This window comes from Pseudomonas sp. DCA-1, from assembly GCF_046523955.1.
In the GTDB taxonomy this organism is placed as follows: Bacteria; Pseudomonadota; Gammaproteobacteria; order Pseudomonadales; family Pseudomonadaceae; genus Aquipseudomonas; species Aquipseudomonas putida_Y.
This window is the reverse complement of record NZ_CP169881.1, coordinates 4,421,301-4,475,804: the sequence shown is the minus strand read 5'-3', so window position 1 is coordinate 4,475,804 and position 54,504 is coordinate 4,421,301. Positions and strand designations below refer to the sequence as shown.

The following is a 54,504-nucleotide window of genomic DNA, read 5'->3' as shown; positions in this document are numbered from 1 at the left end:
TTGTACAGTACGCTGCGCTGGTTCAGCTTGGAATAGGTGCTGCGACGCGCTGCAATCTGCCAGATCACCCCCCGATTTTCATGCTCTTCGCGCCTTTCGACACCGGTGTAACCGGCATCTGCATACACGGCGTTTTCTTCGCCATGCAGCAGTTCAGCCACCTGCGTGACATCGGCCACATTGGCAGCGGTGCCATGGACGTGATGCACCAGGCCGGACTCGACATCGGCACCGATGTGCGCCTTCATCCCGAAGAAATACTGACCGCCTTTCTTGGTCTGGTGCATCTCGGGATCACGCTTGCCTTCTTTATTTTTGGTCGAGCTGGGGGCATGAATAATGGTGGCATCGACGATGGTGCCTTGGCGCAGCGACAGGCCTTTTTCCTGCAGATAACCATTGATGACCGCAAGGATTGCCGGTGCGAGCTGATGCTTCTCCAGCAAGTGCCGGAAGTTCATGATCGTGGTGTCTTCGGGGATTGGCGCGCTCAGCGTCAGGCGTGCGAACTGGCGCATGGGCGTGATTTCGTAGAGCGCTTCCTCCATGGCCGGGTCGCTCAGGGAGAACCAGTTCTGCAACAGATGGATGCGCAGCATGGTTTCCAGAGGATAGGGTTTTCTACCGCCGCCGGCCTTGGGGTAGAACGGTTCGATCAGCTCCAGCAGGCCTGCCCAGGGCACCACCTGATCCATTTCGGCGAGGAAGCGCTCTCGGCGGGTTTGCTTGCGCTTGCCGGCGTACTCAAAGTCGGAAAAGCTCATCTGGCTCATGGGCGGCTCGGATCAGGTGTTGCGGGGATTCTCGCATAACTGAAGGCTTGTTCGGAGATTCCTTAACGGCGGCTATAAAGTCTTGCTCTTGCTGCTGCACCCAGGCCGGGCGCTTATCAGGGAACAGCCGAAGCGATAGCTTTCTGACCCAGGACATCTGTACCTCCTTATGAGAAGTTCTCCCTGGCAGCCTTTATAGATCGCCAGGGAGGGTCGCCATCCTAGCATCTCAAGGAAACTTGGCATTCATCAAAGCCTCTATCGCCGCGAGCTTCTCGTCGGAAGATCTACCGTCCTTTGCATCGACAATGCTCTGGATCGACTGGAGGGTCGTGGACGCATTAGGTTCTGCTTTAAGGATTTCTTGAATTTCCGGATCTTGTGTCAGGTGAATGTAGGTGGAGAGTGTGTTCTTAGATGCATGATATGAGTCGTCGCGAGCAATGGACATCGCTACATCAAGTATATTGGCCTTCGACATTTTCGAAAGCTTACTGATGTTGTTAGCGACTAATATTGTGAAGTATCGGTGACGAAAATTATGATAAGAGATGCCTTTGAGGAGCTCTGCGTGTCTCGAAGCTTTGATGACTACACTGTAGTAGGAGTTAAAGGTGCTTCGAGCCAGGGGCTGCCCAGTATCTTCGCTCACAAAGATTTTGTCATGAAGCTCGCTGTGAGGATGGTTGGATCGAGTGAGTATTATGAATTTGTATATTTCTTGCAGCTCGACCCTCGGTATTAATACCTGGCGCAAGCATCCCTTATATTTACCTTTTAAGACGGGAATGTTTCTTACAAGGTTGTTATTTTTGTAGGCGTTAATAATGGAGCTTGCTGGGATGTTAATGGCTTCTTCTATGCGACTGCCAGCGTACTCAAGTAAAGTTGCAAGGGTGTACCATCTATCGATTATATATTGGTTGGAGGTGTAGTCGTGGATTGCCTCATGCCATGCATTCAGCTCATTATTTCGAATGAAGCTTACCGGCTCGGTCGGAGTGTCCCTTAGCTCATCAATACATGGGTGGGTTAGAAATCGCAGTGGCGTTCGCCTGTTAAGTTTGTAGTAGTCCTCTGTTGCGTTGATTTGAAAGTTGCGTGCGCTAGGGTCGATCGTAAGTAAGTTGTAGAGCTTGTTTTCTTTTTGTGTGTGCTCTAGTAGTGAAAGTATGCGTCTGATGGTTCTCTTGATGGTGGTCGAATTCGCTGTTCTAGAGACCTGGCTGTGCTTAACGAAATCGTACAGGGTTTCGTCAGTAACATCAAAGATAGTTAATTTTTTGCGTTCTATATATTCTTGGAAGACGTTTAGAGTATCAGCGTAGCTGAATACTGTTTTGACTGCTGGTCGGGCCCCGTAGCTGTTCGCGCCGCCGCCGAAAGCCGTAAGATAGCTATTGAGTTCCCAACAAAAATTTCCACAGGAGTCAAAAAGCATCGGAAGAGGCGGTGGTGTGACATGGCCGTGATTAAAAAGGAAGTCAAGGCGAGGAGCTTTGGCTACATGAATCATGGCTTCACCAGGGTAAGATGGGCCCTATCAAGTGCCTGGGTGTGGCTTTTTAAAACTTGCTGATATCTGAGGTCTTGGCGAGTCTGTTCGTCCACTCTCGCAGTGAGTTGCATGTAGGCCCTGTACATCTCACCTAATGTATTCGTTAAGTAGTCAATTTGATTTTTTAGAGTGGAGATTTCTTCTTGCTGTGATCGCTGGGTTGTTCGCTTCTGCGGTGGGGAGGGCTCAGTGGCGGGAGTTAGATTGTTGTATTCCTCCAAAGCGGCTGCGAGCTGGTCTGAGTATTCGATGTTGTAAGGCTCTCGCGATGTATTGTAAGAGCAGGAAGTAACTTCGAGGTCAGTGTCTGCCCAGGCGAGAGCTGCCTTGAAAGGTATGCCCCTTTTACTTTTAAGTGCGTCTAGTGAAGGAAGTCGCTGGCCTTCTTCGATTGCTTTTCTTATCAGCAGGATTTTGGCGAGCAAGCTTTGTGTTTTGGCCTGTTTCTCTTGGAGCTTGGCTGCTGAGGTCTCCCCCTTTGAATATCTGCTCATTTTATTTGCTCGCGTATATAAAGACTTTCTGATTGTTGATGATTTGAATTTTGATTTCCCGAAGGCTTGCCAGCTCTTGAAGGTGATCAGATAGCAAAGAGTGGTCGCCAAGTTTGACTTCAAGTTCGCGCTCGGCAAAATCTTTCTGCAGATCTTCGTCGACTAATACGTCTTTGCCGACATGACCCTCAAGGAAGTCTGTTAGGAATTCTAGTGTGTCTCGCTCCCAGTCAGGCTGATTTGCGATATTGGCGTAGTAAAGCGTCACGCTAGGTTCGATATGCCCCATCATCCACCGCAACGATTCAATTTCAGTGCTTCCGCTTAGGTAGAAGAAAAAGGCAGCGAAGAAACGCCTGAATTGATGGGGCCGCGCATACCACCTGGTTTCGCCCATCTTGGGTACTTGAATCCAATCAGAATACTGATCCAGTTTTTTACGAAGTGTCATCTCATTTCGGTCTTTCCCTTTATTAGCGCTGGAGGGCCAGATGGAGGTCATGTTTGGGTGGCGACCCTCCATAAATTCGATGTACTCGTAAATAAAATCCCAAATGACTTTAGGAATTGGGCGCTTGATGATTTCAAGCTCATGGCTGTTACTTGCTTTCGGGATCTTAAGCTTCAAATCCCATAAGCCGTCCAGTTTTGAAACTGTAAGGCAATTCGCATCAAGTAATGCAGCACTCAATACTCGGCAAGCAGAAAAAGTGTGAATAAGGATGCGTGTTGTGATGGCGTAGAAGTCTATTAGTTCGTCAGTGGAGATGTGGTCGCGCATGACCGAGTTGCATTCTATTCCACCCCTGGTGCTGCCGCATTTACCATACGTTTTAATATTGAGGTGTCGCAGTGCTTTGGGGACTGCTACGGCCTCAAGGGTTTGCTTCTTGAAGATGTGTACATTTGACCTTATGGTGCTTGCAGCATATTTTGCGACAATTTCCTTGTTGTAGTAGTCGTCGAGCTCTTGGATGTACTTTCGAATGTGTGGGGCGTAGTCTCGATGGAATACAATCGCGTTGCTGATGTAGTGAAATGCTATATTTGCAGGCATTAAGGGGGTTTGGTTTTTTTCGACAAAATTGTCGGAGACGCTACTAAGTGCATCCGAAATTAAATGTGCCCCCACCTCGAAGCGGTGAGTTTGATGCTCTTTTGTGGCGTGTAAATAGGTTAAGTTCGTGCACTTGTTTTGAATTGTGGAGATGCTGAGGTTATCTGTTTCATCTTCTTCATCGGCAGTATATGTGCAGGTGAATTCTCGGCAGTTGTCTGTATTGTTTTTAAGCTTTTGAATTAGAATCTTTTTTGTAATGGGTGGGATCTGCATTTCTGAGATTAGAGGAACAATATTCCTCAATCCTCTAGATGCTGGGCCTAGTTTTGAGTCAAGTTCCGCGATATTTATGCCCATGAGTGTTAAGTCGTGAGCTTCCAGGAAGGTTTTGATATCGTCCAGCGTGATGTCAGCCAAGGTGACGATCTTAGGGGCCTGATTTGAGCGATGCCTTGCCTCATATACATGGTCGGCAATTTCAAAGGCCGCTCTAACGAAGTGGACGAGAGCATGGGGTCGTCTTGATTTTGAGCTTTCAATCAGGGCGATAGCTGATGACTGTAAGTCCCGGATAAACAGATTCCACACAAGATCTGCTGTGGAGGACTCGTCGAATAACTCATAGTCGAAGCTGATTTTTGCATACTTTGTAGAACGTGGATCATCAGAGGCAGATACTTTTGTTCCGGTTTTTGGGACGTACCATTCCATTTTTGTTGAGGCAGGGTGAACCCAACTAGGAAGTGTATTTTGTGAGACTGCTGCCGATGGCGTGATTTTCTTGATTTTATTGTTAATCATTCGCGCTCACCTCAAGCAGGTCAAAATTGATTAGTTTTGGGGTGGTGTCCGCAAGTAGCTTGATCATCTTTCGACTACCTTCATCTTCGATCTTTGAGATGATCTTCTTGCAGGTGGAAATGAGCTCTTGTTTTGTTCCGTACTTTGCGTAAGAGACAATCAGCTCAATGCCTTCTGGTGAGCAAAGGAAGAGAAGTTTTTGATCTGAGTTGTTAGTTTCTGGTTTATGGTTGATGTTTCTTAGATGTTTTACAGCCTCAATTAACTGGCTCTTGGCGCACTCGTAATTCTGGCCTTTGTCATTGCTGGCAGGCGCTGTTAGCTCTTCTGTGATGAGTAGCTGGATGTTTTGATGGTCGCGGAGTCTCTTTCGGTAAACGAATTCTTGAATCGATGGTGGAATGTAGTTCCTTAATGCTGTTAGCAGAGAGTTACCTAGATAAATCGTGGATTCGAGTGTGTCGCCACCACTCTCAATCCATTTCAGCAGTCCGCGTGAGACTCTGATTTTTGGCATTGATGGCTCAGCCTTGGCCACCCACTCAGGCAGGGAATCAATGATGGCTTTGAAGGCAAGCTTTCTTCTGGTGTCCAAGATTCTATATATCTCTTCCTCTCCAGTTCGAGTTTTACTCGATCCGTCAAGTACAAATAAGTAGTTTGACTTCAGTGCCTGGGCGTGTCGCTCGCGCATTTGTAATAGCATGCATAGAACGGTGTTGGCATCCAGAGTATTCTCGCTATCTGGCTCTGCTTTAGGAGCGTGCCGCTCTATCAATTTATTAGCTCTGGGCTTGAGCGTCGTAATTGTAACGCCACCATCTTCCCTGATGGTTACGAACTGTCCTTCTTTTGTTTTTTTGACTTTGGCATTGGCGAGGTCAGAGACGTTAATGCCAAGTTCGTCAATGATGATGCACATTGCAGCGACCGCAAATTCGTCGGTTATTCCCAAGTGTGGCCTGATTTCATAAGCAGACCAGGAATTTACATGGTGAGCCCCAGGGAAAGAACGACGTGTATACAGCCCGTTCTGCTCTTCAGCCAGGTACGCAACCGTATTGATAAATCCTCTTGGGTGACTTTTCGAAAAGAAACTAATGCGCTGGCCACTTCTGAATGCTCTCTGTGTGGGGTCGAGATTGTCATCTGTCAATCGCATGGCGTTCAGGTCGCTACTTAGGATCATGTCCTGAGTCTGCTTAAACTTGGCATATCCTTCAATGACTATGCTTTGGCAGCGCGTCAAAATCACCGATCTGTGCTTTTCGATTTGGTCAGCGATGTCGTTCAAGGCAGCATCCATTGATGCGGCTTCAATGGCATGTTTTAGTGTCAAGTATCCGAGGATGTTGCATTCTTTTTCTGAGAATACATCTGTCGAATCTGGTATGGGCGGCAGGAGGGTGTTGCTCGGCAACCTTTTTGCTTTTTGAAGCTTGGCTAAGTACAGGTGTACCGCACTGTAATCAGAGATAACAGTTACTTCTTTTACAGGTTTCCCGGTCTTTTCAGAAGTGGCATTACGTCGGTTTGACAGGAATTGACGACAAGCATTTGTAATGACAACTGGCTTCCGGTGCCATTCTGGATCGAGTCCATGTGCAAGCATGAAGAAGTCGCGGATGTGCGGCGCCCGCCGACGCGGAGGATGCTTCTCTACGTAGGCGAGGATGTCCTTGGGGCAGCAGCTTCTGATACCATCAACGAAATTTTCTGATGTCCTGCTCATCTCGCGCCTATCTGAAATCGGTTCAGGTAGGGATCTTAGAGAGAAATCGGGCTTCCGCAAGGGTGAAAGGTATGAACGGCATGGCTTTGCAGCGCTTTGGTTTCGTAGGCACCAGCCTATATGAACCCCTGCCCGTACTGCTTCCCCTGCAGGCCCGCCTGATGTCCCAGGCGCTGCGCAAGATTACCGGTAACATCAAGAACGCCAACTGCCTGGTCATCTTCATCAACCAGATCCGTATGAAGATCGGTGTGATGTTCGGCAGCCCGGAAACCACTACCGGTGGTAATGCCCTGAAGTTCTACGCTTCGGTCCGTCTGGACATCCGCCGTACCGGCGCGGTCAAGGAAGGCGACGAGGTGGTCGGCAGCGAAACCCGCGTCAAGATCGTCAAGAACAAGGTCTCGCCTCCGTTCCGTCAGGCTGAGTTCCAGATTCTTTACGGGAAAGGTATCTACCGTAACGGCGAGATCATTGATCTGGGGGTATCTCAGGGCTTGGTCGAGAAGTCTGGTGCCTGGTATGCCTACCAGGGCAACAAGATCGGCCAAGGCAAAGCCAACGCAGCCAAGTACCTGGCTGAGAACCCGGCTATTGGTGCCGAGATCGAGAAGCAAATTCGTGAGAAGTTGCTGAAAGCGGGTGCTGCTGCTGAAGCCGGCAAAGCTGCTGCCGAAGCTGATGCCGATGACATGGCCGACGCTGACGCCGGTTATTGATTGCGCAGTAAATAGCCGAATATGTCTGCCGTACTCGACACCCCCGTCGCCATCCGGCGGACAGCCATGGACCTGCTCGCACGACGTGAGCACGGTCGAGTCGAACTGACGCGCAAGCTGCGTCAGCGCGGCGCTTCGGACGAGTTGATCGAGCCTGAACTCGATCGGCTCGCCGAAGAAGGGCTGCTTAGTGAAGCCCGCTACCTTGAGAGTTTCATCCGTTATCGTTCCGGTTCTGGCTATGGCCCTGCGCGTATTCGCGAAGAGCTATGCCAGCGTGGTTTGGCGCGTGCAGACATCGACCAGGCCCTGCGTGAAAGCGAGGTGAATTGGATCGAGCGTATGCGAGACGTGTGGCAGCGCAAGTTTGCCGGGCAGCGCCCGCAAGATCCGCGCAGCCGTGCCCAGCAGACCCGGTTCCTGGCTTACCGTGGGTTCTCCATGGACATGATCGGCCGTCTGCTCAGCGGGCGTGATCTCGACGATTATTGACGCTTGAAACTACAGTGAGACGTGCACGTCGCGAATAATCGGTTTGGGCGGTCTGCGCCCGGCCACCGATCAGGTGTAGGCGCAGCACAAGGTTGCCCCAGCAGGTAACACGCGAACTGTTACAAAAAAGCATCAACTCACTTTCAGCGCCTGCCTGGCCCTCTGCGTGGTATGCATGGGCTCTGGCTTTGCCCAGTTCTCCGGCAGATTGATGAAATCCACCAGCTCACGCAAGCGCCCCTGGTCCCGGCCAGTGAAGGCGAATGACAGGCGTGTCAGGTGGCTGTAATCGCCTACTTCGTGTTCGGCGCTGCTATCCGCTTGCTGGTGATATTTGCCACTCAGGCGCAAGTCGGCAAAACCTTCCTGAATGTCATACAGCGCCGCTTCGCTGAGCGGGTGATGCATGCGGATCACGAACTGGCTCTTCAACCAGCGGCTGGAGTGGTAGTTGCTGTAGAACTGGTTGATTTCCTCCACGGCCTCGTCGGCACTGTGTACCAGCCGCACCAGCTTCAGGTCGCTGGGCAGGATGTAGCGGTTCTCTTCGAGTTGGCGGCTGATGAAGTCCAGGTAGTCGTGCCAGAAGCTGTCGCCCGGCGAATCCAGTAGCACCACTGGCACAAGTGGGCTTTTGCCGGTCTGTATCAGGGTCAGTACCTCCAGCGCTTCATCCAGCGTGCCAAAGCCGCCAGGGCACAACACCAGGCCATCGGCCTCCTTGACGAAGAACAGCTTGCGGATGAAGAAAAAGTGGAACGGCAGAAGTTTGTCGGTCCCGTTCACCGTCTGGTTGGCATGTTGCTCGAAGGGTAAAGTGATGTTGAAGCCCAGGCTGTGCTCGCTGCCGGCCCCTTCGTGGGCGGCAGCCATGATGCCGCCGCCGGCGCCGGTGATGACCATCAGGTCGGAGCGCGCCAGAGTGGCGCCCAGTTCGCGGGCCAGGGCGTACATCGGATGCTCCGGTGGGGTGCGTGCCGAGCCGAACACGGTCACCTTGCGTCGGCCTTTGTAGCGCTGCAGGGTGCGAAACGACTGGTCCAGTTCGCGCAAGGCCTGCAGGGTGATCTTGGCGCTCCAGCGGTCGCTGTCGTCATGGGCCATGCGCAGGATGGTCAGCATCATGTCGCGGTAGAGCGGCAGGTTAGGGCTGTTGGGGGCAACCAGTTGCAGTTGTGCTTCGATATTGCTCAGGTCGATATTGTTGTCGCGGAAGTGGCTGAACAGCAGTTCATTCGAATGGTAAGGCATGCGACGTCTCCTTCTGCACCAATACCTCTGACCTCAATCTAGACCCTTGCGCCCGATCGTGCCGACGTGATCGGCGCAGCCGCCTGTCGGCCTGCGGCCATCGGCAGCACGGGTTTGGTTAACTGGTAGAGCGAAATGTGTCGATGCAGGAGGTGGCGGTATGCATCGCTTGGTCATCGAAGTGGACCGGCAGCTCTACCAGCAGCTGGAGAACGCCGCCCAGGTGCATCACCTGAGCCTTGAGGCCGAGTGCCGTCGCAGGCTGTCGGGGCTGGAGTGCCGGTCGCGATACTTGCAGGCGCTGTTGGCGGAGATGCGCGCCGATGCCGCTGAAGGTGGCTGGCGCGCTCATGAGGACGAGAAGGTGTAGCGTTAACGCTGTGCTTACTTCTTCTTGTTGCCGGCCAGGCAGCTGGCGTTGTCGAAGGCTTGGTCCATGACTCGCTGGTTGGTTTTGTAGACTGTGAAGCGGTAGACCATGACCGCGCCCTTGGACATCAGGTTGCGGAAGCCGTTGTTGCGGCACACGCTGTCGCCGAGCTGGCTACGCACCTGCTCAGGGTTGGCCTGCATGCGCTCTGCGTGGCTCTGGCGTACGCTCAGATGGTTGACCAGCGCCTTGCCTTCAACGGTGTAACCCTGATCGAGGATGTCCTCGTTGATCGCACGCGGGGTGCCGACGCTGCTCTCTTTGGCGACCTTTTGCAGCAGGGTGTTCAGGTCGTAATCCTGCTTGGATGCCGCCTGGGCTGCCAGAGGCAGTGCGAGCAGCAGGCTCAGGGCGGGGGCGATAAGGCGCAGCATGAGTCTCTCCTGGTTCGATGACTGGCGCTTTGACATGCGCGGGTCAACGGCGTTCCGTGGAATTGCGTGCGGCGAGGTCCGGCACGGCAAAAAACCGATTATAAGGAGCGCTGTGCCGGCTGCACAGCAATTGCCACCCGTTCTGGTAAACTGGCTGCCTTGTTTTCTCCGAGTCATCCTTGTGCCCATTTCCAATCTGTCCAGAGGCCTGCCGGCATGAGCCATGCGGTAGCGCGTCTGCGTGCCGAACGCCTGGCCCGCAGCAACAAGCCTTTCATCGCCCGTGGCTCGCGTGCCGAGCGTTGCCCGGAGTGCCGGGTCATCGCTACCCATTGCCTGTGTGCCTGGAAGCCTCGGGTGCAGGCTGACGCAGGTGTGTGCCTGCTGATGCACGACACCGAGCCGCTGAAACCCACCAACACTGGCTGGTTGATTGCCGACCTGATCGAAGACACCTGGGCCTTCGGCTGGTTGCGCACTGCGGTTGACGAGCGTCTGCTGGCCTTGCTCGATGACCCGCGCTGGCAGCCCTATATCGTATTTCCGGGCGAGTTCGTTGCCCAGGAACGGGTGGTCAGCGAGGTGGTGCGCGAGCCGGGCAAGCGTCCACTGTTCATCCTGCTGGATGCCACATGGACCGAAGCGCGCAAGATGTTCCGCAAAAGCCCGTACCTGGACCGCTTCCCGGTGTTGAGCCTGCAAGCCGAGCAGATGTCGCGCTACCGCCTGCGGCGCTCCAAGCGCGATGATCATTTCTGCACGGCGGAAGTTGCGGCCATGTGCCTGGACCTTGCTGGCGACAGCCAGGCTTCGCAGGCGCTGGATGCCTACCTGGATGTGTTCAGCCTGCATTACCTGAGCGGCAAGCGGCGGTTGCCGCTTGACGAGCAGGACGACATCCACCAGCGTTTGCATACCTTCCTATAGTCCAAGGGGCATAACCCCTGCTTTGGTTCATAATGACGGAGCTGGCAGCCGGGGTGGGCGAGGCGGCAGGGCGATTGGCTTGATCACCCTGCACCGTGCTCGTCATCCTTGGTGCCGATTCCCGCCGGGCGCTTCCCTTCCTCTCGAGTGCCTGGCACAGAACAGGATCCTTAGATCGATGGCCACATACGAAATCCTGATTGCCGATGACCACCCACTGTTCCGTGGCGCCCTGCGCCAGGCCGTTACCCTCGGGCTTGGCTCCGATGTGCGTCTGGTCGAAGTCGCAAGCATTGCCGAACTGGAAACCCGCCTGAGCGAAAAAGCCGACTGGGACCTGGTGCTGCTGGACCTGAACATGCCGGGTGCCTACGGTTTTTCCGGTCTGGTACTGCTCCGCGGGCAGTACCCGCAGATCCCCGTGGTGATGGTTTCGGCACAGGAAGAGGCCGCCGTGGTGGTCAAGTCCCGCGAGTTCGGCGCCAGTGGTTTCATTCCCAAGTCCAGCACCCTGGAAGTGATCCAGGATGCGGTGCGCAAGGTGCTTGACGGCGAGGTCTGGTGGCCGCCGCAGGCGTTCGAAAAGGTAGATGTTTCGGCCGAGGCAAAGGCCGCCAGCGAAGGCTTGGCCAGCCTCACGCCCCAGCAGTTCCGCGTACTGACCATGGTCTGCGAAGGCTTGTTGAACAAGCAGATCGCCTATGAGCTGAGCGTATCGGAAGCGACTATCAAGGCTCACGTTACCGCGATCTTCCGCAAACTGGGCGTGCGCACCCGGACCCAGGCTGCGTTGCTGCTGCAACAACTTGAATCGGTTGCCAGCAACTGACTGCGCGTGGCTTCACGCTTTTTTGACCCGAGCCGGTCTAGTCTGCTGGCCTTTCTGCTGTGAAGTGACTCACATGACATCGCCATTCAAGGGCCAGACCGGCCTCAAACGCATCTTCAACGCCGCTGGCTACTCGCTGGACGGCCTGCGTGCAGCCTTCAAGGGCGAGGCCGCATTCCGCCAGCTGGTGCTGCTCAACGTGCTGCTGATCCCGATCGCCTTCTGGCTGCCGGTCAGCCGCGCCGAGCGGGCAATCATGATCGCCGTTTGCCTGCTGGGGCTGATCGTCGAGCTGTTCAACTCGGCGGTGGAGGCGGCCATCGATCGCATTTCGCTGGAGCGCCACCCCCTGTCGAAAAATGCCAAGGACATGGGCAGCGCCGCACAGCTGGTGGCCCTGACCATGGTGGCGCTGGTGTGGGGTGTGATCCTGCTTTAAGCGATCGGTGGCAGCACGATTTCGTCGCTGCGGGTAAAGCCCGCAGTGAAGTTGCGGCATAGCTCGAGAAACTCACGCATGGCCGAGGTCTGGTACTTCTGTTTGTGCCAGATGAAGTAGAACTGGCGCAGCAGGTCCAGTTCCGGGGTTTCCACAGGAACCAGACTGCCACGGCGGAAGGCGTCACGCAGGGCCAGGCGTGAAATGCAACCGATGCCCAGGCCCGACTCCACCGCGCGCTTGATCGCTTCGGTGTGTTCCAGCTCCAGGCGAATATTAAGGTTGGCGCGGTGATGGCGCATGGCCTGGTCGAAGGTCAGGCGCGTGCCTGAGCCTTGTTCGCGCAGGATCCACGCCTCTTGCGAAAGGCTTTCGATATCGGCGCGGCCCAGTTTCGCCAGTGGGTGCTGTGGCGCACAGAACACCACCAGTTCGTCCTCGACCCACGGCTGAACCTCCAGGTCGGGGTGATTGCAGTCGCCTTCGATTAGACCCAGATCAATTTCGTAGTGCGCGACCTGTTGCACGATATGCGCAGTATTTTGAACATGCAGTTTTACCTGGCTTTCCGGGTGCGTCTGCATGTAGTTGCCGATCAGCAGGGTGGCCAGGTAGTTGCCGATGGTCAGCGTGGCGCCGACCGCCAGCGAGCCGAAACCGGATTTGCCGTTGAGCAAGTCTTCGATTTCCTTGGCCTGGTCAAGCAGGGCTACTGCTTGTGGCAGCAGCTGATGGCCAAGGGCATTGAGGGCCAGGCGTTTGCCGGCACGGTCGAACAGCTGGCAGCTCGATTGGCGCTCAAGTTCGGTGATAGAGGTGCTGGCAGCCGACTGCGACAGCGCCAGCAGGCTGGCGGCCCGAGAGACGCTTTGGTGCTGGGCGACGGCGACGAAGACTTGCATTTGACGGAGTGTGAATCGCATATCGATATAACCGATAACACATATCTTGATAATCCAGTTAACAGATATTGTCGCTGCCCCTAAACTATTGCGCAACTGTGCGCTTTGCGCGCGCGTTTTTCTTCAGGAGCCCCATCGATGAGCAACATGAACCACGAACGTGTCCTCAGTGTGCACCACTGGAACGACACCCTGTTCAGCTTCAAGTGCACCCGCGACCCGGGCCTGCGCTTCGAGAACGGTCAGTTCGTGATGATCGGCCTGCAGCAGGACAACGGCCGTCCGCTCATGCGTGCCTACTCCATCGCTTCGCCGAACTGGGAAGAGCACCTTGAATTCTTCAGCATCAAGGTGCCGGACGGCCCGCTGACCTCGCAGTTGCAACACCTGAAGGAAGGCGATGAGATCATCATCAGCAAGAAGCCTACCGGCACCCTGGTGCTCGACGACCTGAATCCTGGCAAGCACCTGTACCTGCTGAGCACCGGCACTGGCCTGGCGCCGTTCATGAGCGTCATCCAGGACCCGGAAACCTACGAGCGCTTTGAAAAAGTGATCCTGGTGCACGGCGTGCGCTACGTGAACGAAGTGGCCTACCGCGAGTTCATCACCGAGCACCTGCCGCAGAACGAGTTCTTCGGTGAGTCGGTTCGCGACAAGCTGATCTACTACCCGACCGTGACCCGCGAGCCGTTCGAAAACCAGGGCCGTCTGACCGACCTGATGCGCAGCGGCAAGCTGTTCAGCGACATCGGCCTGCCGCCGATCAACCCGCAAGACGACCGCGCGATGATCTGTGGCAGCCCGAGCATGCTCGACGAGACCAGCGAAGTGCTGGACAGCTTCGGCCTGAAGATCTCCCCGCGCATGCGCGAGCCGGGTGACTACCTGATCGAGCGTGCCTTCGTCGAGAAGTAAGGCGCAGATGGGTTCAGGAAGGCGACTCTCGGGTCGCCTTTCTTATGCCTGGGATTTGTGCATTGCCTGTTCCGGCCCTTTCGCGGGTAAACCCGCTCCTACAGGTGCAGCGCACGTCTCGGGAATTGTACGAACGCTGTAAGAGCGGGCTTGCCCGCGAAGGGGCCGGTGCTGGCAAACCCGGTCTATTCGACCCGCGTCTCACCGCTGTACACCAGGATTTCCCGACACCGCTTGCACAGGTATCGTCGCCCCTGGCGCACCAGCCTGTGCCGCTGCGCGGTAAACGGGAAATCGCTTTTCGGGCATGGGCAGCGGTAGATATAGCGGGTCACTGCGCGCCGTTGCACGTCATAGTTGTGGCAACGATTGGGCGGCAGCTCATAAACCCCGCGCATGATCAATTGCCACTCTTCACCGTGGGCCTGGATGCGGTCGCCAAACAGTTGGTGGGCAACCAGGTGTGCCACTTCATGGGCCACGGTCTGGCGCAGGAAGTCTTCCTGGTTTTCGCGGTAGAGCTGCAGGTTGAAGCGCAGCAGATTCTCGTGCAGGTGGGCGACACCGGCTTTTTGCCCGCGCAGTTTGAAGCTGACTTCCGGGCGCGGGAAGCGGCGTTTGAAAAAGGCTTCGGCTTGCTGGTAGCAGGTTTCGACGCGTTGTTTGAGCTGCTCGGGCATGGCGGGGCGGTTCTCCTGGCCAGGCATTATGCCGCAAGCGCAGGTGGCTTGCCGAGTCACCGGTCAGCGCACAGCCAGAGGCCGCCTCGCGGCGGCTCCTGGTTGATGCCCCAGTGTTGTTTCAGTCTGTTTTAGTTGGTGTAGACGGGCCCCACGCCCAGTCCCCAGATAATGACGGTAGCGGCCATGATAGCCACCAGTACCACCAAGCCTACTGCCAGCACCGAGCTGGAGAACAGGAAGCCTTCATCTGACGGTATGTTCATGAACGTTGGCAAGCCGACATACAGCAGGTATACCGTGTAGCAGATAGCGGCAGTGCCGATCAGCATGCCCAGCCAGAGATGCGGGTAAAGCGCCGCCAGGCCGCCGATGAACAAGGGTGTGGCGGTGTAGGTGGCAAAGGCGATGCATTGCGCCATGGACGGGTTGGCATCGTAGGTTCGGGCCATCCAGTGGATGAACGCGCCCATTACTGCCACCCCGGCCAGCATGGCCAGGTATGACATGATGCTCATCCAGATAGCGCTTTCCATGGTCAGCATCACTGCTGGTCGGTCACCGATCACCCAGCCAACCTGGGTAGTGCCGATAAACGCCGAAACGGCAGGAATCGCCGCGAGGATCAGGGTGTGCGTAAGGTACATGTGGCTGATGGTTTCTTCTTCGCCACGAATCTCCCGCCATTCCTGATCGGGATGGGTAAACAGCCCCACAACGTGATGAATCATGCCGATCACTCCTCTCAATGTTGCCAAACGCCCCCCAGATGGAGCGCAAGCGGCCCGAGGCCCTGACACCGATGCAAGCGGTAATGTGGCCTTATGTGGCAGTATAGGAAGCCGTTCCCCGCATAAGCCGGGCTTTTTAGAGCAAATTGCGCTGTAAGCGGTGCTGTTGATTACATTGAAGTCTTTATCGGAATGCCTACAGTGATGCTGCGTTTGTGCGTAAAATAGCCGGCTTTTGTCACACCTCGCGGATTCAAGCGCTATGGGCACCCTCTCGGTCAACCAGAACAAACTGCAAAAACGCCTGCGTCGTCTCGCCGGCGAAGCCATCACCGACTACAACATGATCGAGGATGGCGACAAGGTCATGGTCTGCCTGTCCGGCGGCAAGGACAGCTACACCATGCTCGACGTTCTGTTGCACCTGCAGAAGGTGGCACCGATCACGTTCGAGATCGTGGCGGTGAACATGGACCAGAAACAGCCGGGCTTCCCTGAGCACGTATTGCCGGCCTACCTCAAGGAACTGGGTGTCGAGTACCACATCGTCGAGAAGGATACCTACTCGGTGGTAAAGGAGCTGGTACCCGAAGGCAAGACCACCTGCTCGCTGTGTTCGCGCCTGCGCCGCGGTACCCTGTACACCTTTGCCGACGAAATTGGCGCTACCAAGATGGCGCTGGGGCATCACCGCGACGACATCGTCGAAACCTTCTTCCTCAACATGTTCTTCAACGGCGCGCTCAAGGGCATGCCGCCGAAGCTGCGCGCCGACGACGGCCGCAACGTGGTGATCCGCCCGCTGGCCTACTGCAGCGAGAAGGACATCCAGGCCTACTCGGACATGAAGGAATTCCCGATCATCCCGTGCAACCTTTGCGGCTCGCAGGAAAACCTGCAGCGCCAGGTGGTCAAGGACATGCTGGTGGAGTGGGAACGCAAGCACCCGGGCCGTACCGAGAGCATCTTCCGTGCCCTGCAGAACGTGGCACCGTCGCAGTTGGCCGACCGGAACCTGTTTGACTTCACCAGCCTGAAGATCGACGAAAACGCTACCCCGCGTTTCCTCGACGTGCTGAACATCTGAGCCCATGCGCGATTACCAGTGGTTGCATGAGTACTGCCTGAACCGTTTTGGTTCGGCCCAGGCGCTGGAGGCTTTCCTGCCGCAGCCGCGCACGCCGGCGCAACTGCGCGACATCAGTGACGACCGCTACCTGTCGACGCTGGCCTTGCGGGTGTTTCGCGCCGGGCTCAAGCACAGCCTGGTGGACGCCAAGTGGCCGGCGTTCGAGCAGGTGTTCTTCGGCTTCGATCCGGAGAAAGTGGTGTTGATGGGCGCCGAGCATCTGGAACGGTTGATGCAGGATGAGCGCATTATCCGCCACCTGGGCAAGCTCAAGAGCGTGCCGCGCAATGCGCAGATGGTGCTGGATATCGCCAAGGCGCATGGCAGTTTTGGGGCATTCATCGCCGACTGGCCAGTGACCGACATTGTCGGCTTGTGGAAGTACCTGGCCAAGCACGGCAACCAGTTGGGTGGGTTGTCGGCGCCACGGTTTTTGCGCATGGTCGGCAAGGACACGTTCATCCCAACCGATGACATGGCGGCGGCGTTGATTGCGCAGAAGGTGATCGACAAGCAGCCGACCAGCCAGCGTGACCTGGCTTTGGTGCAGCAGGCGTTCAACCAGTGGCATGCAGAGAGCGGGCGGCCGCTGTGCCAGTTGTCAGTGATGCTGGCGCATACCGTCAACCATTGAGTCTTGTGTTGCTCCCATTCGCGGGCACGCCCGCTCCCACCAGTACTGCACAGGCCTTAAGCGCGGTGCGATTCCTGTGGCAGCGGGCACGCCTGCGAAAAATCTAACTGCCTTCGCCCGCCATGCGCCGCTCATGCTGGAACTTCCAGCGCACGTACAGTAACCCGGCAATGAACAGCCCCAGGCTCACCAGCACTTCAAGCCAGCCGAATACCGCCCGGGCCGGGTCGAACGCCGCCAGCACGCCCTTGATGAAATAGATGTTCACCACGAAGCAGGTCCAGGCATGCGCCCGGGCGCTGCCTTTCAGCATGCCTGGCAGCAGTAACAGCAACGGCACCAGTTCGATCGCCAGAATCACCTCGACCCGGGCCCCATGCAGGTTGGCGAACCACAGGTTGTTCACCACCAGCAGGGCGATCAGGCCGAAGAAGCATGCCAGGCTCAATGCCCGGGTCAGGCGCAGGCGTGGTACCAGCCATTGCAGCGGCGGCAATACCTTGGGCTTTCTAGCCACGCGTGGCCTCCAGGGCCTTGGCCGTGGTTGCCAGGCGTTGGCCCAGGGCGCGGCACAGGGCGATTTCGTGGGGGTCGAGTTCGCGCTTGCCATCGGCGCCTGCGTGGTGGCTGGCGCCATAAGGCGTGCCCCCGCCACGGGTCTCGAGCAGTGCCGACTCGCTGTAGGGCAAGCCCATCACCAACATGCCGTGGTGCATCAGCGGCAGCATCATCGACAGCAAAGTCGTTTCCTGGCCGCCGTGCAGGCTGGCGGTGGAGGTGAACACGCCAGCCGGTTTGCCGACCAGTTCACCGCCTAGCCAAAGGCTGCTGGTGCCATCCAGGAAGTACTTGAGTGGCGCTGCCATGTTGCCGAACCTAGTCGGGCTGCCCAGTACCAGGCCTGCGCAGTGGCGCAGGTCATCAAGGCTGGCGTACAGCGCACCACTGGCCGGAATATCCGGGGCCACCGCTTCGCATTCGGTGGAAATAGCCGGCACCGTGCGCAGGCGTGCCTCCATGCCGGCCAGCTCGATACCGCGGGCGATGTGCCGGGCCATTTCGCTGGTCGCTCCATGGCGGCTGTAATACAGCACCAGGATGTAGGGCGCGCTCACGGCAGGATCTCCAGCACTTTTTCTGGCGGACGACCGACCACGGCCTTGTCACCGGAAACCAGGATCGGCCGCTCGATCAGCTTGGGGTGCTGGGCCATGGCCTCGATCAGTTGCGCGTCGGTCAGTGCCGGGTCGGCCAGGTTAAGCGTTTTATATTCGTCCTCGCCGCTGCGCAGCAATTGGCGCGGGGCGATGCTCAGCTTGCCGAGCAGGGCCTTGAGGGTGGCAGCGTCGGGCGGGGTTTCCAGGTAGCGCACGATGGTCGGGGCCAGGCCGCGGGCTTCGAGCAGTTCAAGGGCGCCGCGGGATTTTGAGCAGCGCGGGTTATGATAGAGCGTGAGGTCAGTCATGTCGGGTCGCATCCAGCTGGGTGTGGCGGCTATTCTAACCGCAGCGACTGACCAATTTGCTTTAAAACTCGAGAAGGATTGACCCATGGCAAGGCGTCTGGCAGCAGTACTGGCCATCACCGCGAGCCTGTTGCTCGGTGGTTGCGGTGCCGATTACGGCGTGGACCAACACGGTAATACGGTTAAGGCCGAACAGATCGAAGGGCACTGGCTGGTGCTCAACTACTGGGCTGAGTGGTGCGGGCCGTGCCGTACCGAAATCCCGGAACTGAACGCAGCGGCCAAGCAGTGGGCGGCTGATGGCGTCAAGGTGGTGGGGGTGAACTTCGATGGCCTGCAGGGGCAGGACCTGAAGCAGGCTGCCGAAACCCTGGGTATCGGTTTCACCGTGCTGGCCCAGGACCCGGCCGAGCGCTATGACCTGCCGCGCAGCGAGGCGTTGCCGGTGACCTACATCATTGACGACAAGGGCAAGGTGCGTGAGCAGTTGATGGGCGAGCAGACCCTGGAAGGGTTGCAGGCCAAGATCAAGGCCCTGAAAGGCGCCTGATGCCGGAGGGGCCGCTTTCGCGGCCCTTCGCGGGCATGCCCGCTCCCACAGGGGGACAGTCCAAACTGTGGGAGCGGGCGCGCCCGCGAAGGGCCGCAAAGCGGCCCCGGCAATCCTCAGCCTTCCTCAGGCCAGAAGCGCAGCGGCTTGCCTTCGGCCGGCCAGAAGCGTATCTGCTCCACCGGTGACACATCCCAACGCTCAACCGTTTCCAGCGCCTGCAGGAAGCGCTTTTCCTGTTCCATCAGCGCGGGTGCGCACAGCTTGCGGGTCTTGCCGACCTTACCAAAGCTGAGGTGTTCGCCATCCAGCGTGTAAGGCGCAAACCAGTGGTTGCAGCCGCCGTTGCCATAGGCACGGCCGTCGCTGGCCAGGGTCAAGGTCAGGTGGCTGTAGTCGATCAGTGGTCGTTCGCCAATCCACTCCAGCACGTAGCTGCGCTCCTGCTGCAGCTTGGAAGGTTCTGTGGCGCAGCCGAGCAGGCCGGTTGCAATCAGCACGCCGGTCAGCAGATTTTTCACTCGGCGCTCTCCTGGCAACGTGGGCACAGGTGTTTTTCGCCACGGCTGGTCCAGCCCAGCTCTGCAATACGGGCGCTGGCCGCCGGTTGACGAGCTGCCTTGCCGAGCTTGGCGTCTACCGCGAACTCGAAGCCCAGCACCGCATCGCAGTTATCGCATTCGACCTGCCAGGTGAGGATTTCCAGCTCGTTGAACACCGGGCCGCTCGCCACGGCAACCCACTGGCCGCGTGGGTTGATCAGGTGGCGCACGCTTTCCACGGTCAGGCGCATGGACAAATCCTTGCTGCCCTTGAGCGTGACCAGCAGGCTGTCGCCTTTGTGCATCGAGCCGCCGTTGCCAGTGACCTGATAGCGGCCCGGCACCAACGCACGGCACTCGATCAGGGTGTGTTGCGGGTTGAAAAGGGTGTAGCGAAAATCGTGTTCGACCATGGGTCCTCCAGAAATGCCGCGTATCCTAGCACTAACCCATCACCAGATTCTGTGGATTGCCTGCCGCCCAGCGGTTGATGTTGTGCAGTGTGGTCGCGGCAATGGCATCCAGCGCCTCGCGGGTGAGGAAAGCCTGGTGGGCGGTGATGATTACGTTGGGGAAGGTCAGTAGCCGAGCCAGCACATCGTCTTGCAAGGGCAGGTCGGAGCGGTCCTCGAAGAACAGTTGGGCTTCTTCTTCGTAGACGTCCAGGCCCAGGTAGCCAAGCTGGCCGCTTTTCAGTGCGTCGATCAGCGCAGGGGTGTCGACCAGCGCACCGCGACCGGTGTTGATCAGCATGGCGCCGGGCTGTAACTGGGCCAGGCTTTGCGCATTGATCAGGTGGCGAGTGTGCTCGGTCAACGGGCAGTGCAGGCTGATGATGCGGGCTTCGCGCAACAGCTCGGGCAGGGGCATGTAGCGGGCGCCAAGGGCCAGCAGCTCCGGGTTGGGGTAGGGGTCGTACGCCAGCAACTGGCAGCCGAAACCGGCCATGATGCGGGCAAAGGCGGCACCGATCTGGCCGGTACCGACCACCCCGACGGTTTTGCCGTGCAGATCGAAGCCGGTGAGCCCGTGCAAGGTGAAGTCACCTTCGCGAGTGCGGTTGTAAGCCCGGTGCAGACGCCGGTTGAGTGCCAGGATGAGCGCCACGGCATGCTCGGCAACCGCGTGTGGCGAGTAGGCCGGCACCCGCACCACGGTCAGGCCCAAGCGCTCGGCGGCGGCCAGGTCGACGTGGTTGTAGCCGGCCGAACGCAGGGCGATCAACCGCGTGCCGGCGGCGGCCAGGCGCTGCAGCACCGGCGCGCCGAGATCGTCATTGATGAAGGCGCAGACCACCTCAAAGCCATCTGCCAGGGCGGCGGTGTCGAGCGTCAGGCGGGCGGGCTGGAAATGCAGCTCCAGGGTGGTGCCGCGGGCAGCCTCGGTGAAGCTTTCCTGGTCGTAGTGCTGGCTGCTGAACAACAGGACGCGCATGGTGGGGCTCCTTGGGTTGGTTGCTGGCTGTGAGATCGAGCGCCGCCCGCGCGGTGCAACGCGAGCTCCTACGTTTGTTTCGGCCCAATTATTCCTGAGGATGTGCGCGCGAGCATTTTGCTGCATGGCGCGATATCACGTTGGACGAACAAAGCGGTCGCGCGCGTCTGGCACAGGCGTTACTGGCCCGAAACAAACGTAGGAGCGAGCATGGCTCGCGATGCGCCGCGCGGGCGGCGCTCGATCTCACAGGCGCCGCATGCTCCAAGCCAGGCCCCATGCGCTCACACATTCAGCCGGGCCTGCGCAGCCAGGCGACCGATCGCTGCATCCAGTTCATCCAGGGCCTGCTGCGCCAGCAGACTGTCCTGCTTCAGCAATGTCTCGCTACGCTGACACGCTGCCCTTAATTGCGGCACACCGCAATAGCGCGAGGCACCGTTCAGACGGTGTACTTGCTCGATCAGGCCATTGTGGTCGTCGGCTGCGCGGGCGGCGCGTATGGCTTCGCGGTCGGTATCCAGCGAGGCCAGCAGCATGCTCAGCATGTCAGCCGCCAGATCTGGCTTGCCAGCGGCCAGGCGCAGGCCCTCTTCGGGGTCGAGTACCTTCAGTTCGTCACCGTTGGGCAGTAGCTCGGCCTGCGCCTGCTGGGGTGTGCCCAGGCTCAGGCCGGTCCACTTCATCACCACCTGGGCCAGTTGCCGTTCGCTGATCGGTTTGGTCAGGTAGTCGTCCATACCGCTGTGCAATAACGCGCGCTTCTCGTTGGCCATGGCATGGGCCGTGAGGGCGACGATCGGAAGGGGGTTGCCGCTTTGGGTGTTTTCCCATAGGCGAATCTGTTCGGTACAGGCGCGGCCGTCCATGCCGGGCATCTGCACATCCATCAGCACCAGGTCGAACAGCTCGTCCTGCACGGCCTGTACCGCCGCATAACCATTGTTGACGGCCAGTACCTCGGCACCCAAGTCTTCGAGCAGGGTTTTTACCAGCAGCAGGTTCGCGGCGTTGTCGTCGACGCAGAGTATTTTCGGTCGGCGCTGGCCATTGACGCTGTTGACATCGGCCAGCGGGCGACGTGGTTGTACCAGTTCCAGCAAGAGACGCCGCAGCTTGCGGGTACAGGTCGGCTTGGACAGCAACTGGCCATGGCCGTTGGGCAGGTATGGGTGGTAAAGCGCCTGTTCGGTGGTCGGGCACAACACCACGCATTGGCAGTGGTAACGCTCGAGCTGCTGGTGATAATGGCCCAGTTGCTCGGGCGACAGGTTACCCAGGTTAGCCCCGAGCACGGCGAACTCGAACGGCAGGCCAGCCTGGCTGGCGGCCTGCACCCCTTGCAGCAACAGGTCATAGGAGCCGAACAGGCTCACGCTGAGGCCGCAGTCTTCCAATTGGTGTTCCAGCGCCTGGCGTGCCAGTTCGTGGCCATCGACAATGGCGGCACGGCGGCCAAGCAACGGCTGCGGTGGCAGGGCTTCGACATCGTCATGAGCCTTGGGCAGGTTGAGGCTGATCCAGAACTGCGATCCTTCACCCGGGGTACTGTCGACGCCGATCTCGCCGCCCATCTGTTCGATCAGGCGCTTGGAAATCACCAGCCCCAGGCCGGTGCCGCCGGGCTGGCGGGCCAGTGAGTTGTCAGCCTGGCTGAAGGCCTGGAACAGTGTGCGCACATCCTGTGGTGACAGGCCGATGCCGGTGTCCTGCACGCTGATGCGCAACTGCGCGCAGTCTTCGTGCTCGTCTTCCAGCATGGCGCGCACGACGATGGTGCCTTCGCGGGTGAACTTGATGGCGTTGCTGACCAGGTTGGTGAGAATCTGCTTGAGCCGCAATGGGTCGCCAACCAGGGAAGCAGGCGTGTCGCGGTAGATCAGGCTCAGCAACTCCAGCTGCTTGGCGTGGGCGGCCGGAGCGAGGATGGTCAGGGTGTCCTGGATCAGGTCACGCAGGTTGAACGGTATGCTGTCGAGCACCAGCTTGCCGGCCTCGATCTTGGAGAAATCGAGGATCTCGTTGATGATCCCCAGCAAGTTGTCAGCAGATTTCTCGATGGTGTTCAGGTAGTCGAGCTGGCGCGGTGTCATCTCGCTTTTTTGCAGCAGGTGGGTAAAGCCGAGGATGCCGTTGAGCGGGGTGCGGATTTCGTGGCTCATGTTGGCCAGGAACTCCGACTTGATACGGCTGGCCTCAAGTGCCTCTTTGCGCGCCATGTCCAGCTCGATGTTCTGGATTTCGATGGTTTCCAGGTTCTGGCGCACGTCTTCGGTGGCCTGGTCGATGCTGTGCTGCAGTTCTTCGTGGGCGTTTTGCAGGGTTTCGGCCATGCGGTTGATGCCGTGGGCCAGTTCGTCCAGCTCATGGCTGCCCATGGTTGGCAGGCGTTCTTCGAGGTGGCCGTCCTTGAGCTGATTGACCGCGTGCTTGATGCGTTCGATGGGGTCGTTGATGGTGCGGCTCATTCGCAGCGCCAACAGGCCGCTGAGTGCCAGGCAGGCGAGGATCAGCAACAGGCTGGTAAACAGGTTGCGGTAGCCGCGCAGCAGCGTGCCGTCGTGCGACAGCTCGATCTCTACCCATCCCAGCAGGCGCTCGGCTTCGGCCGGCACGGCGTCGGTGGCCAGGTCGCGATGGTGGCCGAACACGGGCATCAGGTAGCGGGTGGCGTCGTTACCGCTGCGCTGCAGGAGTTGGGTGCCAGTACCGCCGCTGGGCGGCAGGTTGAGCATGCTCGGGCCTGCGTGGGCCAAGCGCTTGCGGTCGGGGGCCAGAAACGCAACTGCGCGCACATCGGCCTGCTCCAGGGTTTGTGCGGCAATTCTCTCCAGTTGCGCAGGCGCGAGCCGGGCCATGGCGGGTGCGGCCAGTGGCGCCAGTTGTTCGGCGATCATTTTGCCGCGCTGCAACAGCTGGGTGCGCAGGTCGTTCTGTTGCAGCCAGGTGAAATAGCTACCCAGCACCAGGGCCATCAAGCCGGCCGGTAGCAGTGCCAGCAGCAGGACCCGACTGCGGATTCCCAAACGATCGAGCACACTCGCCTCCTTTGATGTGCCTGGATGCCGTCAAGTGGTAACGGCCAAGCCGCGAAGTTACTCCGCCTGCCGCACCATTGCATCTCTTTAGTATGTGTCATGCGCTGTTGCCGGGGTTATGGTCACAGCGCGGTTGCCTGGCAGGTGGCGAATACTCAATAATCGCTCAATTGAGAATTAGTGGCAGTTGCCAATGAATCCTGTAGCTATTTACAACTCCAACATCCTTGCCATCGAGGACGACCCGGTTCTTGGCGCATATCTGCAAGAAGAGCTGCAGCGCGGCGGCTTCCAGGTCACCTGGTGCCGCAATGGCCTGGAGGGCCTGGAAAAGGCTGGCCGCCAGGCTTTCGATGTTGTGCTCATGGATATACTGCTGCCCGGGCTTGACGGGCTGGACGCCTTGGCACAATTGCGCAGGCGCAGCGCCACGCCGGTAATCCTGATGTCGGCGCTGGGGGCCGAGGCCGACCGTATCAGCGGCTTTCAGCGCGGCGCCGACGATTACCTGCCCAAGCCATTCAGCATGGCCGAGTTGCAGGTGCGCATCGAGGCGATTCTGCGCCGCGTGGCCCTGGAACGGCGGCATCAGGGCCCGCTGGAACCAGCCAACGGCGGCGGGCTGCAGTTCGACGAGGGGCTGTGTGACGTGTGCCTGGATAGCCGCCTGGCGGGCCTGACCCCCAGCGAATATCGCCTGCTGGACATCCTGAACCGCAACCTCGACGAGGTCCTCAGCAAGCCGTTCCTGTACCAGCAGGTGTTGCAGCGCGGCTATTCACGGCATGACCGCAGCCTGGACATGCACGTCAGCCAGATCCGCCGCAAGCTAAAGGGCATTGGTTATCACGAACGGCAGATCCGCACCGTGTGGGGCAAGGGTTACGTGCTCAGTGCCGGCGAGGCGGAGTGAACCATGCTCGACCGCCATTCGCTGTTCTGGAAGCTGGCCGTCTTGCTGGTGGGCTTCTGCCTGCTGATGATCGGCCTCAGTTACACCTGGGGCCGGCACATGGAAACCCAGAACGCCTTCCTCTCGGAGCCGGCACGGCAGACCTTGCGAGGTTATGCCGCCGAAGCTGAGCAGGCCTGGCGCAACGGCGGGCGGGCAGGGCTGGACCAGTGGGTGGCGGCCATGCATCAGCGCGAACGGGGCTGGGTGGGCGTGCTCGACATCAACCTGCGCCCGCTCGACAACGCCACACTCAACCCGCAGATCATGCAGCGTCTGACACGCCTGCGGGGTGTCGATTGGCCGATGAGTCGGCGTAGCGTCGACCAGCCGTGGGTGCGCATACCGTTCCCGGGGGCCCCGGAGCAGGGGATGCTGGTGATCGAACTGCCGCAGCGCTTCAATCCGGGCCAGCACCGCTTGCTGTGGCGCATCGTCACCAACGGCATCATTCCGGGGCTGTTCACTTTGCTGTTGTGTGTAGGCCTGTACCGCATGTTGATCGTGCCGCTGAATCAACTTCGCGAGCAGGCCAATGCCTGGCGGGCCGATCAGCTGTCGGCCCGCCTGGACTCGCGCACCATCGCCCGGCATGACGAGCTGGGTGAGCTGGCGCGTGCCTTTGACCAGATGGCTGAGCGGCTGCAAGGCACGGTGGCTATGCAGCAGCAGTTGCTGCGCGACCTGTCCCACGAAATGCGTACGCCGCTGAGCCGGCTGCGGGTGGCCTGCGATGGTGAAACCGACCTGCAGCGTCTGCGTGATCGCCTGATCCGTGAAGTGGACTGCATGCAGCACCTGGTCGAAGACACCCTGCAACTGGCCTGGCAGGACGCCGAGCGTGCACCGATGAACCTGGAACCGATCGAGGTCCACGCCTTGTGGGAGTTGCTGGCCGAAAATGCCAGCTACGAGAGCGGCTGGTCGCCTGCGCAATTGCGCTGCGAAGTACCGGCCGACTGCTGGGTGCAGGGCAACCTCAACCACCTGGCTCAGGCGCTGGAGAACATGTTGCGCAATGCCATTCGTCACTCGCCGGCCGAGGGTGTGGTGCGGCTGGGAGGCCAGCGCGAAGGCGGTTATTGGTGGCTGTGGCTGGAGGATGAAGGCGGCGGTGTGGCTGAAGAGGACCTGGAGCGGATCTTCGCGCCGTTCTCGCGGCTGGACGGTTCTCGGCCGGGGGATGGGGGCTTCGGTCTGGGCTTGAGCATCGCCCGCAGTGCCATTCAGCGCCAGGGCGGGACCTTGTGGGCGCAGAATGGCAAACGCGGGTTGCGCTTGTGGATGAGGTTGCCGTTGCATGTGCCGGCCTTTTCGCGGGTAAACCCGCGCCTACAGGGATCCGCTAGCCTTTAGGCGCGTTTTTACCCGCGAAGAGGCCCGCACATGTCTCACCGTTATAGCTTGTAGCTATATGCACTACAGATTGCGTGATATGGCCGCGAAGGGTTTGCCGGTATGATAGGCACCCCGCCGTCCGGATTGCGAAATACGCCCATGACCGTGCAGTACCCAACCATCGCCGATTGCGTCGGCAATACGCCACTGGTTCGCCTGCAGCGCATCGCTGGCGAAACCAGCAATACCCTCCTGCTCAAGCTTGAAGGTAACAATCCCGCCGGCTCGGTGAAGGACCGCCCGGCACTGTCGATGATCGCTCGCGCCGAACTGCGGGGCCAGATCAAGCCGGGCGATACCCTGATCGAAGCCACCTCCGGCAACACGGGCATTGCCCTGGCGATGGCGGCGGCGATCAAGGGCTACAAGATGATCCTGATCATGCCCGACAACTCCACCGCCGAGCGCAAGGCCGCCATGACGGCCTATGGCGCCGAGCTGATCCTGGTGACCAAGGAGGAGGGTATGGAAGGCGCCCGTGACCTGGCCGAGAAGCTGCAGGCCGAAGGCCGTGGCCTGGTGCTCGACCAGTTCGCCAACGGCGACAACCCGATCGCCCACTACAACAGCACCGGCCCGGAGATCTGGCAGCAGACCCAGGGCACCATTACCCATTTCGTCAGCTCCATGGGTACCACCGGTACCATCATGGGCTGCTCGCAGTACCTCAAGGAACAGAACCCCGCGGTGCAGATCATCGGCCTGCAACCGATGGAAGGCTCGGCCATTCCGGGCATTCGCCGCTGGCCCGAGGAATACCTGCCGAAGATCTTCGACGCCACCCGGGTCGACCGCGTGGTCGATATGTCGCAGCAGGAAGCCGAAGACACCACCCGTCGCCTTGCGCGTGAAGAGGGCATTTTCTGCGGCGTGTCTTCTGGTGGTGCGGTGGCGGCCATGTTGCGCCTGTCCCGCGAAGTGGAAAATGCCGTGATGGTTGCGATCATTTGCGACCGCGGCGACCGTTATCTGTCCACTGGCCTGTTTGATCCACGCTAAATGTCCAAGAAAAAAAGCAACAGCGGCCTGCGCTTCCAGCCGGCCGGCGGCAATCGCACCCCCCAGGTCCCCGTGGGCAAGAAGCAGCGCCTGGACATCGAGCGCCTGGCCGGTGACGGCCGTGGCATCGCCTTCCTCGACGGGCGTACCTGGTTCGTCAGCGGCGCTTTGGCCGGTGAGGTCGTGGAGGCGCGGGTGCTCAACGCCCGTGGCAAAGTGGTCGAAGCCCGCCTGGAGCGGTTGCTGCAGGCCGGGCCCGAGCGCCGTGAGGCGCCATGTCGCTACTACGCCCGCTGCGGTGGCTGCAACCTGCAGCACCTGCCGCACGAAGCGCAACTGGCGCTGAAGCAGCGCACCCTCGCCGAGCAGCTGCAGCGGGTGGCCGGCGTGCAACCCGAGGAATGGGCCACCCCCCTGAGCGGGCCGGAATTTGGCTACCGGCGCCGGGCCCGTGTGGCTGTGCGTTGGGACGTCAAGGCGCGTCAACTGGAGGTGGGCTTCCGCGCCGAAGCCAGCCAGGACATCATTGCCATCGACGATTGCGCCGTGCTGGTACAGCCCTTGCAGTCGATTCTGCGCCACTTGCCGACTGTGCTGCGCTCGTTGAGCAAACCGCAGGCGCTGGGCCATGTGGAGCTGTTCAGTGGCACCGCCGAGGCGGTTCTGGTGCGCCACGTCATGCCGTTGCCGGCTGAGGACCAGGCCAGGCTGCAAGCGTTCTGCGAGCAGGCCAATGCCCAGCTGTGGCTGCAAGGCGAAGGTGAGCCGGCGCCAGTGGACCCAGCGGCGCAGTTGGGCTTTGCCCTGGCACCCTGGCAGCTGGAGCTGGCCTGGCGCCCGGGCGATTTCGTGCAGGTGAATGCCCAGGTCAATACCGCGATGATCGAGCAGGCCTTGGCCTGGCTCGCGCCACAGGCCGACGAGCGTGTGCTGGACTTGTTCTGCGGGCTGGGCAACTTTGCCCTGCCGCTGGCTCGCCAGGCGCGTGAGGTGGTGGCAGTGGAAGGTGTACAGGCCATGGTCGATCGGGCCGCGGCCAATGCCCGGAACAACAATGTGCATAACGCACGGTTTTTTCAGGCCGATTTATCGCAGCCTTTGGCAGGCACCGGATGGGCCGCCGAGGGCTTTTCTGCGGTACTCTTGGATCCACCGCGCGACGGTGCTTTCGAGGTGGTGCAAGGCATCGCCCGCCTCAAGGCCAGAAGGCTGGTCTACGTATCGTGCAACCCGGCCACGCTGGCGAGAGACGCCCAAGTGCTGGTCGGCCAGGGGTACCGGTTAAAAAGGGCCGGGATTCTCGACATGTTTCCTCAGACGGCGCATGTCGAGGCCATGGCGTTATTCGAAGCGGGCTAGCTGACTGGCCCCTTGGTGCGGTTGCCACGGAAGGGCGGCCGCACGGTGATCGCCAGCACACCCGTATGGTGTGCTGCATGGAAAGGTAAAACAAAGATGGTACAGGTGAGAGTGCACCAGCCGGTCAACACAGACGGCAGTATCAATCTCGAAGCATGGTTGGACCATGTGGTAAGCGTCGATTCGGCACTGGATCGCGCAGCGCTGAAAGAAGCCTGCGAGTTTGCTCTTGAGGTAGAGAAAAAGGGCAACCCGGCCAAGCATTCCTGGGCGGATGGTACGTCCAGCTTCCAGGCTGGCCTGGAAATCGCCGAAATTCTGGCTGACCTCAAGCTCGACCAGGATTCCCTGGTGGCTGCGGTCATCTACCGTTCGGTGCGCGAGGGCAAGGTCACCCTCGCCGAGGTCAGCCAGTGTTTTGGCCCGGTGGTGTCCAAGCTGATCGACGGCGTACTGCGCATGGCCGCCATCAGTGCCAGCCTCAGCCCGCGACAGTCGCTGGTGCTGGGCTCGCAGGCGCAGGTCGAGAACCTGCGCAAGATGCTGGTGGCCATGGTCGACGACGTGCGCGTGGCACTGATCAAGCTGGCCGAACGCACGTGCGCAATCCGTGCGGTCAAGTCCGCCGACGATGAGAAACGCCTGCGCGTCGCACGTGAAGTGTTCGATATCTATGCGCCACTCGCGCACCGCCTGGGTATCGGTCACATCAAGTGGGAGCTGGAAGACCTTTCTTTCCGCTACCTGGAGCCCGACCAGTACAAGCAGATCGCCAAGCTGTTGCATGAGCGGCGGCTGGACCGCGAGCGCTTCATCAGCGACGTGATGACCCAGCTGCAGAACGAGTTGCTCGCCACTGGCGTAAATGCCGACATCAGTGGTCGGGCAAAACATATCTATTCGATCTGGCGCAAGATGCAGCGCAAAGGCCTGGAGTTCAGCCAGATCTACGACGTGCGTGCGGTGCGCGTGCTGGTGCCGGAAATCCGCGACTGCTACACCGCGCTGGGCATCGTGCACACCTTGTGGCGGCATATTCCCAAGGAGTTTGACGACTACATCGCCAACCCCAAGGAGAACGGCTACCGCTCCTTGCACACGGCGGTAATCGGCCCTGAGGGCAAGGTGCTGGAAGTGCAGATCCGTACCCACGGCATGCACGAAGAGGCCGAGCTTGGGGTATGCGCGCACTGGCGCTACAAGGGCACCGACGTCAAACCCAGCTCCAACCACTACGAAGAGAAGATTTCCTGGTTGCGCCAGGTGCTGGAGTGGCACGAAGAGCTGGGCGACATCGGTGGCCTGGCCGAGCAGTTGCGGGTCGACATCGAGCCTGACCGGGTTTATGTGTTCACGCCCGACGGCCACGCCATCGACCTGCCCAAGGGCGCCACGCCACTGGACTTCGCCTACCGCGTGCACACCGAGATCGGCCACAACTGCCGCGGCGCCAAGATCAACGGCCGTATCGTGCCGCTGAACTACAGCCTGCAGACTGGCGAGCAGGTGGAGATCATCACCAGCAAGCACGGCAACCCCAGCCGTGACTGGCTGAACTCCAACCTGGGCTACGTCACCACCTCGCGGGCGCGGGCCAAGATCGTCCACTGGTTCAAGTTGCAGGCCCGCGACCAGAACGTTGCAGCCGGCAAGACCTTGCTTGAGCGCGAGCTCAGTCGTCTGGGCCTGCCGCAGGTTGATTTCGAGCGCCTGGCCGAGAAGACCAACGTCAAGACTGCCGAGGACATGTTTGCCGCACTCGGTGCTGGTGACTTGCGCCTGGCTCATCTGGTCAACGCTGCCCAGCAGTTGCTGGAGCCCGAGCGTATCGAGCAGATCGAACTGGTGCCGCGCAAGCCTACCGGGCCGCGTACCGGCAAGCGTGGCGACATTCAGATCCAGGGTGTCGGCAATCTGCTGACACAAATGGCCGGCTGCTGCCAGCCGCTACCGGGCGATGCCATTGTCGGTTACATCACTCAGGGCCGTGGCGTGAGCATTCATCGCCAGGACTGTGCCTCGGTACTGCAACTGGCGGGCAAGGAGCCAGAGCGCATGATCCAGGTGAGCTGGGGGCCGATCCCGGTGCAGACCTACCCGGTCGACATCGTCATCCGTGCCTACGACCGCCCGGGTCTGCTGCGCGATGTGTCGCAGGTGCTGTTGAACGAGAAGATCAACGTGCTGGCGGTGAACACCCGTTCGAACAAGGAAGACAACACCGCGCTGATGTCGCTGACCATCGAGATCCCTGGCCTGGACGCGCTGGGGCGCCTGCTGGGGCGGATCTCGCAGTTGCCGAACATCATCGAGACGCGGCGTAATCGTACCCCTTGAGACCGTGGCGCCAGCTTCGCGGGCTTGCCCGCTCCACAGGATGGATGCAGGTTTCGAAATCTGCACCGTACCTGTGGGAGCGGGCAAGCCCGCGAAGAAGCCACCACCGAAGGACCTGCCTGTATGACCTACACCCTTGACGACCTGCTGCATCTCATGGCCCGCCTGCGCGACCCGCAGTACGGCTGCCCGTGGGACCTGAAGCAGAACTACGCCAGCATCGTCCCGCACACCCTCGAAGAGGCCTACGAGGTCGCTGACACTATCGAGCGCGGCGATTTCGAGCACCTGCAAGGCGAGCTGGGCGACTTGCTGTTCCAGGTGGTCTACTACAGCCAGCTGGCCCGCGAAGAAGGGCGTTTCGAGTTCGATGGCGTGGTCGACAGCATCACCCGCAAGCTCATCCGCCGCCACCCGCACGTATTCCCCACTGGCGAGCTGTACGCGCCGGTGGATACACCCAGCCTGAGCGAAGCCCAGGTCAAGTCGCGCTGGGAAGAAATCAAGGCCGAAGAGCGCGCGGAGAAGAGCCAGCCCGAACAGCTGTCGCTGCTTGATGACGTGCCGGCAACCTTGCCGGCGCTGTCGCGGGCAGCCAAACTGCAAAAACGTGCGGCCACGGTCGGTTTCGACTGGCCGGCGGCGTTGCCGGTGCTGGACAAGGTCCGCGAAGAGCTGGATGAAGTGCTGCAGGCCATGGCCGACGGCGACGCCGATGCACTGGAAGATGAAGTCGGCGACTTGCTGTTTGCTGCGGTCAACCTCGCCCGCCACCTCAAGCAAGACCCAGAGCATGCGCTGCGCCGCGCCAATCGCAAGTTCGAACGACGTTTCCGTTTTATCGAACAGGCATTGCGCGTCAGTGGCCGCCCCATTGAAGATTGTGACCTTGACGAGCTGGATGCCCTTTGGGGTGAAGCCAAACGTCAGGAAAAGAACCTGCCCAGCTGCGGCTGAGCTGTTGCATAAGTGAGTGAGTATTCATGAGCCTTTCCCTTCGCGACCAATTGCTCAAAGCCGGTCTGGTCAACCAGAAACAGGTCTCGCAGACCAACAAAGCTGAAAAGAAACAGAAGCGCATGGAGCACAAAGGCCAGGTCGAGATCGACGACAGCCAGCAGCGCATGGCCAAGGAAGCCATGGCTGAAAAAGCCAGGCGTGACCAGGAATTGAACCGCCAGCAGCAGGAAAAGGCCGAGCAGAAGGCCCGTGCCGCGCAGGTCAAGCAACTGATCGAGGCCACTCGACTGCCCAAGCTGAACACCGAGGATTACTACAACTTCGTCGACGACAAGAAGGTCAAGCGCATTGCTGTCAACGCCCTCATGCGTACCAAGCTGAGCAATGGTGCGCTGGCCGTGGTAGCCCATGCCGGTGGTTACGAGGTGATCCCCCGTGAGGCCGCATTGAAGATCCAGGAACGCGACCCCGACCGTATTCTGCTGCTCAATAGCCATGTCGAGGAAGCGGACGAAGACGACCCGTACGCGGCTTACAAGATCCCTGATGATCTGATGTGGTAAACAGGAAATCACCGCCCTGGCGGTAATGCGGTTCATTCAAGATCGCCAGGGCCGCTTTGCGGCCCTTTCGCGACGCAAGGTCGCTTCTGCGGCCATCGTGAAAAACGCGTTGGTTCGCAGCTCGCCGAACCGGCGCGATCAGTCAGCTGCGCCATTGCCTTGGTTCCTTCCGTTCGTCGGACATTTCCTAGGGTTCTGGCACAGCGGCTAGCCTCCAGCTTAGCGTCAGGGATAGCGCTGAACATTCGGTCCAGGAAGGGCCAGTACGCCTCGTCGTCCCGACGCTTTATCTGCTGAGGAGACGACAATGAAAATAACCCTGAAACGGTTGGCGTGCCTGGGTGCGAGCTTCACCAGTGCGCTCGCCATGGCCGATGCGGCCAGCCCGCCGGTGCTGTCACCTGCGGTTCCCTTCGACGTCACCGCCAATCCCCCCTTCACCCTGGACAGCCTGCAACACGATTTCGACGTGCTGTCGTGGCAGACCTTCGTCGCCCTGAACTGGCCCGCCAACGCCGACGGCAGCGCCAACACCTCGGCGCAGATCGGCGCACCCGGAAAGACGGTGTGGGAGTCGTGGAAAGAAAGCTACGAGATCTTCCTGCCCAAGGGACAGAAACCTGTTGGCTGGGACCAGCAGGCGCCAGTGCCCGCGGCCTGCCAAGGCAAGGGTGACTTGCCGGTGCTGCAGCAGATGGGCAAGGTCGCCGGCGTGCTCGATGAGTTCATCCAGCCGTTCAAGACCGGCCCGTTGGTCGACCAAAGTGGCACTTACACGCGCAACGCGATCATGGTCAACAAGCCGATGTTCGATGACATCGTCGACAATGGCCTGTACAGCAAGGAAGGCCAGCAAGCGTTCCTGAGCAAGGCCGACAACCGCATTGCTTTCGCCTGCGGTTCGCAAAAAGCCCGGCAGGTTGGCGCGATCATGGTCAAGTCGGCCTGGAAAGTGCTCGATGGCAGCGACAACCCGCAGGAATTCCACGCCGTCGACGCGCTGGTCTATACGCCCGGCAATGCCGACCCGAACAAGGGGGCGGTGATCCCCGAGTCGTGCAATGCACAAAAGGTCGGACTGGTAGGCCTGCACATCGTGCACAAGACCCAGGGCGCACCGCAGTGGGTATGGTCGACGTTCGAGCACGTGCGCAACGTGCCGGAAAAGACCACGCCAATGAACGAGCGCAAGGGGCCCTACCTGTTCTACGACGCCCAGGCCAGCGATCGTCCGGTGAACGAGCCGCCCGCGCAACCGTGGGACCCCTCGAAGAAGGCCATCCCCTCGCAGATCGTGCGTGAAGTTCCCGTCACCGCCGCCACCCAACAGCTCAACGCGCAGTGGCAAGGTGCGCTCAAGGGCACGGTGTGGGCCAACTACCACCTGATCAGCACCCAGTGGCCCACCGCCCCGGCCGATGACTGCCAGGTGCCGTCGCCGACCAACCCGTTAGGTACGCCTGCGCCGAACTTCCTGGCCAACGCCACCCTGGAGACCTACAACCAGGGCACCACCCCACAGGCCTCGTCCAGCTGCATGGAGTGCCACAACAACGCGACCACCCGCGTGACTCAGTCACCGCGCACCAGCTTCGCCGATTTCACTTTCTTGCTTGAACGTGCCCAATCCACCGGCGCCAAGGAGTGATGCCATGAGCGACCAGAACCTGCAAAACTTCATCGGCTTGTCCGCCGTGCTCACTGGCCTGTCGGCCAAGCTGCTGGCGCCGTCCGTCGACCCGATCAACCTGCCGCCGGTGTTCTTCGCCACCGCCCAGCAAGGCATGGGCCTCGAGGCGTTCAGCAGCCTGCTGGAGCTGTACGCCGGCATCCAGAGCCAGCCGCCTGCGCAAATCGCCAGTGCCGTGCTCGATAACGCGAACCCGCAAATTGCCCAAGGCGCCCGCTCGATCATGAAGCTGTGGTTGCTCGGCAGTTGGTATCAACCCTACGACCTGGGCAACGCGCGCACGGGTGATACGCGTGTGGTCTCCGACCAGGCCTACAAGGAGAGCTGGGCGTGGAAGATCGCCCAATCCCACCCCATGGGCTACAGCCAGTTCCATTTCGGATACTGGGGTGAGCAGCCACCGACCCTTAAGCAATTCACCGGTGTCGACGCCAAGGAAGGGCAGCAGCCATGAGCAATGTACAAACCCAGAACATCGAAACCGCCGATGTGATCGTGGTGGGCGCCGGCATGGCCGGCAGTGTCATGGCCTACCAGTTGGGCCTGGCCGGGTTGAAAGTGCTGGTGCTCGAATCGGGCCCGGCCATTCCGCCGAATCGCAGCGAGTACCTGGAGCGCTTCTACACCGCGGTGCTCAAAGCGCCCGAGTCGCCGTACCCACCTGAGCAGAGCGAGCAGACCCCGGCCACGCAGTTCGCGCCAAGGGCGACCATCCAGGACCTGATCACCGCGGGTAGCCAAGACCCGAACAAGGCGCAGAAGAGCTACCTGGTGCAGAAGGGGCCGCAACTGTTCGCCAGCACTTACGAGCGGGTAGGCGGGGGCACCATGTGGCACTGGATGGGTACGGCCTTGCGCCTGCTGCCCAACGACTTTCGCATGCGCACTGCCTACAACGTCGGGGTCGATTGGCCGATCAGTTACGACGACCTGCAGATCGCCTACTGCCGCGCCGAAGAGGAGATGGGCGTGTCTGCCGACGTCGCCTCGCAGACTTACCTGGGCGTGACCTTCCCGCATGGCTACAAATACAGCATGCATGGCATCCCGCCGTCGCTGGTCGACCAGGGCCTGGGCAAGAACGTAACGGGGACGGTGTACCAGAGCCCGGAGAAGGGGCCCGACGGCAAGCCGTACCCAGGCGTCACCCTCAATGTCCGGCAGACCCCTGCCGGGCGCAACTCGCAGAATGATAACGGCCGCCGGGTGTGCGCTGGCAACACCAGCTGCACGCCGATCTGCCCGATCCAGGCCAAGTACGACGCCACCGTGACCATGGCCAAGGCACTGGATACCGGCAACGTGCGCATCCTCTACCAGACCGTGGCAAGCCAGGTGCAGGTCGATGCCAATGGGGTCACGGGAATCGATTTCATTCAGTACCAGAACAATGGTACGCGCCAGAACGGCACGGCCCAGGGCAAACGTTACGTGATTGCCGCCCACGCGATCGAAACACCGAAACTGCTGCTCAACTCCATCGGCCCGAACAGCCCTAAAGGGGTCGCCAACAGTAGCGGCCAGGTCGGCCAGGCGTTGGCTGACCACCCGGTGTACCTGGCCTGGGGCCTGATGCCCGAAGGCAAGCCGCTGTTCCCGTTCCGTGGGCCATTGTCCACCTCGGGGATCGAGGACATGCGCGATGGCCCGTTCCGCAGCCAGCGTGCCGCCTGGCGTATCGAAATCGGCAACGAGGGCTGGAACTGGTCGGTAAACGACCCCTACACCTCAGTCTGCGATTTCATCGACGGCACCAACCATGGCGGCGCTAACCCCAACAAGCTGGCATTGTCCGGCCAGGCGCTGGTGCAGCAGCTCAATAGCGTGCTGACCCGCCAGTTCCGTCTGGGCTTCTTGATCGAACAGGTGGAGAAAGACCCTGACAAAGCGCTTTGCCGGGTGGAGAGGAGCACGGAGTTCACCGACGGCCTGGGCCTGCCTCGGCCACAGATCACCTACGAACTGTCCGACTACACTAAGGAGGGTTTCAAGCAGGCGCGCCTGGCCGCCACGCACATCATCACCGAGCTGATGGGCGCCACCGAGCTGACCGACCTGAACCCTAAGCTCGAGCCCGGTTCGCAGACGGTGTTCGAGTACGACGGCCAGAACTACGCGTTCTACGGCGCTGGCCACTTGATGGGCACCTACCGCATGGGCTCGGACCGCACCAAGTCGGTGGTGGACAAGGATCAGCGCAGTTGGGACCACCCCAACCTGTTCCTGGTCGGCGACGGCGTGTTCCCCACCACCGGCACCGCCAACCCGACCTTGACCATTACCGCGTTGACCTTCCAGGCCGCTGACGTGGTGGCCAGCGACCTGCTTAAGTGCACCGTACAGGTGCAGGCCAACCAGGCTTGGCAGGGCACGGGCATGCAGGTCAATGGGCAGAGCTGGCAGTTGGCGGTCTGTACGGGCGGGCAGTGGACGGCCAACCCGGCCACCGGGATGGTCGGCGCGGCGGGCAACCCAAGGTTGATCGCGAAGTCCGGTTATGCCATGCCCGGTCAACCGGAAGGGGCGTTGATCGGGCGTATCGGCAACAGCGGCGTGCCGTTCCTGGTCGGCAACCAGGTGCAATTGCCGCGCGGCCAGCAAGGTGAGTTGCAGTTGTGCATCAATGACGACCTGGACGGGCGTTACGGGGCTGGCCTGAGCGATAACCTGGGCAGTCTGTCGGTGGAGGTGCGTTTCGGGGTGGTGTAGGCCCTGTCATGACAACCCCACAATGCTCCGGTAATGCGCGGTATTGTGGGGTTGTTCTCTGAGCCCAGATAAATCATGGGGTCGCAACAAGGGGCAGGGTCATTGCGTGGCGCGCTGGTTTTCCAGGTCTTCAAGCTCTACGCGGTATTGGTGTGCTTCGTGTTCGTTATGGAACATGCCCACCAGTTGGCCTTGTTGGTACACATCCCAGATCCGCACGCCAGCGGCCAGGCCTTCGTGGGACATTTTCGATTCGTCGCGTTCGGTTACTTGGACAGTCATCGGTAAACTCCACTTCTTCAAGATGGCTGCGACAGTGTGTCGCACACCCTCTTTATAGAGTTTGTTAGCAGACTAAGTAAGTAAAACAGGCATGAAACAAGTTTCATGAAGCAGGGAGGTATGCCGCCTGAGCGGGTCTCTTCGCAGCAAAGAAAAGCCCCGCACTGGGCGGGGCTTCAGGTGTTGCAGGCAGTGCAGGATCAGTTGCCCTTCACCGGCTTGCCATCGACCGTGCCATCCTGCAGCACGATCACGTACTCCTTGCCATCGGTCTCTACCTGGCGCAGTTGCACCAGCAGGTAGTCCCAGTTCTTGGCGAACCACAGCTCGGTGATGCGCTTGCTCTGGCTTGGATCGCGCACGCGCTCGACCTTCACTGCATCGACCTGGCCGGTCTTGGTAGTGACCTTCTCGGTGCCCAGTACGCGGAAGTCGTAGGTGTCGATCTCGTCGCCGTCGACCACCTGATAGGTCATGCTCTTCTTGCCTGCGGCCACGTCGTGCTGCAGGGCCAGTTGGTAGGACGACTTGTCCAGTACACCGCGGTTCAGTGGCAGGCTGACGGCATCGCCACGGTCGCTACCGGTGACCTTCTTGGTGCCCCAGTCGAAGTTCAGGTCTACCTTTTTGGCCTTACCCAGGCCGCCACGCTCGAAGTGGTACTTCTGCGGCAGCAGGGTGTCGTTGTCCAGACGTAGGGTGCTTTCCTCGGTCAGGCTGGCGATCATCATGGAAGCCTTGAAGTTAAGGTCCCAGGTACCGTTGGCATTTTTGACCAGGCTGCGCTCGGCGGTGCCGCTCATGGGCAGCTGTTTCCAGTCGGCGGTGTAGCTGGCCGAGAAGGGCTTCAGATCAGCTGCCTGGAGGGGCAGGGCGAGCACGGCGAGAGCCAAGAGCAGGGCGCGACGCATAAATTCTCCTAGGATCGAATCAAGTGACCGCTGGCCGCCAGTGGCTGGCCGTCCAGTAATGCACCCTGTTCGCCAAGACGCAAGCGCCCTTCAGCGAACCAGCGCACCGCCAGTGGGTAGATCAGGTGTTCCTGATGGTGTACCCGCTGTGCCAGGCTTTCGACGGTGTCGTCAGACGCCACCGGTACCACAGCCTGTACGACCAGTGGGCCGCCATCGAGTTCCTCAGTCACGAAGTGTACGCTGCAGCCATGCTCGGCGTCGCCAGCTTCCAATGCCCGGCGATGCGTATGCAGGCCCTTGTACTTGGGCAGCAGCGATGGGTGGATATTGAGCAGGCGGCCCTGATAGTGGCGCACGAAGTCGCCACTGAGGATGCGCATGAAACCGGCCAGCACCACCAGGTCCGGGGCAAAGCCGTCGATGTGCGCCATCAGCGCGGCATCGAAGGCTTCCCGGCCGTCGAACTGGGTGTGGTCGAGCACGACGCTGTCGATGCCGGCCGCCGCAGCGCGCTTCAGGCCGAAGGCATCGGCGCGGTTGGATACGACCGCGCGGATACGCACCGGGCTGTCCTGCCCTTGGCAGCTGTCGATCAGGGCTTGCAGGTTGCTGCCGGAGCCCGACAGCAGTACCACTACATTGCAGGTCTTGCTCGGCATCAGTGTGCCTTGAGGTTCTGCAGCTCGACCTGGGCAGCGCCTTCGGCGGCTTCGGCGATGTGGCCGATGACCCACGGTTGCTCACCAGCGGCACGCAGTTCGTTCAGGGCGGCTTCGACCTGGTCCTGGCCTACGCAGATGACCATGCCCACACCGCAGTTCAGTACGCGGTGCATTTCGTGCTCGTCGACGTTGCCTTTTTCCTGCAGGAAGTCGAACACCGCCGGGCGCTGCCAGCTGGCCACGTCAACCACGGCCTGGGCGTTTTTCGGCAGTACGCGCGGGATGTTGTCCAGCAGGCCGCCGCCGGTGATGTGGGCCATGGCCTTGACTGCGCCGGTGTTTTTGATCAGTTGCAGCAGCGGTTTGACGTAGATGCGGGTCGGCGCCATCAGCAGGTCGGTCAGCGGCTTGCCGTCCAGCTGGGTGTTCTCGATATCGGTAGCCGACACTTCGAGGATCTTGCGGATCAGCGAGTAGCCATTGGAGTGCGGGCCCGAGGACGGCAGGGCGATCAGCGCGTCGCCGGTGGTAACCTTGGAGCCGTCGATGATCTCGGCCTTTTCCACCACGCCTACGCAGAAACCTGCCAGGTCGTAGTCTTCGCCTTCGTACATACCAGGCATTTCGGCGGTTTCACCACCGACCAGCGAGCAGCCGGCCAGTTCGCAACCGGCGCCGATGCCGGTGACCACGGTGGCGGCCACGTCAACGTTCAGCTTGCCAGTGGCATAGTAGTCGAGGAAGAACAGTGGCTCGGCGCCGCAGACGACCAGGTCGTTGACGCACATGGCGACCAGGTCCTGGCCAATGCTGTCGTGCTTGTTCAGGTTCAGTGCCAGGCGCAGCTTGGTGCCGACGCCGTCGGTGCCGGAGACCAGCACCGGCTGCTTGTAGCCGGCCGGGATCTCGCAGAGGGCGCCGAAGCCGCCCAGGCCACCCATGACTTCAGGGCGTGCGGTGCGTTTTGCCACGCCCTTGATGCGTTCGACCAGTGCTTCGCCGGCGTCGATGTCTACACCGGCGTCCTTGTAGCTCAGGGAGGGTTGCTTGCTCATTGATCCAGGCCTTTAGGAGGGAGGGATTCTTAAAAACGACCATGACGGCCAAGGCCGGCTGGTAAGCGGCGGCGGTCTGAAACGTCAGTGGTCTGTGAAGGCGCGCGATTTTATCAGGGTTGCCGGGCAGCGGCCATCCTCAGGCCGACGGGCAGGGCATGAAAAAGATAATTAGTTGGGGCGTTCGCCTTGAGGGAACAGCGATGCGCCGCGCGGGCAGGCGCGCGATCTCACTGGCGCTGAACCGCTCAAGGCGAACACCGGTAAGCCCGACAACACCTGCAAGCAATCTTTCACGCCCCGCGGCTGGTTACCTGGCGCCCCCGTGTATAAGGTATAGGCATTGCGGTAACTGGACAGGAATCCTCCATGCGTTTGTTCAATATTCTGGCAGCCGGTTGCCTGGCGCTGATCTCGGCCACTGCCCTGGCTGAAAATGTCTCAGGCCTTTATCAGGTGCGCGAGCCGGTCACCGGGCCGGGCGCCGAAGCCCGTACCGAGGCCACGGCCAAAGCTCTGGACACGTTGGTGCAGCGTCTGACCGGTGACCCAAAGGCAGCGCAAAGCCCGGCGTTGGCCGAGCTGCGTAAGGACCCTCGGCAAATCATCAACCAGGTGGGCAGCGAAGCCGGCCCGCCCGAGTCGGTGGTGGTCGAGTTCGACCCTGGTAGCACCGAGCGGGCTTTGCGCAAGGCTGGCCTGGCCCTGTGGGGCAGTAACCGGCCCTCGATACTGGGGTGGTGGTTGAACGACAGTGTTGAGGGCAGCAGCCTGGTCGGTGATGGCCAGGCCAGTGCCCAACCCCTGCGCCGCGCCGCGCAGCACCGTGGTCTGCCGCTGCGCTTGCCGCTGGCCGACCTGCAGGAGCAACTGGTCGCCAATGCCAAGCAGATCGAAGGTAGCGACCCGGCGCAGCTGCGCGAAGCATCCGAGCGCTACGGTGCCGATGCTTTGCTGGCGGTACATGCCCAGGAAGCCGACGGCAAGTGGCAGGGCAAGTGGCAGCTGTGGCTGGGCGACCAGCGTGAGCAGGGCAATGCCGAGGGTGCCGATCAGGCAGCCTTGGCTGACGCGGTGATGCTGGCGGTGAGCAGCCGCCTGGCACCGCGCTACGTTACCCGGCCGGGTGCCAGCAGCCAATTGCAGGTGCAAGTGCAGGGCATGAACCTGCAGCGCTACGCCGAACTGGCCCGCGTGCTGGAGCCCTACGGCCCACACTTGCAGGCGGCCGAAGGCACTACCTTGACCTACGGCGTTACTGGCAATCGTGAACAGTTGCGTGCCCAGCTTGGCCTGGCCAAGCTGCAGGAAGTGCCCGTAGAGCAGGCGCCCGCGGTGCCGGCCATGCCAGCACCGGCAGTGGACGCCGCTGCCGGGGAGGCCGTACCTGCGCAGCCAGCGCCCAAGCCGTTCGACGGCTTGCGTTTTCGCTGGTAAGGGGCGCTCGCCGTGACCGACATGCGTCGCTGGATCTGGCTGGGCGCTGCGCTGCTGATCGCTGTGCTGCTTTATAGCCTGCACAGCATCCTTACGCCGTTCCTGGTCGGCATCATGCTGGCCTACCTGGCTGACCCGCTGGTCGATCGCCTCGAGCGCCTGGGGCTATCGCGTACCTGGGGTGTGGTGGTGGTGTTCGGCCTGTTCACCCTGGTGCTGTTGGGCTTGTTGCTGGTGCTTGTGCCGATGTTGGCCAAGCAGTTGGTGCGCCTGTACGAATTGGTGCCGCAGATACTCGACTGGCTCGAGCATGTAGCGCTGCCGTGGGTACAGGGCAGCCTTGGCCTGGCCGATGGTTTCTGGAAGTTCGACAAGATCAAGGCCGCCATCGGCGCGCACATGGGGCAGACCACCGATATCGTCGGTATGCTGCTGTCTCATGCCACCGCCTCCAGCCTGGCGTTGGTGGCCTGGCTGGCCAACATGGTGCTGATCCCGGTAGTGGGCTTCTATCTGCTGCGCGATTGGGACTTGATGATGGGCAAGCTGCGCGGCCTGCTGCCGCGCCAGCGCGAGCCGCAAGTGATGGGCCTGGCAGGTGAATGCCATGAAGTGCTGGGCGCATTCGTGCGCGGGCAACTGATGGTGATGCTGGCTCTGGGCATCATCTATTCTGCCGGGCTTATGCTGGTAGGGCTCGAACTCGGTCTGCTGATCGGCATGCTCGCAGGCCTTGCGGCCATCGTGCCGTACATGGGCTTCATCATTGGCATTGGTGCTGCGCTGGTGGCCGGCCTGTTCCAGTTCGGTGGCGACCTGTACCCGATGCTGGGCATCGTTGCCGTGTTCATGGTCGGGCAGGCACTGGAGGGTATGGTGCTGACCCCGCTGCTGGTGGGCGATCGCATCGGCCTGCACCCGGTTGCGGTAATCTTTGCCATCCTCGCCGGTGGCGAACTGTTCGGCTTTACTGGCGTGCTGCTGGCGCTGCCGGTGGCGGCGGTGATCATGGTGCTGCTGCGGCATGTGCATGCTCTGTACAAGGAATCGGACATGTACGCCGGGAATATCGACCCGGAGCTTTGAACGCCACGCGTTTTGTCTTGGGCCTTTTCGCGCCTGCATCCGCGGTTCGCTTGCACAGCGCAACTTGTTGATTTTGCTTGCCCTATCCGCAGTCGAGATTGTGCGCCCCGCGTTGCGGGTATAGACTTTGCACATTGTTCACCAAAGGCCCCCTGCGGTCCTGTCGACCGCCCGCGAGCATGAAACCACCGATCCAGTTGCCCCTGGGTGTGCGCCTGCGCGATGACGCCACCTTCATCAACTATTATCCGGGCGCCAATGCTGCGGCATTGGGTTACGTCGAGCGGCTATGCGAAGCCGACGCCGGCTGGACCGAGAGCCTTATCTACCTGTGGGGCAAGCAGGGTGTTGGCCGTTCCCACCTGCTGCAGGCTGCCACCCATCGCTTCCAGCAACGCGGCGAGCCCGCTGTCTACCTGCCGCTGGCGCAATTGCTCGATCGTGGCGTAGAGCTGCTCGACTACCTGGCCCAGTACGAACTGGTATGCATCGACGATCTGCATGTGATCGCCGGCAAGGCCGATTGGGAAGAGGCCATGTTCCACCTGTTCAACCGCCTGCGCGACAGCGGCCGACGCTTGCTGCTGGCAGCCTCGGCATCACCGCGCGAGCTGCCGATCAAACTGCCGGACCTGAAGTCGCGCTTGACCCTGGCCCTGGTGTTCCAGATGCGCGGCCTGTCCGATGAAGACAAGCTTCGCGCCTTGCAGCTACGTGCTTCGCGCCGTGGCCTGCACCTTACCGACGAAGTCGGCCATTTCATCCTCACCCGCGGCGCGCGGAGCATGAGCGCGTTGTTCGACTTGCTCGAGCGTCTCGACCAGGCCTCATTGCAGGCACAACGCAAGCTCACCATTCCTTTTCTTAAGGAAACCCTCGGCTGGTAACCCCCTGAAAACACTGGGCCAGAGCGGTAGAACAAAAAAGTCACATCTTTTTCGATAAAATTTGCAAATGGCCATGATAGAGGGCATAGTTTCACCCTTCTAAAGGATTACAGACACGGTCGTGCCCATGCTGAAGCGCTTCGCACCCCTCGTGCCACTCGCACTCGTGACCCTGCTTTTTGGCTGCGCGGCCCAAGGCCCGGTATCTCAGCCCCAGGATCACACCCCGGTCACCGCACAATCGGCAATCAAGGCCAAAGCCTCTCCCTCGGCGGTATTCGGCGAGCCGGAAGAGCTGGCCACCGAAGATGACCTGGCGTCTTTCTCTGGCAGCAAGCCTTACCAATTGCCCGTTCTGGCTGACAGCATTCTCGAGCGCGGCATGTCGTTGATCGGCACCCGCTACCGCTTCGGTGGTACCTCGGAAAAGTCCGGCTTCGACTGCAGTGGCTTCATCGGTTACCTGTTCCGCGAAGAGGCGGGCATGACGCTGCCGCGCTCCACGCGTGAAATGATCAAGGTAGATGCGCCAAAAGTGGCCCGCAACAAACTCAAGCCAGGTGACTTGCTGTTCTTCAGCACCAATGGCCGAGGCCGGGTGAGCCATGCCGGCATCTATCTGGGTGACAATCAGTTCATCCACTCCAGCAGCCGCCGCAGCGGCGGTGTGCGCATCGACAACCTCGGTGATCGCTACTGGAGCAAGACCTTCATTGAAGCCAAGCGAGCCTTGGCCATGGCGCCGACCAACATCGCGCGCAACTGATGTCAAAATGATGTACCCTGCCGCGGCGGTGATGCTTTGAAAAAAAGCACACCGCCGTGCGCATTTACAGAAAGCGTCTAATCTAAATTCTCAACTCTTTTCGGCTGCAGCGCAGCGGTCTCAGACAGGATGTTCTGGCCATGGTAAAGATGGCGCGCTTCGCATTTCTCTCCTTGGCAGCCTTGCTGGCTGCATGCTCCAGCCGTGCGCCTGCGCCGGCCCCTGTGGTACAGCCGCAGGTTACCTATAGCCAACCCAGTCCTTCACCGGTTGCCGATGACGTGCTGATTCGTGCCATTGGTCTGGTTGGCACGCCTTATCGTTGGGGTGGCAATACGCCGGACTCCGGCTTCGACTGCAGCGGCCTGATCAAATATGTGTACCGTGATGCTGCCGGCATCAGCCTGCCGCGCTCGACACGAGAGATGATCGTCATGCGTGCACCGACGGTGGATGCCAGTTCACTGCAGTCCGGTGACCTGGTGTTCTTCGCCACCAGTGGCGGCTCGCAGGTCAGCCATGCCGGCATCTATGTAGGGGACGGGCGCTTCGTGCATGCTCCCTCCACGGGTGGCACTGTCCGCCTGGACTACCTCTCCAACAGCTACTGGGCCAAGGCCTACCTGCAGGCCAAGCGGGTGATTCCGCAAGGGCATCTGGCGCAGAACCCCTGATGTCCATGCCTGTTCAGCGGCCCCGTTGAGCTCGGGGCCGCTAGCGGCTGCCGAGATTCATGTTGCTTTGCTCACCCGCCTGATCACCCGCTTCGATTGACGCTCCCGGTGCAACCCTCTAACCTTCGCGGCGTGTTTCAGGTGCCCTGCCAGCCCCGACTGGGCAGGGTGAAACTGGGAAGCCGGTGGGCGCCAGCATGGCGCGATTCCGGCGCTGCCCCCGCAACGGTAAATGAGTAAAAGGCCGCGCAGGGCCACTGGATGCCAGCATCCGGGAAGGCGCGCAGGCCAGGGCAAAGGCCCACTCACAAGCCCGGAGACCGGCCTGATACTGCCAACGGCATCACGGAGGGTGATGCGCGGTGCACCGTGGCGCCCTGCCATGGCCTCTGCGCGTTCTCCGTTTGCCTGCCTATTACCTGTCGCCGCGCGTTGCCGTGGTGCCAGCCAGCGGAGAACCCTGATGAGCGAATCCACCGAACGCGACGAACGCCACCTGGCGCGCATGCAGCGCAAGAAGGCGGTCATCGACGAACGCATCGCCAATTCCCCTAACGAATGCGGCCTGCTGCTGGTGCTGACCGGCAATGGCAAGGGCAAGAGCAGTTCGGCCTTCGGCATGCTCGCGCGCGCCTTGGGCCATGGCATGCAGTGCGGCGTGGTGCAGTTCATCAAGGGCCGCAACAGCACCGGTGAGGAACTGTTCTTCCGTCGCTTCCCCGAACAGGTGCGCTACCACGTGATGGGCGAGGGCTTTACCTGGGAAACCCAGGACCGCCAGCGTGACATTGCTGCTGCGCAAGCCGCCTGGGCGGTGTCGCGCCAGTTGTTGCAGGACCCAGGTGTACAGTTCGTGGTGCTGGACGAGCTCAACATCGCCCTCAAGCATGGTTACCTCGACCTGGACCAGGTACTGTCCGACATTCAGGCCCGCCCGCCCATGCAGCATGTGATTGTCACTGGCCGCGCTGCGAAGCCCGAGATGATCGAGCTGGCCGATACCGTGACCGAAATGGGCATGCTCAAGCACGCCTTCCAGGCCGGTATCCGCGCACAGAAAGGCGTCGAACTGTGAGTCGATCGCGCCACTGTCCCGCCGTGTTGATCGCGGCACCGGCCTCTGGCCAGGGCAAGACTACCGTCACTGCTGCGCTGGCCCGCCTGCACCGTAACCTCGGGCGCAAGGTGCGGGTGTTCAAGTGCGGGCCCGACTTTCTTGACCCGATGATTCTCGAACGGGCCAGTGGCGCGCCGGTGTATCAGCTGGACCTGTGGATGATCGGTGCCGAGGAAAGCCGTCGCCTGCTGTGGGAGGCTGCCGGCGAGGCTGACCTTATCCTCATCGAAGGGGTGATGGGGCTGTTCGACGGCACCCCGTCTAGCGCCGACTTGGCACGCCACTTTGGCGTGCCGGTGCTGGCGGTGATCGATGGCACAGCCATGGCCCAGACCTTCGGCGCCCTGGCTCTGGGCCTGGCGCGTTACCAGGCCGATCTGCCGTTCGCCGGCGTGCTGGCCAATCGGGTAGGCAGCCTGCGCCATGCGCAACTGCTGGAAGGCAGCCTGACCGAAGGCTTGCGCTGGTATGGCGGCTTGTCCCGCGAGCGCGGCATCGAACTGCCCAGCCGCCACCTGGGCCTGGTGCAGGCCAGCGAGCTGAATGACCTGGATACCCGTCTGGACGCTGCCGCCGAAGCGCTGGGTGCTAGTTGCGATGCGGCGTTGCCGCCGCCAGTGAGCTTTGCCGAGCCCGAACCGCAAACCTGCGCTGCCTCGCTGGCCGGTGTGCGCATTGGCGTGGCGCGGGACGAGGCGTTCGCCTTCACGTATGGCGCTAACCTCGACCTGCTGCGCAACCTTGGTGCCCAGCTGGTGTTCTTCTCGCCGCTGCACGACCGCGAACTGCCGGCAGTCGACAGCCTGTATCTGCCGGGTGGTTATCCAGAGCTGCATCACCATGCGCTGGCCGCCAACGCACCGATGTGCGAAGCAATCCGCGCCCACCATGCGCAGGGCAAGCCATTGCTGGCCGAGTGCGGTGGCATGCTGTACCTGCTCGATGCCCTGACTGACGTGGCCGGTGAACGTGCCGAACTGCTCGGCCTGCTGCCGGGTGAAGCCACCATGCAGAAGCGCCTGGCCGCCCTGGCGCTGCAGGCAGTGGAGCTGCCGGAGGGGACCTTGCGCGGTCACACCTATCACCATTCGCTGACCAGTACTGCGCTGGAACCGATTGCCCGCGGTCTGAGCCCCAACGGCGGGCGTGGCAACGAGGCGGTCTATCGTCTGGGCCGGCTGACGGCCTCTTACGTGCACTTCTATTTCCCTTCCTGCCCGGATGCGGCGGCGGCGCTGTTGCGACCATGAATGATCACGCCTATAGCGACGCCGAGCGCGCCGCAATCTACCGGGCCATCGGCGAGCGCCGCGACATGCGCCATTTCGCGGGTGGCCAGGTAGCGCCCGAGCTGCTTGGCCGCTTGCTGGCCGCCGCGCATCAGGCGCCCAGTGTCGGGCTTATGCAGCCATGGCGATTTATCCGTATCACCCGGCGTGACCTGCGCGGGCACATCCAGGCCTTGGTGGAGGCGGAGCGGATACGCACGGCCGAGGCATTGGGCGAGCGATCCGATGCCTTCATGAAACTGAAGGTGGAGGGCATAAACGATTGCGCCGAGCTGCTGGTGGCGGCCTTGATGGACAACCGCGAACCACACATCTTCGGCCGCCGCACCCTGCCGGAGATGGACCTGGCCTCGCTGGCCTGTGCCATCCAGAACCTGTGGCTGGCCGCGCGTGGCGAAGGGCTGGGCATGGGCTGGGTGTCGCTGTTCGACCCGCAGGCGTTGGCCGCGCTGCTGGGCATGCCCGCCGGTGCCAAGCCGGTGGCGGTACTGTGCCTTGGGCCGGTCGCCGAGTTCTACCCGGTGCCGATGTTGGTGCAGGAAAACTGGGCCGAAGAGCGGCCGCTGAGTGAAATGCTTTACGAAAACCAATGGGGAGAGCGTCAATGAGCGTGGCCTTGCTGACCGTGGCCGGGGTGGCCCTGGACGCGTTGCTGGGCGAACCACAGCGCCGCCACCCCTTGGTGGCCTTCGGCAATATGGCTGGCAACCTTGAGCGCCGTCTGAATGCTGGCGGGCGCGGCTGGCGTAGCCACGGCGTGAGTGCGTGGTTTCTGGCGGTGGTGCCGCTGACCCTGGTGGCGCTGGTCCTTTCGTGGCTGCCATATATCGGCTGGCTGGTTGACGTACTGGCGCTGTACTGCGCCGTGGGGCTGCGCAGCCTGGGCGAGCATGTGCTGCCGGTGGCCAACGCTTTGCGCCAAGGCGATCTGACGGAGGCGCGGCGCCGGGTTGGCTACCTGGTCAGCCGCGAAACGCGCGAACTGGACGAGCCAGCAGTGGCCCGAGCGGCGACCGAGTCGGTGCTGGAGAACGGCAGCGATGCAGTATTCGCCGCGTTGTTCTGGTTTGTGGTGGCCGGTGCGCCCGGCGTGGTGCTGTACCGCCTCAGCAACACGCTGGATGCCATGTGGGGCTATCGAAACGAACGCTTCGAGCGCTTTGGCTGGTGCGCGGCGCGCATCGACGATGTGCTCAACTATATACCTGCGAGGCTGGTGGCCCTGACTTATGCCCTGTTGGGCAAGACCCGTCTGGCCCTGGTCTGCTGGCGCAAACAGGGCCCGCTGTGGGACAGCCCCAACGCCGGGCCGGTGATGGCTGCCGGCGCCGGTGCGCTGGGCGTGGAACTGGGTGGCCCGGCGGTGTACCACGGCGAGTTGCATGAGCGGCCGCGCCTGGGCGAGGGGCCAGTGGCCGATGCCGATGCCATCGAGCGCGGCTGGCAGTTGGTGCAGCGCGGCGTGTGGCTGTGGCTGCTGGTGATCTGCCTGGGGGCGTATATCAATGCTTGAACATGGTGGCCGCCTGCTTCGCGCGGTGCAGCAATACGGTATCGCCCGTGAGCAGTGGCTCGACCTGTCCAGCGGCATTGCGCCCTGGCCATTCCCGATCCCGCCGATTCCCGTCGACGCCTGGGCCCGCCTGCCGGAAACCGAGGACGGCCTGGAGGACGCCGCGCGCGCGTATTACGGCGCCCGCCAGTTGCTGCCGGTCGCCGGCTCCCAGGCCGCGATCCAGGCCTTGCCGCTGCTACGAACAGCCGCCCGGGTAGGCGTGCTGACGCCGTGCTATGCCGAACACCCCTATGCCTGGCAACGGGCGGGGCACCAACTGCTGGCGCTGGAGGAGGCGCAAGTTGAGGCTGCGCTCGACGGCCTCGATGTGCTGGTGCTGGTGAACCCCAACAACCCGACCGGCCACCGGGTATCGCGCGAACGCCTGCTGGCTTGGCATGCCCGCCTGGCTACCCGCGGTGGCTGGCTGCTGGTCGACGAAGCATTCATGGACAACACCCCGGCAGACAGCGTGGTGGACTGCGCCGAACGCCCGGGGCTGATCGTGCTGCGCTCGTTTGGCAAGTTCTTCGGCCTGGCCGGCGTGCGCCTGGGCTTCGTTGCCGCCGAACGCAGCTTGCTGCTGCGCCTGGCCGAGCTGCTCGGCCCATGGACCGTCAATGGCCCGACCCGAGTACTGGCCCAGGCCAGTCTGGCTGATCAAGCTGCCCAGCGCGCGCAGGCCGAACGCTGTGCTGCTGCCAGCCAGCGGCTTGCGCACGTGCTGCACGCGGCCGGCCTGGCGCCCAGCGGTGGCTGCGACCTGTTCCAGTACGTGCGTAGCGCGCATGCTGCGCGACTGCATGAATTTCTCGCCCGGCGCGGCATCCTTGTACGGTTGTTCGAACAGCCAGCGGCCGTGCGCCTGGGGTTGCCTGCCTGCGCCGCGGACGAACAACGCCTGGCCCAGGCCTTGGCGGCTTATCAAAAGGAAACGGCATGACGACCCTCATGGTGCAAGGCACCACCTCCGACGCAGGCAAGAGCACATTGGTGACCGCGTTGTGCCGCTGGCTGCTGCGCCAGGGGGTCGCTGTGGTGCCATTCAAGCCACAGAACATGGCGCTGAACAGCGCGGTGACGGCTGATGGCGGCGAAATCGGCCGTGCCCAGGCGGTGCAGGCCCAGGCCTGCCGGCTACAACCGCACACCGACATGAACCCGGTGCTGCTCAAGCCCAACAGCGATACCGGCGCCCAGGTCATCATCCACGGTCGCGCGGTCACCAGCATGAATGCAGTGGCCTACCACGACTACAAGACCACGGCCATGCAGGCAGTGCTGGCTTCTCACCAGCGCCTGAGTGCCGCGTACCCGGTGGTCATGGTCGAAGGCGCGGGTTCGCCGGCAGAGATCAACCTGCGTGCCGGCGATATTGCCAACATGGGCTTTGCCGAAGCGGTGGATTGCCCGGTGATCCTGGTGGCCGACATCAACCGCGGTGGAGTATTCGCCCATCTGGTGGGCACGCTGGAATTGCTGTCGCCCACTGAACAGGCGCGGGTCAAAGGTTTTGTCATCAACCGCTTCCGTGGCGATATCGCCCTGCTGCAGCCAGGGCTGGACTGGCTGGAACAACGCACCGGCAAACCGGTGCTGGGCGTCCTGCCTTACGTTACTGACCTGCACCTGGAAGCCGAAGACGGCATCGATGTGCGCCAGGGCGTCAAGCACGAGCGTGTGCTCAAGGTGATCGTGCCGGTGCTGCCGCGTATCAGTAACCACACCGACTTCGACCCGCTGCGCCTGCACCCGCAGGTGGACTTGCAGTTCATCGGCCCGGGCCAGCCGATTCCGGCTGCCGACCTCATCATCTTGCCGGGCTCCAAGAGCGTGCGCGGCGACCTGGCACAACTGCGCGAGCGCGGTTGGGACAAGGCTATCGAGCGGCACTTGCGCTATGGCGGCAAGCTGATCGGTATCTGCGGTGGCCTGCAGATGCTGGGGCGCGAAGTGCATGATCCGCTGGGGCTGGAGGGGGCCGCAGGTTCAAGTCAGGGGCTCGGCCTGCTCGACTATGCCACGGTGCTCGAAGCCGAGAAGCAACTGCGAAATGTTGCCGGCACACTGAGCCTTGGGGCGGCAACGGTAACCGGTTATGAAATTCATGCTGGCGTGACCACCGGGCCTGCTCTGGAGCAACCCGCAGTCCAACTGGCTGATGGCCGCCATGATGGTGCTGTCAGTGCCGATGGCCAGATCCTCGCCACCTACCTGCATGGCCTGTTCGAAGGCAGCCAGTCGTGTGCCGCGCTATTGCGCTGGGCCGGGCTGGAGGATGCGCAGGTTATCGACTACGAAGCGTTGCGCGAACACGACATCGAGCGCCTGGCCGATCTGGTGGAAAAGCACCTGGACACCGCACAATTGCGCCAGCTGTGTGGGGTGGCCTGATATGCGTAACCTGATCCTCGGTGGTGCCCGGTCTGGCAAAAGCCGCCTGGCTGAACAGTTGGCCAGTGCCAGCGGCTTGCCGGTGACCTACATCGCCACCAGCCAGCCGCTGGATGGTGAAATGAACGAACGCGTGTTGCTGCATCGCCAGCGTCGGCCGGATGACTGGGGGTTGATCGAAGAGCCCTTGGCCCTGGCTGCGGTACTGCGCGCCGAGGCGGCCGAAGGGCGCTGCCTGCTGGTGGATTGTCTGACCCTGTGGCTGACCAATTTGTTGATGCTCGAAGATGACCAGCGCCTGGCCGAGGAGCGTGATGCCCTGTTGGCGTGCCTGGAACAGTTACCTGGCACCCTTATCCTGGTCAGTAACGAAACCGGCCTGGGCGTGGTGCCCATGGGCGAGCTGACCCGGCGCTATGTCGACCTGGCCGGCTGGCTGCACCAGGCTGTGGCCGAACGCTGTCAGCGTGTCGTGCTGACCGTGGCCGGCCTGCCCCTAATTCTCAAAGGACCTGCACTATGACCCAAGCCTGGTGGCGTGACGCCTGCCAACCCCTCGACAACGCCGCCATGGACCAGGCCCGCGCCCGTCAGCAGCAACTGACCAAACCTGCTGGCTCGCTCGGCCAACTTGAAGAGCTGGCCATTCAGCTGGCTGGCCTTCAGGGCCTTGAACGACCAGCACTGGATCAGGTAGCCATCACCATTTTTGCAGGCGACCACGGCGTGGTCGAGGAGGGCATCTCGGCCTACCCGCAGGCGGTGACCGGGCAGATGCTGCGTAACTTCGTCGGCGGGGGCGCGGCGATCAGTGTGCTGGCGCGGCAACTGCAGGCCAGCCTGGACGTGGTCGACCTGGGCACCATTGACGCGCAGTTGGAGCTGCCCGGCGTGCGCCATCTGCGTCTGGGCGCCGGTACTGCCAACTTTGCCCGTCAACCCGCGATGAGCGAAAACCAGCTGCAAGCGGCCTTGCAGGCCGGCCGCGACAGTGCCCAGCGTGCTGCCGAACAGGGCGCGCAGCTGTTCATCGGTGGCGAGATGGGCATTGGTAACACCACCGCCGCCGCAGCCTTGGCCAGTGTTCTGCTAGGGTGCCCGGCGTCGGCGCTGAGCGGTCCGGGTACCGGCCTGGACAACGCCGGGGTGCAGCACAAGGCCGAAGTCATCGAGAGGGCACTGCGCCTGCATGGCCTGCGTGCTGAAGACCCGTTGCAGGTACTGGGCTGTGTTGGCGGTTTTGAGATCGCGGCGTTGGCCGGTGCCTACCTCGGTTGCGCGCAGGCGGGCGTCGCGGTGCTGGTGGATGGCTTTATCTGCAGTGTCGCTGCGCTCGTGGCAGTGCGCCTCAACCCGCAGTGTCGGGCCTGGTTGTTGTTCGCTCACCAGGGTGCTGAGCCTGGGCACAAGGGCTTGCTTGCTGCGCTGCAGGCCGAACCCTTGCTGGCCTTGGGCTTGCGACTGGGTGAGGGCAGTGGCGCTGCCCTGGCGGTGCCGCTGTTGCGCCTGGCCTGTGCGCTGCATGGGCAGATGGCGACCTTTGCCGAGGCCGCGGTGGCGGACCGCCCGGCATGATCCTCGACTTGCTGCGCCATGGTGAAACGGAACAGGGCGGCCTGCGTGGCAGCCTTGATGATGCCTTGACCGACAAGGGCTGGCTGCAGATGCGCCGCGCCGTGGCCGACGCCGGACCATGGCAGGTGCTGGTCAGTTCGCCGCTGCAGCGCTGCGGGCGTTTTGCCGATGAGCTGGGTGCGCAATTGAAACTGCCAGTGCAGCGTGAGCCCGCCCTGCAGGAACTGCACTTCGGTGATTGGGAGGGCCAAACTGCGGCGCAGATCATGGAGCACCAGGCCGATGCACTGGGGCGTTTCTGGGCCGACCCTTACGCCTTCACACCGCCCAATGGCGAACCGGTCGAGGCGTTCGCCGAACGGGTGCTGGCGGCGGTCGAGCGTTTGCGCCTTCAGCATGCCGGCAAGCGCGTGCTGCTGGTGACCCATGGCGGCGTGATGCGGCTGTTACTGGCCCGCGCCCGTGGCTTGCCCAGGGAGCAGTTGCTGCAGGTCGAGGTTGGCCATGGCGCATTGATGCAGCTGGTGCCGGGTGACGACGGGCAACTGGTCGAGGCGCCCTGAGATGTTGCCGTTCTGGATCGCCTTGCAGTTTCTCAGCAGCCTGCCGGTGAGTCTGCCGGGCATGCCGGCACCGCGTGAGGTGGGGCGTTCGCTGCTGTACTACCCGCTGGTCGGGCTGCTGTTCGGCTTGCTGCTGTGGTTGGCCAGTCATCTGCTACAGGGCACGCCGCCGCCGCTGCACGCGGCTTTGCTGCTGACGTTGTGGGTACTGCTCAGTGGTGCCTTGCACCTGGATGGCCTGGCGGACAGTGCCGACGCCTGGCTAGGTGGTTTCGGCGACCGTGAACGCACTTTGCGGATCATGAAAGACCCGCGCAGTGGGCCGATAGCCGTGGTCACCCTGGTCTTGGTGTTGTTGCTGAAGTTCTGCGCATTGTGGGTGCTGGTCGGGCAGGGTGTCGGGGCGCAATTGCTGCTGGCGCCGTTGATCGGGCGGTCGGCGATGTTGGGCCTGTTCCTTGGCACACCTTATGTGCGACCAGGCGGGTTGGGCCAGGCGTTGGCCGAATATTTGCCCCGGCGTGCAGCCGGGTGGGTGTTGCTGGTTTGTGTGGTGTTCTGCCTGTTCCTGGGCGGATGGAGTGTGCTGCTGGCGCTGGCGGTGTTTGCCTGGTTGCGGTATCTGATGTGCCGGCGCCTGGGCGGGACCACCGGGGATACCGCAGGCGCGTTGCTGGAGTTGCTGGAGCTGGCCGTTGTGCTCGGGTTGGCGCTGGGGCTTTGAGCGTTTGGCCCGACGGCCCTTCCGGGGCTGTTTTGCAGTGCTTTCGCGAAAGGCCTCATAGGTGGAAGGGGCAGTAACTTCCGGCAACGGTCCGATAGCGCCGGCATCTCCTTTGTCGGCGTATCCTCAGTCTCCCCTCGCGCAACCAGGTAGGCTTCCCGTGCATCACTGGATCTTTGCCAGTCTATTGGTCCTGTCCACCCTCCCAGCCACTGCTGCAGATCTCATGGCGTTCTGGGACACCCCACGCCACGGCGGCAACAGCTTCAACCGGCTGCCGCCCGATCAAGCCTACTTCGATGCCCTGAGGGGGTACGGCGCCACCTGGGTGCGGCTGTCGTACGACAAATGGCAACCGGTGAGACGTGATTTCCTCCTCGGCAGCGCCGATACCTATGAAGGCCTGCCCGAGGCCGACCTGGCTGTGCTGCGTGCCACCCTCGACCGGGCGCACCAGGCAGGGCTCAAGGTGGTCATCGCGCCACTCTCGCTACCGGGTATGCGCTGGGCGCAAAACAATCAGGGCCAGTTCGATGATCGCCTGTGGCAAGACAAACGCTACTGGTCCCAGGCTGCGGCCTTCTGGCGAGATATGGCGCGCGAACTGAAGCACCATCCGGCCATCGCTGCCTACAACCTGATCAACGAGCCAGCA

At 61.3% G+C, this 54,504-nt stretch carries 56 protein-coding genes, 1 pseudogene and 1 riboswitch (2 of these 58 running past the window's edge); of the genes and pseudogenes, 36 read left to right on the top strand and 21 right to left on the bottom strand.

All coding sequences use genetic code 11. From position 1 onward, the window contains the following. From ACE4QZ_RS21135 to ACE4QZ_RS21115, 5 genes are all read right to left on the bottom strand, one after another. A protein-coding gene (locus tag ACE4QZ_RS21135; protein ID WP_003117291.1) for an IS5-like element ISPa41 family transposase crosses the window boundary here: on the bottom strand, window positions 1–773 show its 5' portion. Its footprint begins 208 nt before the window's first position; 773 of the gene's 981 nt are visible here — the first part of the coding sequence; the start codon lies at window positions 771–773; its stop codon lies beyond the left edge, outside the window. Window positions 774–1,002: 229 nt separating this feature from the next. Next, complete coding sequence (locus ACE4QZ_RS21130) at window positions 1,003–2,289, bottom strand: tyrosine-type recombinase/integrase (RefSeq protein ID WP_038408877.1); 1,287 nt, start codon at window positions 2,287–2,289, stop codon at window positions 1,003–1,005. Further along, entirely contained in the window at window positions 2,286–2,825 is a 540-nt protein-coding gene (locus tag ACE4QZ_RS21125) for a hypothetical protein (RefSeq protein WP_038408878.1), read from the bottom strand. Before ACE4QZ_RS21125 ends, ACE4QZ_RS21130 begins: the two co-directional genes overlap by 4 nt. A gap of 1 nt (window position 2,826) precedes the next feature. Then, complete coding sequence (locus ACE4QZ_RS21120) at window positions 2,827–4,686, bottom strand: hypothetical protein (RefSeq protein ID WP_144241747.1); 1,860 nt, start codon at window positions 4,684–4,686, stop codon at window positions 2,827–2,829. Further along, entirely contained in the window at window positions 4,679–6,418 is a 1,740-nt protein-coding gene (locus ACE4QZ_RS21115) for a hypothetical protein (protein WP_038408881.1), read from the bottom strand. Before ACE4QZ_RS21115 ends, ACE4QZ_RS21120 begins: the two co-directional genes overlap by 8 nt. A gap of 146 nt (window positions 6,419–6,564) precedes the next feature. Here ACE4QZ_RS21115 and ACE4QZ_RS21110 point away from each other — a divergent pair. Both ACE4QZ_RS21110 and recX read left to right on the top strand, forming a co-directional pair. Then, window positions 6,565–7,137: pseudogene (locus ACE4QZ_RS21110) on the top strand (DNA recombination/repair protein RecA); the annotation flags it as partial. A 21-nt stretch (window positions 7,138–7,158) separates the two neighbouring features. Continuing rightward, window positions 7,159–7,629, top strand: coding sequence for a recombination regulator RecX (gene recX, locus ACE4QZ_RS21105; protein ID WP_021785872.1), 471 nt, complete (start codon window positions 7,159–7,161; stop codon window positions 7,627–7,629). A 132-nt stretch (window positions 7,630–7,761) separates the two neighbouring features. On the opposite strand, the gene ACE4QZ_RS21100 is transcribed toward recX, so the two are convergent. Next, entirely contained in the window at window positions 7,762–8,880 is a 1,119-nt protein-coding gene (locus ACE4QZ_RS21100; protein WP_103462945.1) for an LOG family protein, read from the bottom strand. A gap of 160 nt (window positions 8,881–9,040) precedes the next feature. Between ACE4QZ_RS21100 and ACE4QZ_RS21095 the strand changes: the two genes are divergently transcribed. Beyond that, a complete protein-coding gene (locus ACE4QZ_RS21095; protein WP_021785870.1) occupies window positions 9,041–9,250 on the top strand; it encodes a hypothetical protein in 210 nt (69 codons plus the stop codon). 14 nt (window positions 9,251–9,264) lie between these two features. Here the strand turns inward: ACE4QZ_RS21095 and ACE4QZ_RS21090 are convergent, their stop codons facing one another. Continuing rightward, window positions 9,265–9,684, bottom strand: a complete 420-nt coding sequence (locus tag ACE4QZ_RS21090) for a quorum-sensing-regulated virulence factor family protein (protein ID WP_410480168.1) — start codon at window positions 9,682–9,684, stop codon at window positions 9,265–9,267. Between the two features lie 216 nt (window positions 9,685–9,900). Here ACE4QZ_RS21090 and ACE4QZ_RS21085 point away from each other — a divergent pair, with 216 nt between their 5' ends. The 3 genes from ACE4QZ_RS21085 (at window position 9,901) to ACE4QZ_RS21075 (ending at window position 11,879) form a co-directional block, all read left to right on the top strand. Beyond that, window positions 9,901–10,611: a tRNA-uridine aminocarboxypropyltransferase gene (locus ACE4QZ_RS21085; RefSeq protein WP_021785868.1), complete on the top strand. Its 711-nt coding sequence runs from the start codon at window positions 9,901–9,903 to the stop codon at window positions 10,609–10,611. Window positions 10,612–10,789: 178 nt separating this feature from the next. Then, complete coding sequence (erdR, locus tag ACE4QZ_RS21080; protein ID WP_010952699.1) at window positions 10,790–11,440, top strand: response regulator transcription factor ErdR; 651 nt, start codon at window positions 10,790–10,792, stop codon at window positions 11,438–11,440. Window positions 11,441–11,513: 73 nt separating this feature from the next. Continuing rightward, window positions 11,514–11,879 (top strand): diacylglycerol kinase, encoded by a 366-nt coding sequence (locus ACE4QZ_RS21075; protein ID WP_010952700.1) that lies wholly within the window; start codon window positions 11,514–11,516, stop codon window positions 11,877–11,879. On the opposite strand, the gene finR is transcribed toward ACE4QZ_RS21075, so the two are convergent. Continuing rightward, a complete protein-coding gene (gene finR, locus ACE4QZ_RS21070; protein ID WP_003252379.1) occupies window positions 11,876–12,802 on the bottom strand; it encodes a LysR family transcriptional regulator FinR in 927 nt (308 codons plus the stop codon). The genes ACE4QZ_RS21075 and finR overlap by 4 nt on opposite strands. A 117-nt stretch (window positions 12,803–12,919) precedes the next feature. Between finR and fpr the strand changes: the two genes are divergently transcribed. Next, window positions 12,920–13,699 (top strand): ferredoxin-NADP reductase, encoded by a 780-nt coding sequence (fpr, locus tag ACE4QZ_RS21065; RefSeq protein ID WP_003252381.1) that lies wholly within the window; start codon window positions 12,920–12,922, stop codon window positions 13,697–13,699. 185 nt (window positions 13,700–13,884) lie between these two features. Here the strand turns inward: fpr and ACE4QZ_RS21060 are convergent, their stop codons facing one another. Continuing rightward, entirely contained in the window at window positions 13,885–14,379 is a 495-nt protein-coding gene (locus tag ACE4QZ_RS21060) for a SprT family zinc-dependent metalloprotease (protein WP_021785867.1), read from the bottom strand. A 131-nt stretch (window positions 14,380–14,510) separates the two neighbouring features. After that, the gene (locus ACE4QZ_RS21055) at window positions 14,511–15,110 is read right to left on the bottom strand and encodes a Yip1 family protein (RefSeq protein WP_003252385.1); all 600 of its coding nucleotides are present in this window, start codon (window positions 15,108–15,110) and stop codon (window positions 14,511–14,513) included. Between the two features lie 262 nt (window positions 15,111–15,372). On the opposite strand from ACE4QZ_RS21055, the gene ttcA reads away from it, so the two are divergent. Continuing rightward, window positions 15,373–16,197 carry a tRNA 2-thiocytidine(32) synthetase TtcA gene (gene ttcA / locus ACE4QZ_RS21050; RefSeq protein ID WP_014592121.1) on the top strand — a complete coding sequence of 275 codons (825 nt, stop codon included), beginning with the start codon at window positions 15,373–15,375 and terminating at the stop codon, window positions 16,195–16,197. Window positions 16,198–16,201: 4 nt separating this feature from the next. Beyond that, on the top strand, window positions 16,202–16,873 hold the full coding sequence (locus ACE4QZ_RS21045) for a DNA-3-methyladenine glycosylase I (protein WP_010952703.1): 672 nt from the start codon (window positions 16,202–16,204) through the stop codon (window positions 16,871–16,873). A gap of 103 nt (window positions 16,874–16,976) precedes the next feature. On the opposite strand, the gene ACE4QZ_RS21040 is transcribed toward ACE4QZ_RS21045, so the two are convergent. Genes ACE4QZ_RS21040 through arsC form a run of 3 tightly spaced genes read right to left on the bottom strand, consistent with a single transcriptional unit; the run spans window position 16,977 to window position 18,338 of the window. Next, window positions 16,977–17,390 carry a DUF2069 domain-containing protein gene (locus ACE4QZ_RS21040; protein ID WP_021785866.1) on the bottom strand — a complete coding sequence of 138 codons (414 nt, stop codon included), beginning with the start codon at window positions 17,388–17,390 and terminating at the stop codon, window positions 16,977–16,979. Further along, window positions 17,383–17,988, bottom strand: coding sequence for an NAD(P)H:quinone oxidoreductase (gene wrbA / locus ACE4QZ_RS21035; protein WP_101196200.1), 606 nt, complete (start codon window positions 17,986–17,988; stop codon window positions 17,383–17,385). The genes ACE4QZ_RS21040 and wrbA overlap by 8 nt, the downstream gene beginning before the upstream one ends. Continuing rightward, window positions 17,985–18,338: an arsenate reductase (glutaredoxin) gene (arsC, locus tag ACE4QZ_RS21030; protein WP_021785864.1), complete on the bottom strand. Its 354-nt coding sequence runs from the start codon at window positions 18,336–18,338 to the stop codon at window positions 17,985–17,987. The genes wrbA and arsC overlap by 4 nt, the downstream gene beginning before the upstream one ends. 85 nt (window positions 18,339–18,423) lie before the next feature. On the opposite strand from arsC, the gene ACE4QZ_RS21025 reads away from it, so the two are divergent. Next, window positions 18,424–18,888 carry a peroxiredoxin family protein gene (locus ACE4QZ_RS21025; RefSeq protein WP_010952706.1) on the top strand — a complete coding sequence of 155 codons (465 nt, stop codon included), beginning with the start codon at window positions 18,424–18,426 and terminating at the stop codon, window positions 18,886–18,888. A 116-nt stretch (window positions 18,889–19,004) separates the two neighbouring features. Here the strand turns inward: ACE4QZ_RS21025 and ACE4QZ_RS21020 are convergent, their stop codons facing one another. The 4 genes from ACE4QZ_RS21020 to ACE4QZ_RS21005 form a co-directional block, all read right to left on the bottom strand. Beyond that, a complete protein-coding gene (locus ACE4QZ_RS21020; protein ID WP_021782541.1) occupies window positions 19,005–19,409 on the bottom strand; it encodes an META domain-containing protein in 405 nt (134 codons plus the stop codon). Beyond that, complete coding sequence (locus ACE4QZ_RS21015) at window positions 19,406–19,843, bottom strand: hypothetical protein (RefSeq protein WP_021782540.1); 438 nt, start codon at window positions 19,841–19,843, stop codon at window positions 19,406–19,408. Before ACE4QZ_RS21015 ends, ACE4QZ_RS21020 begins: the two co-directional genes overlap by 4 nt. A gap of 31 nt (window positions 19,844–19,874) precedes the next feature. Continuing rightward, window positions 19,875–20,864, bottom strand: coding sequence for a 2-hydroxyacid dehydrogenase (locus ACE4QZ_RS21010; protein WP_021782539.1), 990 nt, complete (start codon window positions 20,862–20,864; stop codon window positions 19,875–19,877). Between the two features lie 284 nt (window positions 20,865–21,148). After that, complete coding sequence (locus ACE4QZ_RS21005) at window positions 21,149–23,902, bottom strand: response regulator (RefSeq protein ID WP_084850385.1); 2,754 nt, start codon at window positions 23,900–23,902, stop codon at window positions 21,149–21,151. Between the two features lie 193 nt (window positions 23,903–24,095). On the opposite strand from ACE4QZ_RS21005, the gene ACE4QZ_RS21000 reads away from it, so the two are divergent. From ACE4QZ_RS21000 to ACE4QZ_RS20955, 10 genes are all read left to right on the top strand, one after another. Continuing rightward, window positions 24,096–24,815, top strand: coding sequence for a response regulator transcription factor (locus tag ACE4QZ_RS21000; protein ID WP_021782537.1), 720 nt, complete (start codon window positions 24,096–24,098; stop codon window positions 24,813–24,815). Between the two features lie 3 nt (window positions 24,816–24,818). Further along, window positions 24,819–26,210 carry a sensor histidine kinase gene (locus tag ACE4QZ_RS20995; RefSeq protein ID WP_103462944.1) on the top strand — a complete coding sequence of 464 codons (1,392 nt, stop codon included), beginning with the start codon at window positions 24,819–24,821 and terminating at the stop codon, window positions 26,208–26,210. A gap of 141 nt (window positions 26,211–26,351) precedes the next feature. After that, window positions 26,352–27,251 carry a cysteine synthase CysM gene (cysM, locus tag ACE4QZ_RS20990; RefSeq protein ID WP_003252416.1) on the top strand — a complete coding sequence of 300 codons (900 nt, stop codon included), beginning with the start codon at window positions 26,352–26,354 and terminating at the stop codon, window positions 27,249–27,251. Next, window positions 27,252–28,610 carry a 23S rRNA (uracil(1939)-C(5))-methyltransferase RlmD gene (gene rlmD / locus ACE4QZ_RS20985; RefSeq protein WP_021782535.1) on the top strand — a complete coding sequence of 453 codons (1,359 nt, stop codon included), beginning with the start codon at window positions 27,252–27,254 and terminating at the stop codon, window positions 28,608–28,610. It begins immediately after the preceding gene. A 96-nt stretch (window positions 28,611–28,706) separates the two neighbouring features. Beyond that, window positions 28,707–30,947: a GTP diphosphokinase gene (gene relA / locus ACE4QZ_RS20980; RefSeq protein WP_021782534.1), complete on the top strand. Its 2,241-nt coding sequence runs from the start codon at window positions 28,707–28,709 to the stop codon at window positions 30,945–30,947. A 123-nt stretch (window positions 30,948–31,070) separates the two neighbouring features. Then, a complete protein-coding gene (gene mazG / locus ACE4QZ_RS20975; RefSeq protein WP_103462943.1) occupies window positions 31,071–31,904 on the top strand; it encodes a nucleoside triphosphate pyrophosphohydrolase in 834 nt (277 codons plus the stop codon). A 26-nt stretch (window positions 31,905–31,930) separates the two neighbouring features. Further along, window positions 31,931–32,470, top strand: a complete 540-nt coding sequence (locus ACE4QZ_RS20970; protein WP_021782532.1) for a DUF2058 domain-containing protein — start codon at window positions 31,931–31,933, stop codon at window positions 32,468–32,470. A gap of 307 nt (window positions 32,471–32,777) precedes the next feature. Next, entirely contained in the window at window positions 32,778–34,118 is a 1,341-nt protein-coding gene (locus ACE4QZ_RS20965) for a cytochrome C (protein WP_103462942.1), read from the top strand. Window positions 34,119–34,122: 4 nt separating this feature from the next. Next, entirely contained in the window at window positions 34,123–34,614 is a 492-nt protein-coding gene (locus ACE4QZ_RS20960) for a sorbitol dehydrogenase (RefSeq protein WP_021782530.1), read from the top strand. Beyond that, entirely contained in the window at window positions 34,611–36,869 is a 2,259-nt protein-coding gene (locus ACE4QZ_RS20955; protein WP_103443843.1) for a GMC oxidoreductase, read from the top strand. The genes ACE4QZ_RS20960 and ACE4QZ_RS20955 overlap by 4 nt, the downstream gene beginning before the upstream one ends. A 99-nt stretch (window positions 36,870–36,968) precedes the next feature. Here ACE4QZ_RS20955 and ACE4QZ_RS20950 read toward each other — a convergent pair whose 3' ends face one another. From ACE4QZ_RS20950 to purM, 4 genes are all read right to left on the bottom strand, one after another. After that, window positions 36,969–37,151, bottom strand: a complete 183-nt coding sequence (locus ACE4QZ_RS20950) for a hypothetical protein (protein ID WP_021782528.1) — start codon at window positions 37,149–37,151, stop codon at window positions 36,969–36,971. A 200-nt stretch (window positions 37,152–37,351) separates the two neighbouring features. Continuing rightward, complete coding sequence (locus ACE4QZ_RS20945; RefSeq protein WP_084850379.1) at window positions 37,352–38,062, bottom strand: DUF3108 domain-containing protein; 711 nt, start codon at window positions 38,060–38,062, stop codon at window positions 37,352–37,354. A gap of 8 nt (window positions 38,063–38,070) precedes the next feature. Next, window positions 38,071–38,724 (bottom strand): phosphoribosylglycinamide formyltransferase, encoded by a 654-nt coding sequence (gene purN / locus ACE4QZ_RS20940; RefSeq protein WP_021782526.1) that lies wholly within the window; start codon window positions 38,722–38,724, stop codon window positions 38,071–38,073. Beyond that, window positions 38,724–39,782 (bottom strand): phosphoribosylformylglycinamidine cyclo-ligase, encoded by a 1,059-nt coding sequence (gene purM, locus ACE4QZ_RS20935; RefSeq protein ID WP_021782525.1) that lies wholly within the window; start codon window positions 39,780–39,782, stop codon window positions 38,724–38,726. The genes purN and purM overlap by 1 nt, the downstream gene beginning before the upstream one ends. 369 nt (window positions 39,783–40,151) lie before the next feature. On the opposite strand from purM, the gene ACE4QZ_RS20930 reads away from it, so the two are divergent. From ACE4QZ_RS20930 to ACE4QZ_RS20855, 16 genes are all read left to right on the top strand, one after another. Further along, the gene (locus ACE4QZ_RS20930) at window positions 40,152–41,219 is read left to right on the top strand and encodes a DUF2066 domain-containing protein (protein WP_021782524.1); all 1,068 of its coding nucleotides are present in this window, start codon (window positions 40,152–40,154) and stop codon (window positions 41,217–41,219) included. A 12-nt stretch (window positions 41,220–41,231) separates the two neighbouring features. Beyond that, complete coding sequence (locus tag ACE4QZ_RS20925; protein ID WP_135192383.1) at window positions 41,232–42,305, top strand: AI-2E family transporter; 1,074 nt, start codon at window positions 41,232–41,234, stop codon at window positions 42,303–42,305. 179 nt (window positions 42,306–42,484) lie between these two features. After that, the gene (hda, locus tag ACE4QZ_RS20920; protein WP_003252443.1) at window positions 42,485–43,192 is read left to right on the top strand and encodes a DnaA regulatory inactivator Hda; all 708 of its coding nucleotides are present in this window, start codon (window positions 42,485–42,487) and stop codon (window positions 43,190–43,192) included. A gap of 127 nt (window positions 43,193–43,319) precedes the next feature. Then, window positions 43,320–43,958, top strand: a complete 639-nt coding sequence (locus ACE4QZ_RS20915) for a C40 family peptidase (protein WP_021782522.1) — start codon at window positions 43,320–43,322, stop codon at window positions 43,956–43,958. 140 nt (window positions 43,959–44,098) lie between these two features. Then, window positions 44,099–44,632: a C40 family peptidase gene (locus ACE4QZ_RS20910; protein ID WP_021782521.1), complete on the top strand. Its 534-nt coding sequence runs from the start codon at window positions 44,099–44,101 to the stop codon at window positions 44,630–44,632. Window positions 44,633–44,754: 122 nt separating this feature from the next. Continuing rightward, a riboswitch (cobalamin riboswitch) is annotated at window positions 44,755–44,976 on the top strand. 119 nt (window positions 44,977–45,095) lie between these two features. Then, a complete protein-coding gene (cobO, locus tag ACE4QZ_RS20905) occupies window positions 45,096–45,707 on the top strand; it encodes a cob(I)yrinic acid a,c-diamide adenosyltransferase (RefSeq protein ID WP_014754250.1) in 612 nt (203 codons plus the stop codon). Further along, complete coding sequence (locus ACE4QZ_RS20900; RefSeq protein ID WP_021782520.1) at window positions 45,704–46,999, top strand: cobyrinate a,c-diamide synthase; 1,296 nt, start codon at window positions 45,704–45,706, stop codon at window positions 46,997–46,999. The genes cobO and ACE4QZ_RS20900 overlap by 4 nt, the downstream gene beginning before the upstream one ends. Next, window positions 46,996–47,646, top strand: a complete 651-nt coding sequence (gene bluB / locus ACE4QZ_RS20895; protein WP_084850377.1) for a 5,6-dimethylbenzimidazole synthase — start codon at window positions 46,996–46,998, stop codon at window positions 47,644–47,646. The genes ACE4QZ_RS20900 and bluB overlap by 4 nt, the downstream gene beginning before the upstream one ends. Next, complete coding sequence (gene cbiB / locus ACE4QZ_RS20890; RefSeq protein ID WP_103443846.1) at window positions 47,643–48,551, top strand: adenosylcobinamide-phosphate synthase CbiB; 909 nt, start codon at window positions 47,643–47,645, stop codon at window positions 48,549–48,551. Before bluB ends, cbiB begins: the two co-directional genes overlap by 4 nt. Next, window positions 48,544–49,536 (top strand): threonine-phosphate decarboxylase CobD, encoded by a 993-nt coding sequence (cobD, locus tag ACE4QZ_RS20885; protein ID WP_103462940.1) that lies wholly within the window; start codon window positions 48,544–48,546, stop codon window positions 49,534–49,536. The genes cbiB and cobD overlap by 8 nt, the downstream gene beginning before the upstream one ends. Then, on the top strand, window positions 49,533–50,987 hold the full coding sequence (locus ACE4QZ_RS20880; RefSeq protein ID WP_084850375.1) for a cobyric acid synthase: 1,455 nt from the start codon (window positions 49,533–49,535) through the stop codon (window positions 50,985–50,987). Before cobD ends, ACE4QZ_RS20880 begins: the two co-directional genes overlap by 4 nt. Before the next feature lies 1 nt (window position 50,988). Further along, entirely contained in the window at window positions 50,989–51,510 is a 522-nt protein-coding gene (cobU, locus tag ACE4QZ_RS20875; RefSeq protein ID WP_003252463.1) for a bifunctional adenosylcobinamide kinase/adenosylcobinamide-phosphate guanylyltransferase, read from the top strand. Continuing rightward, window positions 51,507–52,562, top strand: a complete 1,056-nt coding sequence (gene cobT / locus ACE4QZ_RS20870; protein WP_101196193.1) for a nicotinate-nucleotide--dimethylbenzimidazole phosphoribosyltransferase — start codon at window positions 51,507–51,509, stop codon at window positions 52,560–52,562. Before cobU ends, cobT begins: the two co-directional genes overlap by 4 nt. After that, window positions 52,559–53,125: a histidine phosphatase family protein gene (locus tag ACE4QZ_RS20865; protein ID WP_084850374.1), complete on the top strand. Its 567-nt coding sequence runs from the start codon at window positions 52,559–52,561 to the stop codon at window positions 53,123–53,125. Before cobT ends, ACE4QZ_RS20865 begins: the two co-directional genes overlap by 4 nt. Window position 53,126: 1 nt before the next feature. Further along, window positions 53,127–53,849, top strand: coding sequence for an adenosylcobinamide-GDP ribazoletransferase (locus tag ACE4QZ_RS20860; RefSeq protein ID WP_021782513.1), 723 nt, complete (start codon window positions 53,127–53,129; stop codon window positions 53,847–53,849). Between the two features lie 226 nt (window positions 53,850–54,075). After that, window positions 54,076–54,504, top strand: the start of a protein-coding gene (locus ACE4QZ_RS20855) for a glycoside hydrolase family 5 protein (RefSeq protein ID WP_021782512.1). 687 nt of this gene lie beyond the right edge of the window; only the first 429 of its 1,116 coding nucleotides appear in the window; its start codon is at window positions 54,076–54,078; its stop codon lies beyond the right edge, outside the window.

What these genes read in the sequence shown, in the direction of transcription:
- ACE4QZ_RS21125 (WP_038408878.1), bottom strand. Translation starts at nt 2,825, where the DNA reads ATGAGCAGATATTCAAAGGGGGAGACCTCAGCAGCCAAGCTCCAAGAG.
- ACE4QZ_RS20915 (WP_021782522.1), top strand. Translation starts at nt 43,320, where the DNA reads ATGCTGAAGCGCTTCGCACCCCTCGTGCCACTCGCACTCGTGACCCTG.
- cobU (WP_003252463.1), top strand. Translation starts at nt 50,989, where the DNA reads ATGCGTAACCTGATCCTCGGTGGTGCCCGGTCTGGCAAAAGCCGCCTG.
- ACE4QZ_RS20950 (WP_021782528.1), bottom strand. Translation starts at nt 37,151, where the DNA reads ATGACTGTCCAAGTAACCGAACGCGACGAATCGAAAATGTCCCACGAA.
- ACE4QZ_RS21100 (WP_103462945.1), bottom strand. Translation starts at nt 8,880, where the DNA reads ATGCCTTACCATTCGAATGAACTGCTGTTCAGCCACTTCCGCGACAAC.
- ACE4QZ_RS21130 (WP_038408877.1), bottom strand. Translation starts at nt 2,289, where the DNA reads ATGATTCATGTAGCCAAAGCTCCTCGCCTTGACTTCCTTTTTAATCAC.
- ACE4QZ_RS21075 (WP_010952700.1), top strand. Translation starts at nt 11,514, where the DNA reads ATGACATCGCCATTCAAGGGCCAGACCGGCCTCAAACGCATCTTCAAC.
- ACE4QZ_RS20965 (WP_103462942.1), top strand. Translation starts at nt 32,778, where the DNA reads ATGAAAATAACCCTGAAACGGTTGGCGTGCCTGGGTGCGAGCTTCACC.
- cobT (WP_101196193.1), top strand. Translation starts at nt 51,507, where the DNA reads ATGACCCAAGCCTGGTGGCGTGACGCCTGCCAACCCCTCGACAACGCC.
- ACE4QZ_RS21045 (WP_010952703.1), top strand. Translation starts at nt 16,202, where the DNA reads ATGCGCGATTACCAGTGGTTGCATGAGTACTGCCTGAACCGTTTTGGT.
- cysM (WP_003252416.1), top strand. Translation starts at nt 26,352, where the DNA reads ATGACCGTGCAGTACCCAACCATCGCCGATTGCGTCGGCAATACGCCA.
- ACE4QZ_RS20970 (WP_021782532.1), top strand. Translation starts at nt 31,931, where the DNA reads ATGAGCCTTTCCCTTCGCGACCAATTGCTCAAAGCCGGTCTGGTCAAC.
- ACE4QZ_RS20910 (WP_021782521.1), top strand. Translation starts at nt 44,099, where the DNA reads ATGGTAAAGATGGCGCGCTTCGCATTTCTCTCCTTGGCAGCCTTGCTG.
- ACE4QZ_RS21115 (WP_038408881.1), bottom strand. Translation starts at nt 6,418, where the DNA reads ATGAGCAGGACATCAGAAAATTTCGTTGATGGTATCAGAAGCTGCTGC.
- ACE4QZ_RS20860 (WP_021782513.1), top strand. Translation starts at nt 53,127, where the DNA reads ATGTTGCCGTTCTGGATCGCCTTGCAGTTTCTCAGCAGCCTGCCGGTG.
- finR (WP_003252379.1), bottom strand. Translation starts at nt 12,802, where the DNA reads ATGCGATTCACACTCCGTCAAATGCAAGTCTTCGTCGCCGTCGCCCAG.
- ACE4QZ_RS20865 (WP_084850374.1), top strand. Translation starts at nt 52,559, where the DNA reads ATGATCCTCGACTTGCTGCGCCATGGTGAAACGGAACAGGGCGGCCTG.
- ACE4QZ_RS21000 (WP_021782537.1), top strand. Translation starts at nt 24,096, where the DNA reads ATGAATCCTGTAGCTATTTACAACTCCAACATCCTTGCCATCGAGGAC.
- ACE4QZ_RS21120 (WP_144241747.1), bottom strand. Translation starts at nt 4,686, where the DNA reads ATGATTAACAATAAAATCAAGAAAATCACGCCATCGGCAGCAGTCTCA.
- recX (WP_021785872.1), top strand. Translation starts at nt 7,159, where the DNA reads ATGTCTGCCGTACTCGACACCCCCGTCGCCATCCGGCGGACAGCCATG.
- erdR (WP_010952699.1), top strand. Translation starts at nt 10,790, where the DNA reads ATGGCCACATACGAAATCCTGATTGCCGATGACCACCCACTGTTCCGT.
- ACE4QZ_RS20880 (WP_084850375.1), top strand. Translation starts at nt 49,533, where the DNA reads ATGACGACCCTCATGGTGCAAGGCACCACCTCCGACGCAGGCAAGAGC.
- ACE4QZ_RS20960 (WP_021782530.1), top strand. Translation starts at nt 34,123, where the DNA reads ATGAGCGACCAGAACCTGCAAAACTTCATCGGCTTGTCCGCCGTGCTC.
- cbiB (WP_103443846.1), top strand. Translation starts at nt 47,643, where the DNA reads ATGAGCGTGGCCTTGCTGACCGTGGCCGGGGTGGCCCTGGACGCGTTG.
- mazG (WP_103462943.1), top strand. Translation starts at nt 31,071, where the DNA reads ATGACCTACACCCTTGACGACCTGCTGCATCTCATGGCCCGCCTGCGC.
- purN (WP_021782526.1), bottom strand. Translation starts at nt 38,724, where the DNA reads ATGCCGAGCAAGACCTGCAATGTAGTGGTACTGCTGTCGGGCTCCGGC.
- ACE4QZ_RS21025 (WP_010952706.1), top strand. Translation starts at nt 18,424, where the DNA reads ATGGCAAGGCGTCTGGCAGCAGTACTGGCCATCACCGCGAGCCTGTTG.
- ACE4QZ_RS21095 (WP_021785870.1), top strand. Translation starts at nt 9,041, where the DNA reads ATGCATCGCTTGGTCATCGAAGTGGACCGGCAGCTCTACCAGCAGCTG.
- ACE4QZ_RS21010 (WP_021782539.1), bottom strand. Translation starts at nt 20,864, where the DNA reads ATGCGCGTCCTGTTGTTCAGCAGCCAGCACTACGACCAGGAAAGCTTC.
- ACE4QZ_RS21015 (WP_021782540.1), bottom strand. Translation starts at nt 19,843, where the DNA reads ATGGTCGAACACGATTTTCGCTACACCCTTTTCAACCCGCAACACACC.
- arsC (WP_021785864.1), bottom strand. Translation starts at nt 18,338, where the DNA reads ATGACTGACCTCACGCTCTATCATAACCCGCGCTGCTCAAAATCCCGC.
- ACE4QZ_RS21090 (WP_410480168.1), bottom strand. Translation starts at nt 9,684, where the DNA reads ATGCTGCGCCTTATCGCCCCCGCCCTGAGCCTGCTGCTCGCACTGCCT.
- ACE4QZ_RS21055 (WP_003252385.1), bottom strand. Translation starts at nt 15,110, where the DNA reads ATGATTCATCACGTTGTGGGGCTGTTTACCCATCCCGATCAGGAATGG.
- cobD (WP_103462940.1), top strand. Translation starts at nt 48,544, where the DNA reads ATGCTTGAACATGGTGGCCGCCTGCTTCGCGCGGTGCAGCAATACGGT.
- ttcA (WP_014592121.1), top strand. Translation starts at nt 15,373, where the DNA reads ATGGGCACCCTCTCGGTCAACCAGAACAAACTGCAAAAACGCCTGCGT.
- ACE4QZ_RS20955 (WP_103443843.1), top strand. Translation starts at nt 34,611, where the DNA reads ATGAGCAATGTACAAACCCAGAACATCGAAACCGCCGATGTGATCGTG.
- ACE4QZ_RS21060 (WP_021785867.1), bottom strand. Translation starts at nt 14,379, where the DNA reads ATGCCCGAGCAGCTCAAACAACGCGTCGAAACCTGCTACCAGCAAGCC.
- bluB (WP_084850377.1), top strand. Translation starts at nt 46,996, where the DNA reads ATGAATGATCACGCCTATAGCGACGCCGAGCGCGCCGCAATCTACCGG.
- fpr (WP_003252381.1), top strand. Translation starts at nt 12,920, where the DNA reads ATGAGCAACATGAACCACGAACGTGTCCTCAGTGTGCACCACTGGAAC.
- ACE4QZ_RS20930 (WP_021782524.1), top strand. Translation starts at nt 40,152, where the DNA reads ATGCGTTTGTTCAATATTCTGGCAGCCGGTTGCCTGGCGCTGATCTCG.
- ACE4QZ_RS20945 (WP_084850379.1), bottom strand. Translation starts at nt 38,062, where the DNA reads ATGCGTCGCGCCCTGCTCTTGGCTCTCGCCGTGCTCGCCCTGCCCCTC.
- relA (WP_021782534.1), top strand. Translation starts at nt 28,707, where the DNA reads ATGGTACAGGTGAGAGTGCACCAGCCGGTCAACACAGACGGCAGTATC.
- rlmD (WP_021782535.1), top strand. Translation starts at nt 27,252, where the DNA reads ATGTCCAAGAAAAAAAGCAACAGCGGCCTGCGCTTCCAGCCGGCCGGC.
- ACE4QZ_RS21085 (WP_021785868.1), top strand. Translation starts at nt 9,901, where the DNA reads ATGAGCCATGCGGTAGCGCGTCTGCGTGCCGAACGCCTGGCCCGCAGC.
- cobO (WP_014754250.1), top strand. Translation starts at nt 45,096, where the DNA reads ATGAGCGAATCCACCGAACGCGACGAACGCCACCTGGCGCGCATGCAG.
- hda (WP_003252443.1), top strand. Translation starts at nt 42,485, where the DNA reads ATGAAACCACCGATCCAGTTGCCCCTGGGTGTGCGCCTGCGCGATGAC.
- ACE4QZ_RS20995 (WP_103462944.1), top strand. Translation starts at nt 24,819, where the DNA reads ATGCTCGACCGCCATTCGCTGTTCTGGAAGCTGGCCGTCTTGCTGGTG.
- purM (WP_021782525.1), bottom strand. Translation starts at nt 39,782, where the DNA reads ATGAGCAAGCAACCCTCCCTGAGCTACAAGGACGCCGGTGTAGACATC.